Source organism: Rhodococcus sp. Ni2, assembly GCF_021352185.1.
Classification (GTDB): Bacteria; Actinomycetota; Actinomycetes; order Mycobacteriales; family Mycobacteriaceae; genus Rhodococcus_F; species Rhodococcus_F qingshengii.
The window spans coordinates 1,910,005-1,967,675 of record NZ_WOXZ01000002.1 but is presented as its reverse complement, the minus strand read 5'-3'; the positions used below and the strand labels follow the sequence as shown (position 1 = coordinate 1,967,675).

Here is a 57,671-nt window from a genome sequence, read left to right as displayed (position 1 = left end):
CGCGGCACGCGAATTGACCGCCGTCGGGATCTTCACGGTCGCCGTCCTCATGTGGACTGCCGGGCCGAGCACGATCGGCCCACTGCGGTGGCCCGCGCGCGTACTTCCGATGGTGGCCATCGGACTCCTGCTTCTGGTGTGCATCCTGCTCGGGCGTTACGCCACGACCGACAAGTTGCGCGGGCGCTGCGTTGCAGCGGGAATCCTCGTGGGCCTGCTTCTGATTCGGTCAGCCTCGGCAGCTCCCGGGCTCGCGAAATGGCATGTGATCTCGGCCCTGCTCGTTGCCGCACTCGGCGCCGCGATGGTCTGGCTCGGCCGTACCAAGGGCACTGCTTTCGCATGCCTCGTAGCGATCGTCGCGGTCTCCCCCATCGCCTACGCCCAGGTTCGGGCCGCGCAACCCACCCCGATGAGCTGGAACCTGCCCGAATCCCGCTCGGAGATGAAAGAGGCCTTCCCCGACTTCGAAGGCACGACACTGCAACTGGGCGACCGTGCACTCATCGCACCCGGGGACAAAACCCTCGACGGAGCGTACGGTTCCCTGGCTTTCGGCAACTACCCCAAAGACCTCGAACTGACCTACACCAGCGGCTACACCCCCAACGGGCACTTCTACTTCGGTGATCTGCTCTGCATGCGCTGGGACATGAGCGTCTGCCCCGACGCCTTTCGGCGCGCATTCACCGTCGAACCCACCACCGGCAGCACCATCGTCGACCTGATGAACGTGGACCGCGTCGTACTTCAGAACGCTCTCTACCCCGATGCACGCAAGAACCCGGCTCCCGACGGATGGAAATGGGTCGACTACCCCGGACACGAGAACTACATCTCGGTACTCGAACGCGTCGACGGCCCCGTCTCGACACGCAACGGACGCATCGCCGACGCCCACGGCGTCGAGGCTACGTCGATCGCGGAATCGAACATGTCGAGCACCCTTCGTGTCAGTTCGGAGACCGGCGGCAAGGTTGTGTTCGCACGGCTCGGCTGGCCCGGATATCGGGCGAGCATCGACGGTCAGCCTGTCCCGATCGACGTCGTCGCGAAGTCCTTTGTCACCGTAGACGTTCCAGCCGGTACGAAAGACGCGGAACTTGTCCTGACGTGGCGTCCCCCGGGATGGAAGGTCGGCGGCGCTTCGATGGTCGCCGGAGTCCTCGGACTCGGCGTGCTCGAGTGGATGTATCTGCGGAACCGACGCAAGGACGGGATCAACACCGTGAAAACCGAGTCTTCATGACCGAAGACATCGCATCACCCGAGAACCCCGGCCCACTGCTTCGGGTGGTCAAGCATCAGCCCATCGCATTTGCCATTGTCGGAGTGGCTAATACGGCGATCGGATACGTGCTCTTCGTGATGTGGTCGTTGATCCTCGACAACAAGGATCTGTATCAAGTGGCTGTGATCGGCGCGTACTCCATCAGCGTGCTCATCGCTTTCGTTCTGCATCGGACTCTGGTTTTCCGTGTCCGCGGACATGTGGCACGCGACCTGGGAGCGTTCATCGTCGTCAATTCCGGTGGCCTGGTGCTGAATCTGATACTCGGAACAATCGCGGTGTCGATTCTGCATGCCCCGCCGCTTCCCGCCCAGGCGGTTGTCATGTTGATCGTCGCCGGTGTGAGCTTCTTCGGTCATCGATACTTCTCGTTCCGCCGCAAACCTGCCGAACGGCACTGACCTTCTACGATTCGCGGGGTAGCGCTCGATCCACTGCCGCCTCGACGATCGTCCGAATATCTTCCTCTCCGAACAGGTTCGGCAATGTGAGTCGATCCAGTGCGAGCCAGTTCAGCGACAAATAGAGCAGGCGAACGGTCATCGCATCACCCGGCACGCCCGACGCCAGATGATTGGCTACGTTCAGATCGAAGTCTTCTCGGATGCGGACGGTCAGCACCGCTCGCAGGTCCGGTCGACGCGTCGCCTCCAGTCGCAACTCCATGAGCGCGAGGAAACCCGTTCCGAACGAGGTGACGCGCTCGACCACGTCGAGCATGAGCGTCACCAGGCGCTCACGATCGGTGCCGTTGACGGGATCGATCATCCCTTCGAGGTCCTCCGGAATCAGTCGCTCGTAGATCCGGCCACCCGCTTGAGTGAGCAGGTCGTCGCGATTGGAGAAGTAGTTCGACGCTGTCCCGTTCGGCACTGCTGCCTGGGCGTCGACGGCTCGAAACGTCAAGCCTCGAGCACCCTCTCGGGCCAACACCTCGATTGCCGCGTCGATCAGGGCAAGCCGGCGTTCCGGGTTCTTTCGCACTTGACATCACTCCTGACACGACCCTAAGTTAAACCACTACAAACATAGTACTACGAACGGAGCGTTATATGCGAAAGCTTGTGTACTACGTGGGAGCTTCCCTCGACGGATACATCGCGGGGCCTGGTGGCGAATTCGATTTCCTCCCGGTCTCCGAACAGATCACGGCCTGGATATGCGATCGATATCCTGAAACCGTGCCAACGCATGTGCGGCCCGCTCTCGGAATCGAGGACGCTCCCAACAAGACCTTCGACACGGTCGTCATGGGCCGCGGCTCCTACGAGCCCGGGCTGGCCGCCGGAGTGAAAAGCCCCTTCGCGCACCTGCGTCAGTTCGTCGTCTCCACAACCATCCCTGACGCCGAGGATCCCCCCGTCACCATCGTTCGCGCCGATCCGCTTGGGGTAGTCAGATCTCTCAAAGAGGAAGAAGGACAATATATCTGGCTGTGCGGCGGCGGAACTCTCGCCGGCGAACTACTACCAGAGATCGACGAGTTGATCATCAAGAGGTATCCGGTAGTCGCCGGCGCAGGCATACCGATGATCAGAGGTAACTTCGAGCCGACACTGTTCACACCGACTGCAACCGAATCGCTCGACGACGGCGCAAGCATCACCTGGTTGAAGCGAAATACCTAAGGAAGTAGATCCGGTCGACGCTCGGCCGTGCGCTGCAGCGACTGCTCATGGCGCCACGCTTTGATCTTCGCGTGATCACCGGAGAGAAGCACCGGCGGAACTTCGAGGTCGCGCCACACAGCCGGGCGAGTGTAGCTAGGCCCTTCGAGAAGGCCGTCGGAGAATGAATCCTCTTGGTGTGACAGCTGATTGCCGAGAACGCCGGGCATCAGTCGCACGACAGCCTCGACCATCACCAGCACGGCTGCTTCGCCGCCGATCAGGACGTAATCGCCGATGCTGACTTCTTCGACTCTGACCCGCTTGGCGGCGTCGTCGAAAACCCGTTGATCGATACCTTCGTATCGGCCGCAGGCAAACACAAGGTGCTTGGCGTTGGACCAGCGGTGCGCGGTCTCCTGGGTGAACGGAACGCCGGCGGGAGTGGGCACCACCAGAATGGTCTCGGCATCATCGGGGCCGGAAGAATCGGAGCGCCCGATCACGTCGTCCAGTGCCGGGCCCCAGACGGTGGGTTTCATGACCATGCCGGGTCCGCCGCCGTACGGGGAATCGTCGACGGCTTTGTGTACGTCATGGGTCCACGACCGCAGATCGTGGACGTCGACCGAGATCAAGCCGCGTTCGATTGCCTTGCCCAGCAAGGCAGCACGAAGCGGTTCAAGATACTCGGGAAAGATGGTGACTACATCGAGACGCATGACAAGCGATCAGTCGCTGTCGGCGTTCGAATTGTCGCTGTTCGACTTGTCACCGAAGTCCGGGTCGAGCAGTCCCTCGGGGGGCTCGATCACCACGACGCCGTCGGCGATCGACACCGAGGTGACGATGGCTGCGACAAACGGGATCAGCAATTCACCGGACGTCTCACCGGCGCGGCGAATCGATAGCAATTCACCTGCGGCGGAATGCAATACCTCGATGACCGAACCGATCTCGGTGCCGTCCGTGAGGACGACCTTCAGTCCTTCGAGTTCGTGATCGTAGAACTCGTCCGGATCATCCGAAGGCTCGAGTTCGGAACTGTCGATGACAAACAGTGTGCCGCGCAACGCATCTGCGTCGCCACGGTCACTGACGCCTTCCAGGCGCAGCAGAAGCCGCCCGGAATGATCCCGGGCGGCTTCCACTGTGTACGACTTCAGTGTGGACTCGCGCGGCTTGCGCCCACGCAGCACGGAACCTACGGCAAAACGATCCTCGGGCTCGTCTGTACGAACCTCGACTACCAATTCACCTTTGATGCCATGCGACTTCGCGACACGACCGACTACGAGTTCCACCTGTTTACTGCCGTCTACTGATCGGTGTCGACGACATCAACACGGATACCGCGGCCACCGATGCCGGAGACCAAGGTCCGCAGAGCGGTCGCCGTGCGACCACCCCGACCGATGACCTTGCCGAGATCGTCGGGGTGCACGTGCACCTCGACGGTCCGTCCCCGACGTCCGGTGATCAGCTCGACGCGCACATCGTCGGGATTGGCGACGATGCCACGCACGAGATGCTCTACCGCATCAGCGACGACGGCACTCACTTGTCAGCAGCCTCGGCGTCTGCAGCGGGAGCCTCGGCGTCAGCCGCGGTGTCTTCTGCCTTGGCCTCGTCAGCCTTTGCAGCCTTCTTCTTCTTGGGGGTGATTGCTTCTGCAACCGGCTCGTTCTCGGCCTGCGCGAGCGCAGCCTGGAAGAGCTCGAGCTTGGTGGGCTTGGCTTCCTTGACGCGCAGGGTGCCTTCGGTGCCCGGGAGGCCCTTGAACTTCTGCCAGTCACCGGTGATCTTGAGGAGTGCCTCGACGGGCTCGGTGGGCTGTGCGCCCACGGACAGCCAGTACTGAGCGCGCTCGGAATCGATGTCGATCAGCGAGGGCTCTTCCTTGGGGTGGTACTTGCCGATGGTCTCGATCGCACGGCCGTCACGACGGGTGCGCGAGTCGGCGATGACAACGCGGTACTGAGCGTTGCGGATCTTGCCGAGGCGGGTGAGCTTGATTTTGACAGCCACAGCTGCAGTTCTCCTTCAGCGCGCACAACAGTGCTGCGCATGTCACGTGCAATTCAGCGACCCACACGATTTGTGAGCCCGGTTTTGCCTCTATCCTGTGACCGTCGCAGCGGTACGTAACCGGTTGCGACGAACAATGGTCCATTGTGCCAGATGGGTGGGCTCGTTCGGAAACCACCCTATGCGCGCTTCGAGAGTGCGGGGACTCCCTAACCACTCACGGGGGTTCCGCGGAGGATCACACGCATCGGCTTCGCGAGCACATCGGGGTTTCCGCGCGGATCTTCGGAATAAACCACCAGGTCGGCGGGCGCTCCTTCTTCGATCCCCTGCGCACCCAACCAACTCCGTGCGTCCCAGCAGGCTGCGCCCAGCGCCTGATGCGCCGTCAAACCGGCAACTTCGAGTTCGGCGATCTCGTCGGCGATCCGCCCGTGCCTGATCGATCCGCCGGCATCCGTTCCGGCATAGATCGGAATCCCGGCCTCGTGAGCGGCACCGATCGTCCGATGTCGACGAGCGTGCAGATCCCGCATGTGCGCCGCGTAGATCGGATACCGCGTGGCAGAGTCCGCGATCTCGGGGAAAGTTGCGATGTTGATCAGCGTCGGAACCAAGGCCGTGCCGTGAGCGACCATCAACTCGATGGTCGCGTCCGTCAATCCGGTGCCGTGCTCGATGCAGTCGATGCCGGCATTGATCAGGCCGGGCAGAGCATCCTCGGCAAAGACGTGAGCGGTGACCCTTGCGCCTTCGGCATGGGCGGCAGCGATGGCCTCGACCAGAATCTCGTCGCTCCACAACGGGGCGAGGTCACCGATGGAACGATCGATCCAGTCCCCGACGAGCTTGACCCAACCGTCACCGGCGCGTGCCTGACGCACCACCTCGGCCGGCAACTGAGATTCGTCGTCCAGGTCGACCGGCAGGCCCGGGATGTACCGCTTCGGTGCTGCGATGTGCTGACCTGCGCGAATGATCCGCGGCAGATCGAGGCGCTCGTCGATGAACCTGGTGTCGACCGGCGATCCGGCGTCACGAAGCAACAGCACGCCCGCGTCACGTTCGGTCTTCGCCTGCCCCAGCAAGCCGTCGACGGTTTCGCCGCCGCCACCGCCGTAGCGGATACCGACGTGACAGTGCGCATCCACGAGACCCGGTGTGATCCAACCCGATTCGACGATCGTCTCCGCACCGGACACCGGCTCGAAGGAGATCAGCCCGTCGACGATCCACAATTCGATCGGCTCGGCATCGGGCAGACCGATACCCCGCAGATGAAGCGCAGCCACCGACTACTTCTTGGGCAGCTTGAGCTGGGAGAGATCGATGCCTTCCAGTCCGGGCGGCAACTGATCGAGACCCTTGGGCATGTTCGACAGGTCGGGCATACCGGCCGGCATTCCGCCGGGCATACCCGGGAATCCGCCCATGCCGGGGAATCCTCCGCGCATCTTGGGCTGCGTCGGGCCCTTGCCGCCCTTCTTGCCCTTCTTGCCCTTCTTGCTGCGAACCTGCTTACGCGCGCCGGGCATACCCATACGGCCGGCCATGGCAGCCATCATCTTGCGGGCTTCGAAGAAACGGTCCACCAACTGGTTGACGTCGGAAACCTTGACGCCCGAACCGTTCGCGATGCGCAGTCTGCGTGAGGCGTTGATGATCTTCGGATCGTCGCGCTCGGCCGGCGTCATACCGCGGATGATGGCCTGAATGCGATCGAGTTGCTTCTCGTCGACGTTGGCAAGCGCGTCCTTCATGCCGCCTGCACCCGGCAACATACCGAGGAGGTTGCCGATCGGGCCCATCTTGCGGACGGCCATCATCTGATCGAGGAAGTCTTCGAGGGTGAGCTGACCGGAACCGATCTTCGCTGCGGTCGCTTCGGCCTGATCGGCGTCGAACACCTGCTCGGCCTGCTCGATGAGGCTCAGGACGTCGCCCATGCCGAGGATCCGGCTGGCCATGCGATCGGGATGGAAGACGTCGAAGTCTTCGAGCTTCTCGCCGGTGGACGCGAAGAGGATCGGCTGGCCGGTGACCTCGCGGACGCTCAGCGCGGCACCACCGCGGGCGTCGCCGTCGAGCTTGGTGAGGACGACACCGGTGATGCCGACTCCCTCACGGAAAGCGTCGGCCGTGCTGACCGCGTCCTGACCGATCATGGCGTCGAGGACGAAGATGGTCTCGTCCGGGTTGACGGCGTCACGGATACCGGCGGCCTGCGCCATCAGCTCCGAGTCGATACCGAGGCGACCGGCGGTGTCGACGATCACGACGTCGTAATGCTTGTTGCGTGCTTCTTCGACGCCGGCGCGGGCGACCTCGACGGGGTCGGCTGCGGAAACGCCCAGTGCGTTCTCGCCGCCGCCGATGGAGGTGCCGGGGTGCGGCGCGAAGACTGCGGCGCCTGCACGCTCACCGACGATCTGAAGCTGAGTGACGGCGCCGGGACGCTGAAGGTCACAGGCGACGAGGAGGGGCGTGTGCCCCTGATCCTTGAGCCACTTGGCCAACTTTCCGGCCAGCGTGGTCTTACCGGAACCCTGCAGACCGGCCAACATGATGACCGTCGGCGGCGTCTTGGCGAACTGCAGTCGACGAGTTTCGCCGCCGAGAACCTCGACCAGTTCTTCGTTGACGATCTTGACGACCTGCTGAGCCGGGTTCAGTGCACCCGAGACCTCGGCGCCCTTGGCGCGTTCCTTGATCTTGGCGATGAAGCTGCGCACTACGGGAAGCGCGACGTCGGCCTCGAGCAGGGCAAGGCGGATCTCGCGGGCCGTAGCGTCGATGTCGGCGCCGGACAGACGACCCTTGCCACGCAGATCCTTGAGAGATCCGGTCAATCTGTCGGAAAGGGATTCGAACACCGAGTGCGCTCCTGAAGGTCGTGCGAGTTAGCCGTGGATATTCTCGGGCACCAGCCTAGCCGCTACGCCCGCACCGATCCCAGCCGATGCGGGCGTAACTGCCGAAACCGGTCCGTCAATCCTCTTTCTTCTTGGGTTGTGGCACCGGAACCACCGCCAGCACCGCCTCCTCGACGCGCTCTCGCGCCGCGCGGGTATCGGCCTCACCGAAGTCGAGGCAGAACGCGTCGACCACCGAGGAACCCAAGGTGGCGACCTTCGCCCACCGGATGTCGGCTCCACTGTGTTCGAGTGCTGCGGCCAGTCGGCAGAGCAGGCCGACGCGGTCCTCGGTACGCAATTCGAGGATCGCCTGACCGTCACCGGGCGCGTCGAACCAGATGACCCGCGGTGGCGCCTGCGCATAGAGCACTGGAACCGCGGAATCCTTGTTGGTCTGGATCGGGTCGTCCCACTGCTCTGCCCGTGCCTCCTCGTCCTTCGCGTCGAGAAGTTCGAGCAAATTCAGTTCACCGGCCGAAGCCCGGATCAATTCCTGCCGGAGCAGCACCGCCTGCGGGGGTGTGCCGAACCTCGGCGTCACGACAAACGAGTTGACCGCCGAACCTGCATGCGACCCCAGCGATGCGGAATGCACCCGCAAGGACTGCAGCGCCAGAACTCCGGCAGCCCGAGACAGCAGCCCGGGAGCGTCGGGCGCGATGACGGTCACGACGTAGGTGTGCGCATTCTCGGCCGGAACGAGCGAGACGTGAACCCCGCCCTCCTCGGCGATGGCCAATTGCTCGGGAGCGAGTGGATCGGGTTGCGGGAGCTCCTCCCCTGCCATCAGCAAACGACAACGACGCACCAGCTCGCCGATCAACGACGACTTCCAGTCGCCCCAGACACCAGGCCCGGTGGCCAGCGAATCCGCTTCCGCCAACGAATGCAGGAGATCGAGAAGGGTCCCGTCTCCCTCGAGTGCGTCGACCACTCGCTGCACCGTTGCCGGATCGTCGAGGTCGCGACGGGTGGCGGTTTCCGGCAACAGCAAGTGGTAGCGCACCATCGCCGTCAACGTCGCGACGTCGGAAGGCCAGAGTCCCAAGCGATTTCCGATCGCGGTGGCCAATTCGGCACCGACGACGCTGTGGTCTCCCCCTCGCCCCTTCCCGATGTCGTGGATCAACGCACCGAGCATGAGCAGATCCGGCCGAGCGACGCGAGTGGTGAATCCGCTTGCATACGCGGCGGTTTCGACCAGGTGCCGATCCACCGTCCACGTGTGGACGGCGTCGCGCGGCGGAAGATCGCGAATGGTCCCCCACTCCGGCAGGAGTCGACCCCAGAGCCCGGTCCGGTCCATCGCCTCGATCACCGGAACCGCACGCGATCCCGAACCCAGCACGACCAAGAGATCGTTGACTGCATTTTTCGGCCACGGCTCACGCAATTCGGGGGCATTGTCGGCCAGGCGATTGAGCGTCGACGCGGAGATCGGCATGCCGTTGGTGGCCGCCGCTGCCGCGACCCGCATCACCAGACCGGGATCCTTCTTCGGTCTCGCATCGCGCGCCAGAACTACTTCGCCGGCATGCTCGACGACGCCCTCGTCCAGTGGCCGTCGCACCGGCGCGCGACGCAGCCGCGACAAACCACGCCGGGGCAAGGAGTTTCCGGCGGTACGGATACCGACGTCGACCGAATAGCTGATGGTGCGCGCCGATTCGCTGAGAAGTCGCGCCAGATCGAAGCGATCACCGATCCGTAGCGCCGCACCGATCTCGTCGGCGTCCTGTGCTCGCAGTTGGTCGCGGGCGCGACCGGCAACGCGGTGAAGTTCGGTGCGCACGTCGAGCAACCGCCTGTGCGCAAGTGCCAGACCGCCGCCGGGCGAGTTGGGTCCCAGCCCCGGCATCCCGTCGGTCAATTGCGCGATGGACAGGGCGTTGAGCAGTTGGACGTCTCGCAGCCCGCCACGACCGCTCTTGAGATCCGGTTCGGCGCGATGGGCGATCTCGCCGCTGCGCTCCCACCTCGTACGGGTCTGGGTGATCAATTCGTCGAATCGGCTGCGGATGTCCATGCGCCACTGTCGTCGGACACCACTGATCAACAGGTTGCTCAGCTCCACGTCGCCGGCAATGTGGCGTGCTTCGAGCATTCCGAGTGCTGCCGTCATGTCGGTGGCCGCAACCTGAAGCGCCTGCGGAAGCGTCCGCACGCTGTGGTCGAGTTTGATGTGCGCGTCCCACAGCGGGTACCACAGGCTGTCCGCGACCTGGGCCACGACCGCCGGGTCCATGTCGTCGTGCAGCAGAATCAGATCGAGATCGGAATACGGCAGCAGTTCGCGTCGGCCGAGACCACCCACGGCGACGATGGCAAACCCACAATCCGGTTTGATGCCCAGTTCGGTCCCCTTGGTGGTCAACCAGAATTCGTGCAAATCGACCAGTGCATGTCGCAGCGCGGGGGCGTCGAGCCTCCTGTTCTTGACGCCTCCGGTGAGTAGGGCCTTGCGTGCGCGGGCCAGGTCCGCAGCTTCGTCGGATCCCCCTGACGAGACCGGCCCTGGCCCCGTCGCTTTCGCGACGGAACCAGGGCCGAAGTTCTCGGACCCTTTCGGGTCAGAGTGCATCGCCACCGCGTTCCCCGGTGCGAACCCGGATGACCGACTCGACTGGCGAGACCCACACCTTGCCGTCACCGATCTTGCCGGTTCGAGCGGCCTCGACGATCACCTCGACCACCTTGTCAACGGCCGCGTCGTCGACGACGACCTCGACCCGGACCTTGGGTACGAAGTCCACGGAGTACTCCGCGCCTCGGTACACCTCGGTGTGGCCCTTCTGTCGGCCGTAGCCCTGAACTTCGCTGACTGTCATACCCAGCACTCCGGCCTGCTCGAGTCCGGTCTTGACGTCCTCGAGCGTGAACGGCTTGACGATTGCTGTGATCAGCTTCATGTGCTCATCCCTTTCCAAACTCTGAAGTGCCTGAATTCACTTTAATCACGTGCTGATCACGCGAGGTCGTATGCGGTCTCTGCGTGTTCGGTCTCATCGATGCCGCGTGCCTCGTCCTCGGCCGAGATTCGCCAGCCCAGGGGCTTGAGTGCGAAGCCGATGATCGTCGTCAGAACGCCGGTGAAGACGAGTGCTGCGAGTGCGATCACGATCTGAACCACCAGTTGCTTGTAGTCGCCGCCGTAGAAGAGGCCGGTTGCGGTGCCGAAGAATCCGATACCGATCGTGCCCCACAGGCCGGAGACAAGGTGAACACCGACGACGTCGAGCGAGTCGTCGAAGCCGAAGCGGAACTTCAGGCCGACTGCGAGAGCGGACAGGATGCCGGCTACTGCGCCGAGGAAGATGGAACCGACCGGGTTGAGCGCACCGGCAGCAGGGGTGATGGCGACCAGACCGGCGACCGCACCGGAAGCTGCGCCGAGGCTGGTGGCGTGGCCGTCACGAATACGCTCGGTAGCGAGCCAGGCCAGGACTGCGGCACACGTCGCGGTGGTCGTGTTGACCCAGGCGAGACCGGCGTTACCGTCGGCGGCGAATGCCGAGCCGGCGTTGAAGCCGAACCAACCGAACCAGAGGAGTGCGGCGCCGAGCATCACGAAGGGCAGGTTGTGCGGACGGAAGGCGGTCTTGCCGAAGCCGAGACGCTTGCCGACGATGAGTGCGAGGACCAGACCGGCCATACCCGCGTTGATGTGAACGACTGTGCCACCGGCGAAGTCGATCGGAGCGACGTTGGCGACGGTGACTCCGTCGTCGTTGACCGTGGTGCCGAAGAGCTTTGCCGCGATGCCGTCCTCGGAGCCCGAGAGGAGTCCGCCGCCCCACACCATGTGTGCGAGCGGGAAGTAGACGACGGTGACCCAGATACCCGAGAACAGGAGCCAGGTGCCGAACTTGACCCGCTCGGCCAGGGCACCACTGATGAGGGCGGTGGTGATGATCGCGAACGTCACCTGGAACGCGATGTCGATGACGTTGGGGTAGCCCCAGGCGCCGGCGATGAAGTTGCCGTCAGCATCGGTGATGCTGTTCTTGAGGCCGAAGAACTCGAACGGGTTGGCAAAAATGCCCCCGATGTTCTCGGTGCCGTAGGACATCGACCATCCCCACAGAACGTAGATGACGCCGATGACGGCCATGGCCCCGAAGGACATCATCATCATGTTCAGGACGGACTTGGACCGAGACATCCCGCCGTAGAAGAAAGCGAGGCCGGGTGTCATCAGCAAGACCAGAGATGCAGCCATCAGCATCCATGCGGCGTTACCGGAGTTCGCCAACAAATCGTCGGTACTCACTTACTACCTCCTAGTCGCACGTGCCGGGCAGCACGTCGTTAAGGAGAAGAGTGCTGGGCTGGTGTTTCGTCCATGGCGCTGTCGCGTTTCGCAGACGTGAACCAATTGCCCAACTTTGTTGCAAACAGGTTTCGCCAGGGAGTTCTACCGACCCTGTGCGCCTTTTTGGTAGTTCGCGCTACCAAAAAGGCGCACGGGGGCGTCAGCCCAGGAGGGCGTCGACGAACGCACCCGGCTCGAACGGCGCCAGGTCGTCGGCACCTTCACCGAGGCCGACCAACTTCACCGGCACACCCAGTTCATGCTGAACCTGGAAGACGATTCCGCCCTTGGCGGTTCCGTCCAGCTTGGTCAGTACGACGCCGGTGATGTCCACGACCTCCGCGAACACGCGAGCCTGCGCCAGTCCGTTCTGGCCGACCGTCGCATCGAGAACCAGCAGAACGTCGTCGACCGAGGCCTTCTTCTCGATAACCCGCTTGACCTTGCCGAGCTCGTCCATCAGACCGGTCTTGGTGTGCAGACGGCCGGCGGTGTCGATCAGGACCACGTCGACGCCGTCCGCGATGCCCCGTGAGACCGCGTCGAAGGCAATCGCAGCGGGATCGCCACCCTCCTTGCCACGAACAACTTCAGCGCCGACACGCTCGGCCCACGTCTGGAGCTGATCGGCGGCGGCGGCGCGGAACGTGTCCGCGGCACCGAGCACGACGCGACGACCGTCGGCGACGAGCACGCGAGCCAGCTTGCCGGTGGTCGTTGTCTTGCCGGTCCCGTTGACGCCGACGACGAGCAGAACAGCCGGGTGATCATCGTGCGGCAATGCGCGGATGGAGCGGTCCAGTTCGGGACGCAGTTCGGCGATCAACACCTCGCGCAGAAGGGCGCGGGCGGCAGCCTCGGTCCGGACGCTGCGGGCCGCCATCTGCTCACGAAGCTTCGTGACGACTTTTTCCGTGGTCGCGGAGCCGAGGTCTGCGATGAGGAGGGTGTCCTCGACTTCTTCCCACGAGTCCTCGTCCAGATCGCCGCCACCGAGCAGACCCAGCAAGCTCTTGCCGACTGCTGACTGCGAGCGGGAAAGGCGCCCGCGCAGTCGGTCCAACCGACCCTCGGTCGGGTCGATCTCGTCCAGCACGCGCGGTGCAGGCTCGACGGGTTCGGGAACGACAACAGGTTCGGGAACGACAGGTTCTTCGACAACAGGTTCTGCTACCGCTGGTTCTTCTACGACCGGCTTTTCGATTACCGGCTCTTCGACGGCGGCCGGCTTCTCCGCAACAGGTTCTTCGACAACCGGTTCCGCGACAGTTGGTTCCTCGATAACCGGTTCTTCGACGACAGGTTCTTCGACGACAGGTTCTTCGACGACGGGCGGCTTCTCGGCGACCGGAGGTGTCGGAACCACCGGAGGTGGCGCCGTTGCCGTCGACCCCTGACTGAAGTTGAACCCGCCACCGGCCTTGTAGCCGCCTGACTTGTCCTTCTCGGGGGCGCCGAGCTCCGGCTTCGTCTCGGGTGCCTTCAGCGATACCTGCCCCTTGCGGTAGCGCAGGAATCCGGCAACGAGAACGACGAGTAGTACGGCCGCTACAGCCGCGATGATGATCCAAGCCTGGGTAGTCACCGGCCCATTGTTTCAGGCTCCGACCCGGAAAGTGAGCAGGGCTTACGTCGAGGCCATGTCTTGACCGCGAAGTCGCTGCGAAATCACGGTGGTGATGCCGTCGCCGCGCATGCTGACGCCGTACAACGCATCGGCGATTTCCATCGTCGGTTTCTGGTGAGTGATCACGATCAACTGCGACTTCTCCCGCAATTGTTCGAAGAGTCCGATCAGCCGCCGCAGGTTGGTGTCGTCCAACGCCGCCTCGACTTCGTCCATCACGTAGAACGGGGACGGGCGTGCCCGGAAGATCGCGACCAGCATGGCCACCGCGGTCAACGACTTCTCGCCGCCTGACAGCAACGACAACCGCTTGACCTTCTTACCGGGCGGACGCGCCTCGACTTCGATGCCGGTGGTGAGCATGTCCGAGGGATCGGTGAGGACCAGCCGCCCTTCTCCCCCGGGGAACAATTTCTCGAACACTCCCACGAACTCACGCTCGACGTCGGCATAGGCCTCGGTGAACACCTGCAGAATTCGTGCGTCGACGTCTGCGACCACAGCAAGAAGGTCCTTGCGTGCGGTCTTGACGTCCTCGAGCTGAGTGGAGAGGAAGGTGTACCGCTCCTCGAGAGCTGCGAATTCCTCGAGCGCCAGCGGATTGACCTTGCCGAGGGTGGCGAGGTCCTTCTCGGCCCGCTTGGCGCGCCGTTCCTGAGTCGCGCGGTCGTACGGAAGCGGAGCGGGGGCGGTGACCTGCTCCCCACGCTCCTTGGCCTGCTCGTACTCCTCGATTTCGAGAGCGGTCGGCGGCAGTTCGACCTCGGGCCCGTACTCGGCGATCAGATCGTCGAGGCCGATACCGTACTGATCGAGGATCGACTCCTCGAGTTGTTCGATGCGCAGCGCTGCCTGTGCCTTCGCTACCTCGTCGCGGTGGACGGCGTCGGAGAGCGAAGCGAGTTGTCCGGTCAGTGCTCGGACTGTCTCGCGGACCTGATCCAGCTTGGCCGTGCACTCGGTGCGGGCCCGAGCCAACTCGTCGCGGTGAGCAAGAGCCGCGGCGACGACGGTCTCGAGTTCGGCCGCCACGCGCTGTCCCGACTCGGCGACGGCAGCTGCAACTTCCGCAGCGTGCGCTCTGGCGCGCAGAGCCCGCTCGGCGCGAATCCGCGCTTCTCGTTCCGCGGCGGCCGCACGCCGAAGCGAATCGGCCTTTCCGCGTACGGATTCCGCACGCTCTTCGGCGGTGCGCACGGCAAGGCGAGCATCCATTTCGACGATGCGCACTTCGGCGAGCGCTGCTGCGGCCATTTCGCGATCGGCAGCGGTCGATTCCGCACCGTGTCCCGGTGCACTGCCGTCGGTTTCGGCGACGCGCAGACGTTCCTCCAGATCCGCGAGCTTTGTCAGCGACTCACCGCGGCCCTCCTCGGCACGCACTCGCTGGGCGGTCAACCGCTCGGATTCCGCGTGGGCGACTCGTGCTGCCTGCCCCAATCTGCCCAACTGCTCGTAGATGGCGGACATGGCGGCGTCCGACTCGTTGAGCGCTGCCAAAGTTTGCTCCGCGGTCTCGCGTCGAGCGGCTTGTTCGGCCAGAGCGCCGGACAGCGCCGCGTCGAGTTCCTCGGATCGGCTCTCCGTTGCCGCCAGTTCCGCTGCTGACGCGTCGATCGCCGCCTGCACCTCGAGCGTGCTCGGTTGCCGATCCGAGCCACCGATCATCCACCCCGAACCGTGCAGATCGCCAGAACGCGTCACTGCGCGAATTCCCTTGTGGTCAGCAACAACTCGAATCGCGTCATCGAGAGTCTCGACCAGGACGACGCCATCGAGGATGGCGGTCAATCCGGCACGCAACTCGTCAGGGCAGTCGATGACGTCGACGGCCGGACGACTACCCGGCGCGATCTCGGCCTCGCGCTTGATCGCCGGTTCACCGCTCACGATCAGTGATGCACGTCCACCGTCCTGATCGGCCAGTGCTGTCACAGCGGAGCGAGCAGAGTCCAGCGACTGCGCCACGACGGCGTCCGCCGCCGGCCCCATCGCGGCAGCGATCGCGGCCTCGTAGCCGGGTTCGACGTGAATCAATCCGACCAGCGAGGTGATGCCGTCGTCGCCGCGGTGTTCGAGCAGCCAGCCGCCACCGTCCTTGCGCTGCAAACCCATCGACAGTGCCTCGATGCGCGCCCGGAGCGAAGCGATGCGTTGCCCGCTCGTTTTTTCTTCCTCACGAAGCTCTTCGACGCGCGCGTCGATCATCTCGAGAGCCTCGATGGCGCGTTCGTGATTGGTATCGAGGCCGACTTCACCGGCGTCGAGGTCCCCGATGCTTTCTTGCACCGTGTCGAACTCGGCCTGTGCGGCATCGCCACGCAGACGAGCCTCGTCGATCGCGTCGGTCAGCCGAGACACTTCCGCGTCGACGGATTCGACGCGGGTACGCAGAGTGTCGACCTGACCGGAGAGTCGAGCAAGACCTTCACGGCGGTCAGCGACGGCACGAACTTCCGCCATGTGCGCCCGTTCCGCTTCTGCTGCAGCATCTTCGGTGGCTGCGAGCTGGTCCCGAGCAGCTTCCGACGCCGCTCGCGCGATTTCGACGCCTTCGAGGAGTTCGGCCTCCTCGGCAGCAAGACGTTCGGCGCGCGCCTCCATCTCGTCCGGGTCCTGGCCGCGGTTGCCGACAGGTTCGGAGTCGAGATGACGCGCACGCTCGCGGGCGATGCGCACGGTGGCGTTGACGCGTTCGGCAAGCGCGGAAAGCTGGAACCAACTCTGCGCAGCGGCTTCCGATCCCGGAGTCAGACGAGCGAGAGCTTGCTCCTGGCGCCCGAGTTCGAGGTTGGCCTCGTCGAGCGCAGCCGCCACCTGGTTGTGCTGTTCACGGGCCGCTTTCTCGTCCTGCGCCTGGTCGTTCAATTGGTTTCGACGGGTCACCAGATCGTCAGCAGCCAGACGCATCTTTGCATCACGCAGGTCAGCCTGGACCGTCTGTGCTCGCCGAGCAACCTCGGCTTGGCGTCCCAGCGGTTTGAGTTGCCGACGCAGTTCCGCGGTGAGGTCACTGAGGCGAGCAAGATTGGCCTGCATGGAATCGAGTTTGCGCACCGCTTTTTCCTTGCGGCGGCGATGTTTGAGGACTCCCGCGGCTTCTTCGATGAAGGCGCGTCGATCTTCGGGACGGGATTCGAGGATCGCGGCGAGCCGTCCCTGCCCGACGATGACATGCATTTCGCGGCCGATGCCGGAGTCGCTGAGCAGTTCCTGGACGTCCATCAGACGGCAGGACGAGCCGTTGATCTCGTACTCCCCCGCGCCGTCGCGGAACATCCGGCGCGTGATCGACACCTCGGAGTACTCGATCGGGAGCGCCCCGTCGGCGTTGTCGATGGTCAAGGTCACCTCGGCGCGGCCCAGCGGCGCGCGGCCGGAGGTGCCGGCAAAGATGACATCTTCCATCTTGCCGCCGCGCAGGGCCTTGGCGCCCTGCTCGCCCATCACCCAGGTCAACGCATCGACGACGTTGGATTTACCCGAGCCGTTCGGGCCGACCACACAGGTAATTCCCGGCTCGAACCGAAGAGTCGTTGCCGACGCAAAGGATTTGAATCCCTTGAGTGTCAGACTCTTGAGGTGCATGGGGGGAAACTTTACCGCCAAACAGGTCAGCGTTCGACGAACCCTGTCAGGTCGCCCCTGGCGGTGTCCCAGCTGTCGACCACGAGATCCACCGTGCCCGGGGTAGTGCCGGAGCGCAGCAGCTCCACCAATCGCTCGAGCTGCGTGCGTTGGCCTTCCGCCACGACGAGCACTCGACCGTCACGCTGATTGGACGCATATCCGATCAATCCGAGTTCGAGAGCGCGGGCCCTGGTCCACCACCGGAACCCGACGCCTTGAACGTATCCGTGAACCCACGCCGTCAACCGCACAGGCGCTGCTTCAGCCATGACGCTCAGCCCGCCACACGTTCGAGACGGTGAACGTCACCCAGGAATCCGGTGGTGTAGAGCGCGTTGGGATCCCAGCCCGGTCCGGCGCCGAACTTGACCGCAGATGTGAACGGCAGACCCGAGGCGATCTCACACGAAGATCCCGAATCCGGATCGACGCGAACAACTTTGCCGCCGGCATTAAATGCGACGTACAACGCGCCGTCCGGTCCGACGGTCAGATCGTCCGCCATGTTTGCCGGACCGAACCCGGGGAGCGTGATCGTTCGCACCGGCCCGCCCAGATCGTTTGCGTCGAGGATGTGGACGGCGGTGACCATGTCGAAGGTCGTGCTCACGTAGATCGTCGAACCGGAGCGTGCGAGGCCGTCGACGGTGCCGAGGTCTTCACGAACGATCGAACTGCTTCCGTCACTGTTGACGACCGTGAGCCCCGGCCTGGCGAGTGTGCGGGCAGTGAGGAAACGGTTATCGTCCAGCTGCACAAGCCCGTTCGGCATCACCAGACCGTCGGCGATCGTTGTCACCGACCCGTCTGCGACGTCGACCTTGCGGAGGCTGCCGTCGGCGATTCCGAACAGTCCCGAGACAGTCGAGTTGCCCGTGGTGAAGTACACGGATCCCTCACGCGCGACCAGACCGCCAGGTCCGGTGACGTCACCGACCAAAGTTGTCCGTGTTCCGTCCGGCGCCACTTTCAGCAGTGCACCCGGCCCGATCAGAGCCGACTGCGACAACACCATCGATCCGTTGCCGTCGAATTCGAGGTTCTCGAGCATTCCGGCACCAGTCGTCACGACGCTCGACGTCCATGTGCCGCAACTACCGGCCGAGCCGTCGGCCGGGACCGAGGCCTGCGCTGGAGCACTCAGCGCCACAACGGAACCCAGTGCGATCGCAGCGACAACGCTGCCGGCGCGGAACATCAGGCTTCCGTGTCGAACGACAGAGTGACCTTGGTTCCGGCCTTGAGCGTGCGCCCGACCGTGCATACCTTGTCCACGGAACGCTCGACGAGAGTGATGAGGCGCTGCTGTGCCTCGGCATCCAACTCGCTGAGATCGAGCTCGAGGACCTCGTCGAGCTGCGGGTAGACTTCGTTTTCACGATCGGCGGCTCCGGACACTCGGACCGTCGCGTCGTAGTTGTCACCGAGCCGGCGCGAGATCGGGAAGTCGGAGCTCATCCCCGTGCATGCGGCCAGTGCAATTTTGAGGAGTTCGCCGGGCGTGAAGACTCCTGGCACCGATTCGGAGCCGATGAGAACCTCTGCGCCGCGCGAACTCTTGCCGGTGTAGAGGCGGGTTCCGGTTCGTTCGACCCAAAGCTCCGTGTGAGCCGGGGCGGTTGCAGTGGTGTCGGGAGTCTGTTCAGCCATGACGCAATCTTGCCACTCCGCCGAACCGAAGGGGCGGGAGACCTAGGCGATTCGCCGTGCCCTCGGGGTCGGCTGGCACCGCGGGCAACTGAACGACGATCGATTCATGAACTTCTCACGCTTGATCGGCGCGCCGCATCGCGGGCACGGGAGGTTTTCCTGCCCGTACGCCGACAGCGACCGGTCGAAGTAGCCCGATTCCCCGTTGACGTTCACGTAAAGCGCGTCGAAGGACGTACCGCCCTGATCGAGCGCTTCACCCATCACCGAGTGTGCCGCGGTCAACAGTTCTCGAAGTTTGGGCCTGGTAAGCGTTTCGGCGATTCGGTTGCCGTGAATCTTGGCGCGCCACAATGATTCGTCGGCGTAGATGTTTCCGATTCCGGAGACCACCGTCTGGTCGAGAATCGCGCGCTTGATCTCGGTGTGCTTGCCCCGCAGGACTTTCACGACGGATTCGAGATCGAACGCCGCATCCATGGGATCGCGGGCGATGTGCGCCACCGACTCGGGCAGCATCGTTCCGTCGACCTCGACGAGGGGTGAAATCGACCAGCCACCGAAGGTCCGCTGATCGACGAATCGAAGATCGGCCCCGGAATCGAGGGCCAACCGAATGCGTAGGTGCTTTTCCCAGTCGACTGTCGGGGGTTGGACCAGCATCTGTCCGCTCATCCCGAGATGAACCACCAGTCCGACACCGGCAGGCTCGAGAACCAGCCACAGGTACTTGCCGCGACGCTCTGCCGAAGCGATGGTCTGCCCGGTGAGTTGGCCGATCAAGTCCTCGGAACCGAGAATGTGGCGCCTGATCGCGCGGGGATGGAGTACCTCGACGGCCTCGATCGCCGCACCTACAGCATGAGACTGTAGGCCGCGGCGAACGACTTCGACTTCGGGAAGCTCAGGCAAGAGTGAACTCAGCCGGCAAGATCAGGCGTGTCGTCAGCAGCGACTGCGGTAGCAGCGGCATTCTCCGACATCGTCTTCCATGCCGAACTTGCTGCCTTCTGCTCGGCTTCCTTCTTGGAACGACCGACACCGACACCCAAGGGTTTGCCACTGATGAGAACGGTGGCCGTGAATTCCTTGTCGTGATCGGGTCCTGTGGCGGTGATCTCGTAAACGGGAACTCCGGCACCGTGTTCTGCGGTCAGTTCCTGCAGACTCGTCTTCCAATCCAGACCCGCGCCCAGAAGCGGTGCGCGAGTGAGTAGATCGTCGAACAGATCGAGGACGACGCGTCGCGCAGTCTCGATGCCGTGCTGCAGGTGGATGGCGCCGAGAATCGACTCCATACCGTCGGCGAGAATGGACGGCTTGTCACGGCCGCCCGTCATTTCCTCGCCCTTACCCAGCAGCAGGTGTGCTCCGAGTCCACCTTCACCCAGAGTCCTGGCAACCTCGGCGAGTGCATGCATGTTGACCACGCTGGCACGGATCTTCGCCAGATCACCTTCGGATTTGTCCGGGTGGGACAGGTAGAGATTTTCGGTCACCGTGACGCCGAGAACGGAATCCCCGAGGAACTCGAGGCGCTCATTCGTGGGCAGTCCGCCGTTCTCGTACGCGTACGAGCGGTGCGTGAGAGCCAGGGTCAGAAGACCGGGCTCTATATCTACGCCGACAGCGGCGAGGAGCTTGTCGTGATTGCCCTCGCCGCCGGCGGCTGAAACTGTATTTTCGCTCGTCATAGTCTTTCTCCGGGGAGAACTAGACAGCAGCGGTTACCTGGCGGCCCTTGTAAGTACCGCATGACGGGCATGCGATGTGGGGAAGGGTCTGCTCGCCACAGCCACGGTTGGGGCAGGTAACGAGGGTGGGCACAGTGGTCTTCCACTGGCTACGACGCGACCGCGTGTTGGATCGCGACATTTTGCGCTTGGGGACAGCCACTTCTACTTCTCCTCGGCTTCGGTGATCACAAGATTTTCGCTGGTGTTTGATTCCACGCCAAATTTGGCCGCGAGACCAGCCCAGCGAGGATCAAGTATGTCATGCCCATGCCCAGATTCCGCAATCGCCAGGCGAATGCCACATTCTGAGCACAATCCCAGGCAATCGTCACTGCACAGAGGCTGGAGCGGAAGCGCCAGCCCGACTGCATCGACGATGACCGGTTCGAGGTCGATTTCGTCGTCTTCGACCGCGTAGACCTCTCCCTCTTCCGTCGTCTCCTCGGTGGTGCTGTCCGGGTAAGCGAACAACTCCGTGAGATAGATGTCCACGGTGTCGGTGAAAGGTTCAAGGCACCGCGAGCATTCACCCTTGGTGGGTGCGTGCACGTTTCCGGTGACGAGAACGCCTTCGGACACTGCTTCGAGACGAAGATCGAGATCTATGTCCGCGCCCGCTTCGATCGCGATCAGATCGAGACCGATACGGTTCGGGGACTGAATTGTTCTCTCGACGGTACGCATCGACCCTGGACGACGACCGAGCTTGACCGTGTCCAGCAAAAATCCCGCATCACTTGACTGATGCGACGAACTACGACGATGCGTTGACAAAGAGAACTCACCTAACTGTTGAAACTGGTATGGGCAACCACTCCACAATACGGCAGCTACAAGGCAAATCCCAATTCGATCCACGAAAAAGTGGGCCGCCCCATATCGGACGACCCACCCTCGACTGACTTGTCTGCTCTATCGGCGCCGCTCGGAACGACGATCGTCGTCCTGGTAGTCGGGAACTCCCGAACCCGTTCGAAGCTGTTGACGACCACGCCCGACCGACCGAACGGTCCCGGTGAGGAACTCTTCGAACTCGGCCAACTTGGTGTCCACGTACAGGTCACACTCCGAACGCATCCTGTCGGACTCGGCATGAGCGGCGTCGATCACTCGCGCGGATTCCGCGTGAGCGGACTGGACAACCTCGGTCTGCGACACCAGACGAGCCTGCTCCGCCGTTCCCTCCGCCACCGAATGTTCGTACGAGGCCTGGCCGGACTCGATCATCCGATCGGCCTCGGCACGCGCCCGTCCGGTGACGGCCTCGTACTCACGACGGCCGTCGGTGACGGTCCGTTCCGCTTCTGCTTCGGCGTCCTCGACCAACTGATCGGCGTGCGCACGCGCTTCGGCAACCATGCGATCGGCCTGAGCCTTGGCATCGGACAGAATCCGGTCGGCGTCGTCGCGTGCGTTCTCCACAGTCGAGGTTGCCTCGGCATTGGCGCTGCTGACCGTCTTCTCAGCGTTTGCTCGCGCGTCACCGACCAATTTGTCGCGATGATCGAGGACGTCCTGAGCGTCGTCCAGCTCGCTCGGAATTGCGTCCCGGACGTCGTCGAGTAGCTCGAGTACGTCACCGCGAGGCACAACACACCCTGCGGTCATGGGAACACCGCGCGCCTCTTCGACAATTGCGACCAGTTCGTCCAGTGCCTCGAATACGCGGTACACAAGCAACCCCAATCTCTACCGGCCGAAATCGGCCCACATCGTCACCGGTCCACTCGGACCTGTGCCCGTTCCTGTCCAAGTTTGCCGGAAGAACGGCCAACGGGGTGTCGTCGTGGTCGGTGTGTCGGGGATCAGCTGTTTTCGGCTGCTCGCTCGGCGATACGTGCGAGTAGCCGAGAATGCACTTTGGCCGGCAACATGTCGGAGACGTCGCCGCCGAAAGTCGCGACTTCCTTCACCAGAGAACTCGACAGGTAGCTGTACGTCGGATTCGTGGCGACGAACAGTGTGTCGACGCCCGTGAGCTTCTGATTCATCTGAGCCATCTGCAGCTCGTAATCGAAGTCGTTCGCGCCGCGCAGACCCTTGACGATCGCGCTGAGGCCTTCTTGTTTCGCGTAGTCGACCAACAATCCGTGCCACGACGTGACGCGAACGTTGGGCAGGTGACTCGTCGCGTCTTCGAGCATCTCGATCCGCTCGTCGATCGTGAACATGCCACGCTTGCTCTTGTTGATCAGCACGGTGACCACGACCTCGTCGAATTGCGCAGCAACTCTTCCGATTACGTCGAGGTGACCGTTGGTCACAGGGTCGAAGGATCCGGGGCAGACGGCGCCAGTCATGAGTCCAGACCGTAGCAGGTGGCCAGCTCGATGCGGGCTTCACCGTAGTTCTTGGCCTTGATCGGCTCGTAGCCCTGAGGCCACACGGTCTCCGGCGAGCGCGACGATCGTTCGAGTACCACGATCGTGCCCTCCCCCACCCATTTGTTGGCCTGCAGATCGGTGAGCATGGACACGACGGCCTCGTCGGTTACCGCATACGGTGGGTCCGCGATCACGATGTCGTATTCACGCGCGCTCGGACCCGAGACCACGGCCGCAACCGGAGCGGCGCGAACCGTCGCCCCAGGCAACGCGACAGTGCCGATGTTCGCCTTGATGACGGCAGCAGCCTTGGCATCCGATTCCACGAGAACAACGTGCTCGGCTCCCCGCGAGAGCGCCTCGAGGCCGAGAGCACCCGAACCCGCAAAGAGGTCGAGAACCGCGCACCCTTCGAGATCGATGCGCGCTTCGAGAGCACTGAACAGCGCCTCACGAACCCGATCCGACGTCGGACGGGTGCCGCTCGGCGGGACTCGCAGGCGTCGACCGCCCGCAAGTCCCGAGATGATGCGTGTCACTCTGCGGCGCTCTCCCCCGTCGAGACGACCACCAGCAGGTCTCCGCCCTCGACCTGTTGGACGGCGCTGATCGCGATCCGAGAGACGACGCCGGCGCGCGGCGAGGTGATCGCCGCTTCCATCTTCATTGCTTCGATCGTGGCCACGGTGTCGCCGGCCTCGATCTTCTGGCCTTCCTTCACCGCGAGCGTCACGACGCCCGCGAACGGTGCAGCCACGTGGCCCGGGTTGTTCTTGTCGGCCTTCTCCGCCACCGGTACGTCACTGGCAATGGAGCGATCGCGGATCGAGACCGGGCGCAGCTGGCCGTTCAGGATGCACATGACAGTGCGGTAGCCGCGCTCGTCGGGCTCGGAGATCGCCTCGAGACCGATGATCAGTTCCACGCCGGGAGCCAACTCGACCCGGTGCTCGTCGCCGCGCCGCAAACCGTAGAAGAACTGGTTCGCCGAAAGCCGCGACGTGTCACCGTACTTCTCGCGGTGTTCGAGGAATTCCTTTGTCGGGCCGGGGAACAGCAGACGATTCAGCGTCGCCTGACGGTCCTTCGACGAGCCCTCTAGCAGCACCTCGTCCTCAGCGGACAACGTCGCTTCGGGCTTGGCCTGGCCACGTCCTTCGAGTGCCTTGCTGCGGAACGGTTCCGGCCAACCACCGGGAGGCGTACCGAGTTCACCGCGCAGGAAGCCCACCACGGAGTCGGGAATGTCGAACTTCGCCGGATCTGCGGCAAACTCCTCCGAAGGCACGCCGGCGCCGACAAGGTGGAGGGCGAGGTCGCCGACGACCTTCGACGACGGCGTCACCTTCACGAGATGCCCGAGCATGCGGTCTGCGTCGGCGTACTTGGCTTCGACCTCTTCGAACCGGTCGCCGAGACCGAGAGCAACGGCCTGCGTCCGGAGGTTGGAGAGCTGGCCTCCCGGAATCTCGTGCGTGTACACGCGACCCGTCGGCGCCGGCAATCCGGATTCGAACGGCGCGTACACCTTTCGCAGCGCCTCCCAGTACGGCTCGAGGTCGCACACGTTCTGCAGGTTCAGTCCGGTGTCGAACTCGGAGTGCGCGGCAGCGGCGACGATGGCCGAGAGCGCAGGCTGGCTGGTGGTTCCGGCCAGTGCCGCGGAAGCACCGTCGACTGCGTCGGCGCCCGCCTGCCAAGCGGCGAAGTACGTCGCCAGCTGTCCACCGGGAGTGTCGTGCGTGTGAACGTGAACCGGCAGATCGAAGTTGCTGCGTAGCGCGGTCACCAGCTTGGTAGCTGCCGGAGCGCGCAGCAGGCCTGCCATGTCCTTGATCGCGAGCACGTGAGCGCCCGCATCGACGATCTCTTCTGCCAACTTCAGGTAGTAGTCGAGCGTGTACAGCGTTTCGTTCGGATCCGACAGATCGCCGGTGTAGCTCAACGCCACCTCGGCGAGAGCCGTTCCGGTCTCACGCACCGCGTCGATGGCAGGGCGCATCTGGTCGACGTTGTTGAGCGCGTCGAAGATTCGGAAGATGTCGATGCCGGTGTCGGTGGCTTCCTGAACGAATGCGCGCGTGACCTTTTCGGGATACGGCGTGTAGCCCACCGTGTTTCGACCGCGAAGAAGCATCTGGAGGCAGATGTTGGGAATCGCCTCGCGCAGTGCGGCAAGCCGGTACCACGGATCCTCGTGCAGGAAGCGAAGTCCCACATCGTAGGTCGCGCCGCCCCAGGCTTCGATCGAGAGCAGTTCCGGCGTCAACCGCGCAACGTGCCCGGCAACTCCGAGCAGTCCACTGGTTCGAACTCGCGTGGCCAACAACGACTGGTGCGCGTCACGGAAGGTGGTGTCGGTGACGCCGACGGCCTTCTGCTCACGCAGTGCCTTCGCGAAACCTTCGGGTCCGAGTTCGAGCAGGCGCTGACGGCTACCGGCAGGAGGGGGTGTCGAAAGATCGATCTTGGGCAGCTTGTCCTGCGGGTACACCGCCGAGGGCCGCTCACCGTGAGGCTTGTTGACCGTCACATCCGCGAGGTAGGTCAGGATCTTCGTGCCGCGGTCTGCCGAAGAACGCAGAGTCAGCAACTGAGGACGTTCCTCGATGAAGGAGGTCGTCACACGTCCGGCCCGGAAGTCCGGGTCGTCGAGAACCGCCTGCAGGAACGGAATGTTGGTCGAGACACCACGAATGCGGAACTCGGTGACCGCGCGGCGAGCTCGCGCCACAGCGGCTTCGAGGTCGCGACCGCGACAAGTGAGTTTGACCAGCATGGAATCGAAGTACGCTCCGACCTCGGCGCCGAGTGTGGCGCCACCGTCCAAGCGGATACCGGCTCCGCCCGGGGTGCGGTACGCGGTGATACGGCCGGTGTCCGGGCGGAATCCGTTTGCCGGATCCTCGGTCGTGATGCGGCACTGCAGCGCCGCGCCGCGAAGCTTGATCGTCTCCTGTGACAGACCAAGTTCTGCAAGCGTCGAACCGGACGCGATCTTGAGCTGCGACTGGACCAGGTCCACGTCCGTCACTTCTTCGGTGACGGTGTGCTCGACCTGAATTCGCGGGTTCATCTCGATGAAGACGTGGTTGCCGCGCTTGTCGAGAAGGAACTCGACGGTGCCCGCGCACGTGTATCCGATCTCCTTCGCGAAGGCGACGGCGTCGGCACAGATCTTGGCGCGCAACTCTTCGGAGAGATTGGGCGCCGGAGCGAGCTCGATCACCTTCTGGTGGCGACGTTGCAGCGAGCAGTCACGCTCGAAGAGGTGGATGACGTTGCCCTGCTCGTCGGCGAGGATCTGCACTTCGATGTGCCGGGGGTCGATGACGGCCTGCTCGAGGAAGACCGTCGAATCGCCGAAGGCCGATTCCGCTTCGCGCGCTGCGGCTTCGATCGATTCCTTGAGTTGTGAGCGCTCCGCAACGCGGCGCATTCCGCGCCCACCGCCGCCTGCGACAGCCTTGACGAAGAGCGGGAAGGTCATGTCCTCGGCGGCTGCGAGCAACTCGTCGATGTCCGCTGACGGCTCCGAAGACGCGAGCACCGGGAGACCGGCGGCCTTTGCCGCTGCGATGGCCCGAGCCTTGTTTCCGGTCAACTCGAGGATCTCGGCGGACGGGCCAACGAACTTGATGCCTGCCTCGGCACACGCCGCCGACAAGTCCGGGTTCTCGGAGAGGAAACCGTAACCGGGGTAGATGGCGTCGGCTCCGGCGCTCTTGGCGGCGGCGACGATTTCCTCGACCGAGAGATACGCGCGAACGGGGTGACCCTTCTCCCCGATCTGGTAGCTCTCGTCTGCCTTGAGACGGTGGATCGAATTCCGATCCTCGTACGGGAACACCGCGACGGTTCCGGCACCTAGTTCGTAGGCGGCGCGGAAGGCACGGATCGCAATTTCGCCGCGGTTCGCGACGAGCACTTTGGAGAACATTCGAGAAAACTACCCCGATTTCATCTTGCGTCTACATGCGGAGTCTCATATTTCGGACTGAATCGAGAAACCAACCCGGCGGTCCTCGTGCTATTCGATTTCAGCTTGTCGTCATACCCTTCACGACTTCTCGAGGTACTCGATCCGGTCGGAGTCCAGGGCAGCGGTCACCATGGACGCGAGGGCGGGATGACCGTCGAGCGACGGATCGGAGTCGACGATTCCCTGAGCGAACTCCCTGGCGGACTCGAGGATGTCTCCATGGGCCATGAGGGAAAGCAGCCGCAGATTCGAGGTTGTGCCCGACTGCGCCGCACCGAGGATGTCTCCTTCACGTCTGGTCGCGAGGTCGAGTTGAGCCAGTTCGAACCCGTCGTTGGTCGCTGCCACCGCCGAGAGCCGCTCGTACGCCGGTCCCCCGGGATTGCTTCCGGTGACGAGGATGCACAGTCCCTGGTGTTTCCCTCGACCGACGCGGCCACGCAACTGATGGAGCTGACTGACGCCGAACCGCTCGGCGTCGACGATCACCATCACCGTCGCGTTCGGAACGTCGACACCGACTTCGACAACGGTCGTACAGACGAGGACGTCGATGTCACCGACGTTGAACGCGCTCATCACCACGTCCTTTTCGTCGGAAGGCAGTCGACCGTGCAGCAACCCGACTCGCAGATCGGCCAGCGGACCACTCGACAACTCTTCGAAGACGTCGACCGCCGACTTGGTCTCGGGCTGCTTCTCCTCGGTGAACTGGTCTTCGCCTGCACCCTGCTCGCCGTCACCGATCCGCGAGCACACGACGTACGCCTGACGGCCGTCGGCTACGTCCTCACGGATTCGTTCCCATGCGCGATCGACCCACTGCGGCTTCTGCTTCGCGGGCACGACACTGCTCTTGATCGGGGTTCGCCCACGTGGAAGCTCTCGCAGGGTCGAGACCTCGAGGTCGCCGAGCACCGTCATGGCGATGGTTCGCGGAATCGGCGTTGCCGTCATCACCAGCAGATGCGGACTGAGTCCTTCACGGCCACGTGATCGCAACTGATCACGTTGCTCGACGCCGAAGCGGTGTTGCTCGTCGACGACAACCATGCCGAGGTTGAAGAACTCGACGTTGTCCTGAATGAGCGCATGGGTACCGATGACGATCCCGGCGTCGCCGGTCACGGCTTCGAGCAGAGCTGCGCGCTTCGCAGCGACTGGCAGCGAGCCGGTAAGAAGGGCGATACGGGTGGAATGTTCGGCAGAACCGAGTTCACCACCTGCAGCCAGCGAGCCCATCATCTTGCGCAGTGATCGCGCGTGCTGATTTGCCAGGACCTCGGTGGGTGCGAGCAACGCGCACTGATAACCCGCATCGACGACCTGCAGCATCGCGCGCAGAGCCACGATCGTCTTGCCTGACCCGACCTCGCCCTGAAGAAGGCGGCTCATCGGGTGTGGGCGGGCAAGGTCGGTGGAGATCTCCTCCGCAACTGCTTGCTGTCCCTCCGTCAGAGTGAACGGGAGCATCTCCTCGAACTGGTCCGCGATCCCGCCGGCGACCGGAGCGCAGGCCGGAGCCACACGCTCGGAATTGTCGTGACGACGCATCGCGAGGACCAACTGCAGAGACAGCGCCTCGTCGAAACGCAGACGATCCTGTGCTCGTTCGATGTCTTCCTTGGTATCTGGCAGGTGAACGGTGCGCAGCGCCTCGTCCAAACCGATGAATCCGTGCTCGGCCCGAGTCTCGGCGGGCAACGGCTCCTCGATCGGATCGAGTTGGTCGAGCACTTGCCGCACGCACCGCATGATGGTCCAGCTCTCGACCTCGCGGGTCGCCGGGTACAGCGGGATCAATGCGCGGTCGAAGACGGACAGATCGAGTTCGGCGCCGGGATCCTGATTTGCGCGAGCCAGGCCCGCAAGGTCACCGGCTCCCTTGATGGATGCAAGCGGAACTACCGAATCCTCTTCGCCGACACGAGGTTCCGGGAGAATCAGGTAGCTCGGATGAGTGAGAGACCACTTGCCGCGGAAGTACTTCACCGTCCCGGAGAACATCGCCCGAACGCCGGGCTTGATGACGTGCCGCACCTTCTGCGGGTTGAAGAACGTGACGTCCACGGTCTGCGAATCAGTCGCCAGCGATACTCGCAACATCTGCCCCGGACGGTTCTTCATCTTCACGACGGCCGCCGACGCCACCCGCGCGATGATGGTGATGTGCTCACCCTCGGGCGGCTCCTTCTCGGCAAGCTCCTTGCCTGCCGACGCGTACCGGTGTGGGTAGTGACGCAGCAGGTCCTCGACGGTGCGGATCTCGAATGCCTCGTCGAGCGCGTCCGCGGTCTTCTTTCCCAGCAGCCGATCGAGTGGGTCGGCGAGCGTCGCCATCAGTTCCTCCAGCACAGTGTCGCGGTAAGCACATGTGTTCGTATATCAGCAGTCACCGACAGACCCGGTTCGATCACTCCACGCCCAACTGGAACAGGTCACCCGGCTGATCACCCTGATAGACGAGCACGTCGACGCCCGGGTGGTGCGCGACGACGTGCGCCTCGAGCTGCCCGGCCAGGTCGTCCGGCGCGTCTGCGCCCATGAGTAGGGTCACGAGTTCGCCACCGGATCCGAGCGCGAGGTCGACCAGTCGCGCACTCGACTCCGCGACGTCGGGACCGATGAGCACCACCTCGTGCCCCATCAGACCGATCGCGTCACCCGGATCACATGTCCCGACGTAGGTCAGCGAACGCTCGACCGCGATCCGCAACGATCCCCATCGCGTGGCGGCCGCCGCCTCGGACATCGTGAAGCCGTCGTCGGCGACGTTGCGCTGAGGGTCGTGAACGGCAAGTGCTGCCAGGCCCTGGACCATCGACGACGTCGACAGCAGCAGAACCTGGTGAAGCGGATCGCGTGCAGCGGCACTGACTGCGACGAGTTCCTGAGCGGTCAAAGCTCCGTTCGGAAGCACCAGAACTTCGCTGCGTTCCATTTGACGAATGCGGCCGAGCAGTTGTGCGCGTGTCACCGGCGCATCGTCGCACCGAAGAACCGTCGCACCCTCACTCTCGAACAACGCCGCCGCGCTGTCACCGGCAACGACGGCCAGTACGCCGCGCGCGCCGGCCCCGGGGAATCGCCTCTCCGCCCGTGCCACCAACTGGTCGCGTTCGTCGACGAGAAAACTGCTGATGCGAATACCGTGAACCTTCCCGGCCTCGAGGCCGGCTTCCACGGCTGCACCGGCATCGCAGCAATGCACGTGCACCGACCAGCCGCCGAAACCGTCGCTGACGATGACCGTCGAATCTCCGAGGACGGACAGCCGCGTGCGCAGCGCCGTCATGCGATCGTCGTCGGAGTCGTCGACGAGGTACATGACCTCGAAATCCTGTTCCGAGTGATCACCACATTCGATCGGGCTCTTGTGAGCCCAATCGTGATCGAATGCGCTGACGTCGACAACTGCGCTCGACCTCGGGTCCGGCGTCCCCAGATCTTCGCGAACCTGCGGCTTCCCGGTCAGCACCTCGACAAAGGCGTCGAGGATCAGAACCAGACCGAATCCCCCGGCATCGACCACCCCGGCGGACGCGAGAACGTCCAGTTGCTCCGGCGTCTTGTTCAGTGCGACCGCAGCGGCGTCGGCAGCGGCGGCAACCACGGATGCAAGATCCTCGCCGCTCGGTGTCCTGGTGTCGACGCACTCCTGCGCTGCTTCTCCCGATGCACGCAATACCGTGACGATGGTGCCTTCCACCAGATCGGAGACAGCCCGAGAGGCCAGCGTCGTCGCCGTGGTCAGCGAGTTCGCGAAGCTACGGCCGTCGATGTGCTCACCTTGAACGCTCTCGGCGATGCCCCGGATCACCTGGGAGAGGATCACTCCGGAATTACCGCGAGCACCGGACACGGCGCCCCGAGCCAGAGCGTTGGCGACGCGGCCCGCACTGCGGACGTCGTCCTCGATCGTCTCGGCGGAATCGAGTGCAGCCCGCATCGTGAACAGCAGATTGGTGCCGGTATCCGAATCAGGGATGGGAAAGACGTTGAGGTTGTTGATCTCACCGCGACGTTTCTGGAGGCTGTCGACCGCCCGGCGGGCCCAGCGCCGCAGCAGATGTCCGTCCGCGACGGATTCCGCTTCTTCGGCGACGCGTTGCACTTCCCCCACTGACGGTTCCCCTCGACGATGGAAAGACTGACGATGAAAAAGAGATCGGTGATCGGTGCAGTCGAGGGTAGTCCGACGCTTCTGCGCAACCGTCATTACCGGGCGGTTTGGCCATTCGGGCCGGAAGCGGTTACTCTTACACGGTTGCCTCGAACGGGCTACACGAAATAATGCTGCACTTTGTTTGTTGCTGATTGACTGTTTTCACGTTCGGCTGCACAGTGAGCGGTCAAGGATCGGTTCGAAGTCGAGTATATTCGGATTGTAATTCTGGCTGCCCTACCGTGTAGGGTAACCACTTCAATATTCATTTCTAACAAGGAGTTCGCGACTATGGCTGCCGTCTGCGACGTATGCGCCAAGGGGCCCGGCTTCGGTAAGTCGGTCTCGCACTCGCACCGGCGTACCAATCGTCGCTGGAACCCGAACATTCAGTCTGTTCGTACCGAGGTTGCCCCGGGTAACACCCGTAAGGTCAACGTGTGCACCTCCTGCCTGAAGGCAGGCAAGGTCGCTCGGGGCTGATTGCCCGAGCACAAACTATTGCAGGCTCTGCCCCCGTCACTTCGGTAACGGGGGCAGAGCTGTATCTATGTGGCTGTATCTATGTGTCCCCGTGTTTCGCATGGCTGTCGGACACCCGTAATGTGCGTTGAGTGACTTCCATCGATGACCTGAGCAAAGTGACCCTCGACGAGGGCGTACTCCGCATCACCATTTCCACCGCCGCCAACGGCACCTCCCTCGACGACGAAGGACTGGTTCAGGGCGCGCAGGCGCTCGAGACAGTCGGAAACGACATCGGGAGCATCCTTCTGGTCGGCGAAGGCGCAAACTTCTGTGCCGGCGGCAACGTCCGTGCGTTCGCCGCAGCCCCTGACCGCGGCGAGTACGTGGCCGAGGTTGCCCGCGTCTTCCACGTGTTCGTTCGCGCGCTCGACGCTGCGACCGCTCCAGTGGTGGCCGGGGTCCACGGATGGGCTGCCGGCGCCGGAATGAGCCTGGTCTGCCTCGCCGACGTCGCAATCGGCGGCACCGGCACCAAGCTTCGCCCCGCGTACCCCTCCATCGGTTTCACCCCGGACGGCGGAATGTCGTGGACGCTTCCACGCATCGTCGGCGTGGCACGCGCTCGCGAGATTCTTCTCAACGATTCGGTGATCGGTGGCGACGAAGCCGTCCGCCTGGGGATCCTCACCCGACTCGTCGGTGACGACGAGGTCCAAGAAGAGGCAGCTCGCCTCGCCCGCGCTCTGGCCAACGGACCGAGTACGTCGTACTCGGGAATCAAAGCACTGCTGCGTTCGTCGCGGACGAACTCGCTCGCCGAGCAACTCGACGCCGAAGCCGCGTCCATCGCCCTCGCGGCGAACAGCCCGATCGGGCGCGAGGGTGTCGACGCATTCGTCGACAAGCGTCGCCCCGATTTCACTTCCGCAAAGCAGGCCTAGTCGAACTGCCGTGCCGAACGTCGCGACTCGACGTTCGGCAGGCCGGTTCGTGCAGACACCGTTCGATCAGCCCAGATTCCAGTCGACCGGATCGGCTCCGAGTCCGGTCAAGAGTTCGTTCGCACGACTGAAGGGGCGCGAACCGAAGAAGCCACGCGAGGCCGAAAGCGGTGACGGGTGCGCGGATTCGATGATCGGTGTGTCGCCGAGCATCGGCGCGAGAGTGGCCGCGTCACGACCCCACAAGATCGCCACCATCGGCGACGACCGCGCGACCAGAGCGCGGATAGCCTGCTCGGTCACCGGCTCCCAGCCCTTCTTACGATGAGAAGCGGCTTGACCCGGCTGCACGGTGAGAACGCGATTGAGAAGCAGCACACCTTGTTTCGACCACGGCGTCAGATCGCCGTTCGGCGGTATCGGCAACCCGAGATCCTGGTGATACTCCTTGTAGATGTTGCCGAGACTTCGCGGAACCGGCCGCACGTCCGGTGCAACCGAAAAGCTCAACCCGACAGCGTGACCGGGCGTCGGATAAGGGTCCTGACCGACGATGAGCACTCGAACGTCCTCGAAAGGGTTCGTGAACGCACGCAAAACGTTCTCCCCCGCCGGTAGGTACTCCCGTCCCGCAGCGATCTCTTCGCGCAAGAACTTACCCATCGCGGTGATCTGCTCCGACACCGGTTCGAGTGCTCGCGCCCACCCTGGGTCGACGATCTCTGCAAGCGGCGCCATCAGTCGAGCCTGCGCAACGCGTCGCGGTAGTACGCCGCATTGGCTGCGTACATCTTGACGTTGCCGTCGAGGTGACCGAGCGGAACCTCGTATCCCGCACGGACCTTGGCGGGGACACCGAGTGCCATGCTGCGCGGCGGAACCTGCATCTTGTTGGCCACCACCGCACCAGCGGCGACGATCGACCCCGTCCCGATCACCGTTCCGTTGAGAACAACTGACCCCGACGCGATCAGGCAATGGTCCTCGATGGTCGATCCCTCGATGTGCGCGTTGTGGCCCACGACGCAACCGGAACCGATGACAGTCGCATCGATGGCGGTGCAATGGATGACGGTTCCGTCCTGGATGTTCGATCCGATTCCCACCGAAATGGTTCCGTAGTCACCACGCAATACCGCTTGCGGCCAGATCGAGGTACCCGCTGCGAGAGTCACGGCGCCGATCACCACCGCGTCCGGGTGGACGTATGCGTCCGGATGAATGTCCGGAACTCTGTCTCCAAGTGCATATACAGCCATGAAAGCAACCTATACCGCGGTGGTGCCGGTGGTCGAAAAGCTGTGCCAGCCCCCGCCGCTCTCGCGAAGCGAACCGTCGACGCTCACGCCCGAACCGGCGGCAACCTCACCGATCACGATCCAACCCGACGGAATCTCGACCTCAGGCCCGAAAGTTGCTGCGAATCCGTGATCTTCACCACCGGAGAGGATCCAGTCCAGCGGATCGACGTCGAGCGCCTCGGCCGCCGATGCGACATCGGGTGAGGTCGGAACCGCAGCCGAGAAGATGTCGAACCGCGCGTGCGAGGCCTCTGCGAGATGTCGAAGATCCGCGATCAATCCGTCGGACACGTCCGTCATGGAATGTGCTGATTCTGCGGCGTCCCATGCCGATTGATACGGAGGATTCGGAACGCGATGGGAGGCAAGCAAATCTGGAAAGTTTGCGGGCTTGTCGAGCAGTACGGCTTCGTCGAGCAGTAGTGCCAACCCTGCTGCCGAGCAACCGAACAACCCGGCGACCGCGATCTTGTCACCGATCTTTGCTCCCGAACGCAGAACTGCCGCACGGCCACCGAGATCGCCGAGCACGGTCACCGACACCACGATCACCGGTGACTGGACCAGGTCACCGCCGACCACACCGGCACCCAGATCGGTTGCCGCGTCCCAGATTCCCGCGGAGATTGCGTCGACCACGTCGACGGGTGTCGAAGGCGGGCACCCCAGAGACACCGTGAAGGCCGTCGGCCGCGCTCCCATCGAGACCACATCAGCAGCGTTCTGTGCCACTGCCTTCCGGCCGATGTCGCGTGGTGAAGACCAATCCATTCGGAAATGTCGACCTTCGACCAACATGTCGGACGAGACGACCACACGGCCGTCTCCGGAAGTCACGATGGCGGCATCGTCACCCGGTCCCAATTCAGTGGTGACCGGTTGGATTCGGCCGAGAAGTGATCGCGCGATCACGTCGAACTCCCCCACCTGCTCGACAGTGGGCTCCGACCCGAACTCCGATGACGCAGTGAACTCTGATGATGCAGTGAACTCCGATGATGCGATGAGTCTCTCCAATGCCGACGCAATTCGCTCGTAAGCGGCCTGCGGTACCTTCTAGCTGTGGTCGTGAATGCTTCTGCAAGCTCACGCGTGTGTCGGCAATCCTACCGATTCACCGACATGCTCTCAGAAGTGACAAGACCGCTGATCGACTGGACCAGGACCCGAGCGAAGAACTGAGCATGGCAGAAAACACCTCCACCGCAGACAACGCCGACATCGACCCCGACGGCGACGACGATCCGTCAGAGCGCCGCAGTCCGGCGCTGATCGCCACCGCCATCGCACTCCCGGTAGCCCTGATCGTCGGAGTAGTGATCGCGGCCGTCGTCGCGGGAAACAACCCTGAACTCTCGCCGGTTGCATTGGGACCCGTGCCGGCACCGGCAGCGGAGTCGCCGGCCTGCGTTTCCCTTCTCGGCGCGCTCCCCGACAAGATCGACGACTTCACGAAAGCCGAATTGGTAGAACCTGCTCCGGCCGGTGCGGCAGCGTGGCAGCGCAGCGAAGGAGAGCCGATCGTCTTGCGCTGCGGACTCGACCGTCCGTCCGAGTTCGACCAGGCTGCAGCACTACAGGTCGTGAACGGTGTCCAGTGGTTCCAGGTCTCGGGAACCGACATCGGTTTGGCAGCGAGCACTTGGTTTGCCGTAGACCGCGGTGAATACATCGGTATCACGATCCCCGACGGGACCGGTCCGACGCCGATTCAGGAAATCTCCGACACCATCACGGCGACTCTCGAACAGAAGCCTCTCGACCCGGCGCCGGTCGCGGTTCCCTGATCAGCGAAGGCCGGTGCCGCGAGCGACGGCGGTGTCGACCAGAGTCGAAATCAAAGTGCGGTAATCGATTCCGGTGGCGTTCCACATCTTCGGGTACATCGAGATGGAAGTGAACCCGGGCATCGTGTTGATCTCGTTGATCACCGGGCCGTCAGCCGTGACGAAGAAATCGACCCGCGAGAGTCCCTGGCAATCGAGTGCCTTGAACGCGCGGACAGCAAGCTCCCTGATCTGGTCGCTCACCGACTCGTCGAGTTTCGCGGGGATGTCGAATTCACAGACGTCGTCGAGGTACTTGGTGTCGAAGTCGTAGAACGCGTCCGAATCGGCGTCGGAATCCGGCATCCGGATCTCGGCGACCACACTCGCCTTGACGTCGCCGTTCGGGAATTCGAGGACACCGCATTCCACCTCGCGGCCGATGATCGCGCCTTCGACGATCACCTTGGGATCATGCAGGCGTGCATGAGCGATCGCCCCGTCCAGACCGTCCCAATTGCTCACCCGAGTGATGCCGATGGACGAGCCTCCACGAGCGGGCTTGACGAAAACCGGAAGGCCCAATTCCGCCTTCTGCTCTTCGGTCAGCGTTGCGGTTCCCGGTCGAAGCACGACCTGCACTCCGACGGGAAGTCCTTCAGCAGCAAGAAGCTTCTTCGTGAACTCTTTGTCCATGCCGGCGGCGCTGGCCAGAACTCCGGGTCCGACGTACGGAACCCCGGCAAGTTCGAGCAGACCCTGGATCGTGCCGTCTTCGCCGTAAGCCCCATGAAGAACGGGGAACACGACGTCGACCGACGCGAGCACAGCACCGGCGTCGGAGCCGTCGAAGGAGATGACCTCGCCCTCGCGGGTGGGGTCCGCGCTGAGGACCACCGACGTTCCGTCTTTGTCGACCGACGGCAGCGCGCGCCCGCTGATCGCGAGGGAACTGGGGTCGCTCGAACCGAGCACCCAGGAACCGTCGACGGTGATGCCGATCGGTACGACGTCGTACCGATCGGGGTCGAGGTTGCTCAGGACGCTTCCGGCGGAAACACAGGACACTGAATGCTCATTGCTCCGGCCACCGAAGATCACGGCCACGCGGGTACGACTGCTGTTCACGCGTCAAACCGTACCGCCGAATCGACTGCGGCACGCGATCGGGCCGGACCGATTTCGTCGACCCGGCCCGTTTACGCGTCGAGTGCGCGCTCGATGTCGGCCAGGAGATCGGCGGTGTCCTCGATGCCACAAGCGATTCGGACAAACCCCGCACTGACCGGATCGCCCCAGCGCGCACGGCGATCCGCCGTCGTGTGGATCCCGCCGAAGCTGGTAGCAGCCGTGACGAGAGCGCTCGCTTCGACGAACGAGTGGAATGCCTGAGCCGAATCCAACTCGACGCTCACCAATCCACCGAATCGATTCATCTGACCGGATGCCGTTGCATAGGACGGGTCACCGCGAAGGCCGGGGTAACGAACGGACCGGACTGCTTTGTGATCCACCAACATCTCGGCAAGCGCCAGCGCGTTGTCGCACTGACGCCCGAATCGCAGGCCTGCCGTGCCGAGACTCCGGTGCGCAAGCCACGTCTCGAAGGGGCCGAGCACCGTTCCCGAGAGAAGTCGCTCACGCTCGATTTGCCGACTCACCGCCGTATCGGAGGTGGCGACGTAACCCATCAGGAGGTCACTGTGCCCGCTGAGAGCCTTGGTACCGCTGGCCACCACGACGTCGGCACCCAATTCGAGCGGGCGCTGACCCAGCGGTGTCGCGGTCGTGTTGTCGACGATCAGCAGCGCACCCGAACGGTGGCACACGTCGGCGAGCACGCGAAGGTCGACCACGTCCAGCACCGGGTTGGACGGCGTCTCGGCGACGACGACCACGCGGCCCGGTGACGCGTCGAGCAGATCTACGAAGCTCGCGTCGCCCATCTGCAGAGTCGAAACCTCGCGAACGGTGATTCCCAACGGCGCGAGGCGCTCGTTCGCGTACAACCGCACTTGGTAATACCCGTCCGAGGGCACGACGACGGTATCCCCCGCGACGACGACGCTGCGCAAGGTAGCGGTGATCGCGGACATCCCCGATCCCATGACGAGGGCGTGGTCCGCTCTCTCGAGCGCCGCGAGCGCGGATTCGAGTCCGCGCCAACCCGGGTTCGATGCACGTGCATAGGTATCGGACTCGGAACCTTCGTCCGCCGAAAGTTGGTACGGCGCAGCGAATATCGGGCCCAGTTGCATGGGCTGACCCGCGGCGTGTTCGCGCGCGACGGCGCTCACGCTGCGCGTCGAATCCCCGTAATCCTCGAAGCGACCCACACCGATTTCACTCATTCCGGCTTCGTCCGGCGTCCGAGCAACTGACCGATCGCATCGCTGACGGCCATGCCTTCGTGGCACACCCGGTGGACCGCGTCGGTCAACGGCATCTCCACGTCGTATCCGGCAGCGAGTGCGCGTACCGACGTGCACGACTTCACGCCCTCGGCGACCTGACCGTTGGTTGCCTTCTGTGCCGACTCCATTGACCCGCCTCGTCCGAGCCGCTCTCCGAACGTCCGGTTTCGCGACAACTCGGACGTGCATGTCGCTACCAGGTCACCGACACCCGCCAAGCCTGCAAGAGTCGACGCCTTGGCGCCGAGCGCAACGCCGAGACGAATCGTCTCGGCGAGCCCACGGGTGATGATGCTGGCGACCGTGTTGTCGCCGAATCCACTGCCGGCGGCCATGCCGCAGGCCAGCGCGATCACGTTCTTACACGCACCACCGATCTCGCATCCGATGACGTCGGAGTTGGTGTACGGCCTGAAATAGCCGGTAGCACAAGCATCCTGGAGAGCGAGGGCACGCGAGGAATCCGAACAGGCGATCACCGTCGCCGCGGGCTGCCCGCCGGCGATCTCGTGTGCAAGATTCGGGCCCGAGAGCACCGCGACGCGCCCCGGTTCCACGCCGGTCACCGACACGATGACCTGGCTCATGCGCATGAGCGTCCCGGTCTCGATTCCCTTGGCCAGACTCAGCAGAGTCGCATCGGGCCCGATCGAGCCTTTCCACTGCTCCAGGTTTGCTCGTAGCGACTGCGAGGGAACCGCAAGCACGATGAAGTCAGCACCTGCCATCGCCTCCTCGTGGTGGTGGGTCGCGCGAATCGACGAAGGCAAAGCAATGCCTGGCAGATAGTCGCTGTTCTCGTGCGTGGTGTCGATGCGCTTCGCGACCTCTTCACGCCTGGCCCACATCGTCACGTCGGTTCCGGCCTCGGCCATCACCTTCGCCAACGCCGTTCCCCACGAACCTGCGCCCAATACAGCTGCCTTACTCACACGCTCACCCCGTCTACCCGGCGAAGCGGGTCGCCGCCAGAAAAATCGTCTGCACAGAGTATCGCCTGTGGTGCACTGCGGTGGGCAGCCGCGGACACCGAGCGTGATGACTGGCAAGATCGAGGGATGGACAGCGCGGAACCCCCGTACCCACACGCCGTGGAGACACCGCATGCGCGCACGGAGATCGAACGCCCCATGCATGCGATAGTGGCCGTCAAGTCCTTGAGATCGGCCAAGTCCCGCCTCGCGGGCGAACTCGACTCGGACGCGCGTGCAGACCTCGTGTTGGCCATGCTTCACGACACCCTCGCCACAGTTGCAGCCGTCTCGGCCATCGACAGCGTCACAGTGGTCACCCCAGACCCCACCGTTGCCGCCCTTGCATATTCCGTCGGCGTGACGGTCTACGCCGATCCAGCTCCCGACGGCGCCCGAACCAACGGCGCAACACCGCGCACGGAGGAAACCCTCAACGCGGCGTTGAGTGCAGCGGCCGCCGATATCCGAGCCAAGCGCGGAGTGGTCGACCTCGTTGTGCTGCAAGCCGACTTGCCCGCCATGCAACCGAGCGAACTGACGGAGGCCGTGGCCGCGGCCCGAAGCGGCGGACGTTCAGTCGTCGTCGATCACCACGGCACCGGCACTTCCGCATTGTTTGCGTGCGGCGAAAGCGCGCTCGACCCTCGGTTCGGGCCGGAATCCGCACTTGGACATGCCAATTCAGGTGCTCGTCCACTCAACGGCCAATGGCCGGGACTGCGCACCGACGTCGACACCCATGCCGATCTCGGCACTGTGCGAGCACTGGGAGTAGGCCCCGCGACATCGGCTTCGTTGACCAGACTCAAGGCCACGCCGTCGAACAGTCGATGAATTTTCTTTCATCGATTGTCGGACCGCGCGATTGTGGGGGATGATCGACGAGTGAGCAATGGCGAAGCACTCGAAAACCGTATTTCCGAAGACCAGTCGGACGGAGACCACAGCTCCGGCCGGCACGAGAACGGCGCGGCCACCTCGCCGCGATCTCAGGCCGTCGCGGTCGCCACCAACATCCCGGGCGCTCCCCCTGCAGCTACCAAGGCAGAGCTACCCGAATTGCTCGTCGGACTTCCCGAGGATCGTTACCTCAACCGCGAACTCAGCTGGCTCGATTTCAATGCCCGTGTTCTCGCATTGGCTGCCGACGAGTCACTGCCGTTGCTCGAACGCGCAAAGTTCCTCGCCATCTTCGCTTCCAATCTCGACGAATTTTTCATGGTCCGGGTCGCCGGACTCAAGCGCCGCGACGAGACGGGACTGTCGGTCAGGTCCGCCGACGGCCTCTCCCCACGCGAACAATTGGCGCTCATCGCGCGTCGCACCCAGGAACTCGCTGACAAGCACGCACACGTGTTTCTCGACTCGGTCCGCCCTGCCCTGGCGGCAGAAGGCATTTCAATTGTTCGATGGGCCGACCTCAGTGCCGACGATCACGGCCGGCTCTCGGCGCATTTCCACGAGCAGGTCTTCCCGGTACTGACGCCGTTGGCAGTCGATCACGCCCACCCGTTCCCCTACATCAGCGGACTGAGCCTCAACCTCGCCGTGACAGTGAAGGACTCCGTCACCCGCGGCGAACACTTCGCTCGCGTCAAGGTTCCCGACAACGTCGGCCGGTTCGTGCGAGTCAAGAGCACGACATCTTCGTCCACCATCGATTCTTTCCTCCCGATGGAAGAACTGATTTCGGCTCATCTGGACGTGCTGTTCCCCGGAATGGAAATCGTCGAACATCACGCTTTCCGAATCACACGCAACGCCGATTTCGAGGTCGAAGAAGATCGGGACGAGGATCTGCTGCAGGCACTCGAACGTGAATTGGCGCGTCGTCGTTTCGGTTCACCCGTTCGCCTCGAAGTTGCCGACGACATGACCGAGCACATGCTCGAACTGCTTCTGCGTGAACTCGACGTCGATCCGGCCGACGTGATCGAGGTTTCCGGTCTCCTCGACTTGTCCTGCCTCTGGCAGGTTTACGCCGTCGACCGCCCCGCTCTCAAAGACGCTCCGTTCGTCCCGGCGACGCATCCGGCGTTCGGTGAACGCGAGACTCCGAAGAGCGTGTTCTCGACCCTGCGCGAAGGCGACGTGCTCGTCCACCACCCATACGACTCGTTTTCCACAAGCGTTCAACGCTTCATCGAACAGGCCGCCGCCGACCCGCAGGTGCTCGCGATCAAGCAGACCCTGTACCGCACTTCCGGCGACTCCCCCATCGTCAATGCACTGATCGACGCCGCCGAAGCGGGCAAGCAGGTTGTCGCGCTGGTGGAGATCAAGGCCCGCTTCGACGAGCAGGCCAACATCAAGTGGGCACGCAAACTCGAGCAGGCCGGCGTTCACGTCGTCTACGGTCTCGTCGGTCTCAAGACTCACTGCAAGACGTGCCTCGTCGTCAGACGAGAGGGCTCGACCATTCGTCGTTACTGCCACATCGGCACGGGCAACTACAACCCGAAGACCGCGCGCATGTACGAGGACGTCGGATTGCTCACCGCAGCACCGGAGATCGGTGCAGACCTCACCGACCTCTTCAACTCGCTGACCGGATACTCCCGAAAGACGAGCTACCGCAACCTTCTCGTAGCGCCGTACGGGGTTCGCCGCGGGATCATCGAGCGGATCGACAACGAGATCGCGCACAAGCTCGCAGGCCGCGATGCCGGTATCCGCTTGAAGGCCAACGCATTGGTCGACGAGCAGGTCATCGACGCGTTGTACCGCGCGTCCAAGGCCGGTATCCCCGTCGAGATCGTGGTTCGCGGAATCTGCGCGCTCAAGCCGGGCGTTCCCGGCCTCAGCGAAAACATCGAAGTACGTTCCATTCTCGGACGCTTCCTCGAACACTCGCGAATGTTCCATTTCCGCTCGGCCGACGAATTCTGGATCGGCAGCGCAGACATGATGCACCGCAACCTCGATCGCCGCGTCGAGGTCATGGTGCAGGTCAAGGACCCGAAACTGTCGAAGCAACTCGGTGACATCTTCGACTCCGCACTCGATCCCCGAACTCGCTGCTGGGTACTGCATCCGGACGGGAGTTGGGTCGCTGCCCCCGAACGCGGTGAGGACGTACGTGAGCATCAACAGTCGTTGATGCGCAGCCGCACCGCCAGCGGGTCTTGACGGGCTCGGATCACACAATGAGCGACAAGCCGGTCAAAGCCAACATCTTTGCCGCAGGCGCGGTTCTGTGGCGGAAGGCTCCTCAGGATCCTTCCGCCATCGAGATCGCCGTCGTACATCGACCGAAGTACGACGACTGGTCATTCCCCAAAGGAAAGCTCGATCCCGGCGAGACCTTCTTGACCGCAGCAGTTCGCGAGGTCCGCGAAGAGACCTCGATCACCGGACGTTTCGGAAGGCACCTCGGTGGCGTGACGTACCCGATCCCGGGACATCGCAAACTCAAACGGGTCGAATACTGGTCGGCCGAAGCAGTGGACGGAGATTTCGGGCCGAATAGCGAAGTGGATGTTCTCTATTGGCTTCCGGTCACCGAGGTAGCCGATCATCTTTCCTACCCGATGGATCGAATGATTCTTCGCCGCTTCGTTTCCCTTCGGCCTGACACGAAAACGGTATTACTCGTCCGCCACGCAAAAGCTGGAAGCCGTAAGCGATACAAGGGCGACGACAATCTGCGTCCACTCGACGCCAAGGGCAAAGAGCAATCCGCCGCCTTGGTCGAACAGCTGAAAATCTTCGGAGCCGATGCGGTTTTCGCGGCTGACCGTACGCGCTGCATCGACACTGTGATGCCATTGGCGGAGGCATTGGGTGTAGAGATTTCGACGGAACCTCTTCTGACCGAAGAAGGTTACGAGGCCGATCCCGACGCCGCCAGGGCGCGTGCGCTGCAGATCGCCGCACTGGAGGGCACTCCCGTAATCTGCAGCCAAGGAGGCGTCATCCCCGATTTGATGCGCTGGTGGGCTGATACGGCCGGTGTAACACTGCCCTCGGCGCGCAACCGTAAGGCGAGCACTTGGGTGCTCTCGTTCCTCGACGGCCGTCTGGTAGCCGCGGATCACCTCGACAGCCCGCTCCCCAAAGTCGCCAACTCCTGAGGGATTTGGACCAACCGACACCCAGCTCGATTCGGTAGTTTTGCAAAGCACTGAAACACAGGAGAATTCACACTTCTCCCAGACAGCAAAAAAGAGGTGCAGCCGCGGATCTGATCCGCGGCTGCACCTCTTTGTCTTACGGCATCGGGTTTTTCACCCGAACGCGACTACTTTGCGCGCTTGGCCGGAGCCTTCTTGGCCGGAGCCTTCTTGGCTGCGGTCTTGGCGGGGGCCTTCTTGGCCGGAGCCTTCTTGGCCGGAGCCTTGGCTGCGGTCTTGGCCGGAGCCTTCTTGGCGGGAGCCTTGGTGGCAACCGTCTTCTTGGCTGCGGTCTTGGCCGGAGCCTTCTTGGCGGGAGCCTTGGTGGCAACCGTCTTCTTGGCTGCGGTCTTGGCCGGAGCCTTCTTGGCGGGAGCCTTCGCGGCAACCGTCTTCTTGGCTGCGGTCTTGGCCGGAGCCTTCTTGGCCGGAGCCTTCTTGGCTGCGGTCTTCTTGGCAGCAGCCTTCTTGGCTGCAGCCTTGGTGGCCGGTGCTGCTACGCCACGCTTGACTGCCGGGCCGGTGGCCGGAAGCTTCTGTCCACCAGCGATAACAGCCTTGAACTGCGCACCCGGACGGAAAGCCGGAACCGACGTCGGCTTGACCTTGACGGTCTCGCCCGTACGCGGGTTGCGTGCAACACGTGCTGCACGACGACGCTGCTCGAAGACTCCGAAGCCGGTGATGGTCACGCTCTCGCCACGGTGGACGGCGCGGACGATGGTGTCCACGACGTGCTCCACTGCGTCGGTCGCTGTGCGCCTGTCCGAACCCAGCTTTTCAGTCAGAACATCGATGAGCTCTGCCTTGTTCATTGAAATTCCTCCGCTAATTGTGGTCCACCGTCGGACCGACTGAGAACCACGGTAAACCTGATAACGGCAAGAGTCTATGTGCCACGCCAATTCTCATTCAACGTGACTGCGAAATGGTGACCTATTTCTCTTCCCGCGCGGAGTTGCGGATTTCGGTTCAGCCCTGCGAAATTCGGGCTGGAAGGGTAGTCGGTTTCCATGAAGGCCTTGACTTTTCGAACTCGGAAATCGCGTCTACCTGCCGCAATGTCAGTCCGATGTCGTCGAGACCCTCCAGCAGACGCCACCGTGTGTAGTCGTCAATATTGAACGGCACCACCGTAGTTCCGGCGCTGACGGTCCGATTCTCGAGATCTACTGTCAATTCCAATCCGGGCTGCTCTTCGAGCAACTTCCAGAGCAATTCGACGTCGCTCTGCTCGACCTGTGCCGCTACGAGACCGGCTTTTCCGGCGTTTCCGCGGAAGATGTCGGCGAACCGGGATGCGATGACGACCCGAAATCCGAAGTCGGAGAGAGCCCACACGGCATGCTCACGCGAAGAGCCCGTGCCGAAATCGGGACCGGCCACGAGGACACTTCCCTTGTCGTACGGAGCCAGATTGAGAATGAAGTTGGGGTCGGTACGCCAGCCTGCAAACAGCCCGTCCTCGAATCCGGTGCGCGTCACCCGTTTCAGGTACACGGCAGGGATGATCTGGTCGGTATCGACATTCGAGCGTCGCAGCGGGACGCCGATACCCTTGTGCGTGGTAAAGGATTCCATCGAAATTCTCCTCGAGATGGTAAGTGGGTCAGACCAGATCGGCCGGTGCCGAGAGCGTTCCGCGGACCGCCGTGGCAGCCGCGACGAGCGGGGAAACCAGATGGGTCCGGCCGCCTTTACCCTGTCGGCCTTCGAAATTCCGGTTGGACGTCGATGCCGAACGCTCGCCGGGAGCAAGCTGGTCAGGGTTCATTCCCAAGCACATCGAGCAACCGGCCTGGCGCCATTCAGCCCCTGCCGCTGTGAAGATTTCACCGAGACCTTCGCTCTCGGCTTGAGCCCGCACCCGCATCGAGCCGGGAACGATGAGCATCCGAACGCCCTCTGCCACATGGCGACCCTCGAGCACCTCCGCCACTGCGCGCAGGTCTTCGATTCGTCCGTTGGTGCACGAACCGACGAACACGGTGTCGACAGAAACATCCCGAAGCGGCATACCGGCGTCGAGACCCATGTAGGTGAGCGCCTTCTCGGCTGCCTGACGCTCGCTCTCGTCGACGATCAGTTCGGGATCAGGCACACGGTCGCCGAGCGGCGCACCCTGTCCCGGATTGGTTCCCCACGTGACGAAAGGCGTCAATGCGCTTGCGTCGATGTGAACCTCGTTGTCGAATTCCGCGCCCTCGTCGGTCTTGAGCAACTCCCACGCGGCGACGGCTTCGTCCCACACTGCGCCGGACGGTGCATGCGGACGGCCCTTGATGAACTCGTAAGTGGTCTCGTCCGGTGCGATCATGCCCGCGCGGGCTCCGGCCTCGATCGACATGTTGCAGATGGTCATACGAGCTTCCATCGACAGTTTGCGAATGGCCTCGCCGCGGTACTCCAGTACGTAGCCCTGGCCGCCGCCGGTGCCGATCTTGGCGATGACTGCGAGGATCAAGTCCTTGCTCGTGACGCCGGGAGGCAGCTCGCCGTCGACCGTGATCGCCATGGTCTTGAAGGGGCGCAACGACAATGTCTGCGTTGCCATCACATGCTCGACCTCGCTGGTGCCGATTCCCATTGCGAGCGCACCGAATGCGCCGTGCGTCGACGTATGACTGTCGCCGCACACCACGGTGGTTCCGGGCTGCGTCAGGCCGAGCTGCGGTCCGACCACATGCACGATGCCTTGGTCGAGATCGCCCATGCGGTGCAAGCGAACTCCGAACTCCTCGCAATTTCGGCGCAAGGTGTCGACCTGAGTCTTCGACACGGGATCTGCGATCGGCTTGTCGATGTCGATCGTCGGAACGTTGTGGTCCTCGGTGGCGATCGTCAGGTCGGGACGGCGCAACTGGCGTCCCGCCAGGCGAAGTCCGTCGAATGCCTGGGGGCTCGTCACTTCGTGAACGAGGTGGAGATCGATGTAGATGAGGTCGGGATCCTGCCCCTCCCCTTTCACGACAACGTGGTCGTCCCACACCTTCTCGGCGAGAGTGCGTGCTTTCTGTGCCATGTCTTCCACCTCTGTACGTAGCCTCGCGTCGGCGGACTACGGGCTGGCCCGCCGCGCGTGAAGTAGGTCCCCAGCCTTCACAGCAGATGCAGACTGTCCCGAGGAAATGCGCTATCCCTACAGGAAATGCGGTAGCATCCCACTATGCGAGAAACTGGTATCGACCTATGAGACAGCATAGCGGCATCGGCGTCCTGGACAAAGCAATGGGCGTGCTTCATGCAGTAGCTGAGGAACCGTGCAGCCTCACCGAACTCTGTGCACGAACCGGTTTGCCACGCGCGACCGCCCATAGACTCGCCGTCGGTCTCGAAGTCCATCGACTCCTCACTCGCGACTCGGACGGTCAGTGGTGCCCAGGGCCCGGACTCGCCGAACTCGCTGCCACCGCTAATGATCCACTCATTGCTGCGGCCGGACTCATCCTCCCCCGCCTTCGCGAAATCACCGGCGAAAGCGTCCAGCTGTACCGTCGCGAAGGCACACAACGCATCTGCGTCGCGTCGATGGAACCACCGACCGGCCTGCGTGACACGGTGCTCGTCGGAGCCCGACTGCCGATGAACGCCGGATCCGGCGCCAAGGTCCTTCTCGCATGGGCAGATCCACAAACCCAACGGACCGTCCTCGCCGATGCGTCCTTCGGCGAACGAGTGCTCCTCGAGGTTCGCCGGCGCGGCTGGGCACAGAGCGCAGCCGAACGTGAGCCGGGTGTCGCCAGCGTCGCGGCTCCCGTCCGAGACTCGGCAGGCGCTGTCATTGCCGCGATTTCGGTCTCCGGCCCCATCGATCGGATGGGTAGACGACCGGGAGCTCGCTGGGCGGCGGACCTTCTCGCAGCTGCCGAAGCGCTCCACAAGCGTCTGTAATTCGTGACACAGTAAGGCCTTCAGATCCTCGAGCACGTAGGAGTACGACGCGACCATGGCAGGAAAGCAGCGTAGTCAGATCACGATGACCGAGGCCGAAATCTCGAGCTTCGTCGAAAAGAACCGTACGGCAACGATGGCGACGTTGAGCGCCGACGGAATGCCTCACCTGATCGCGATGTGGTTCGCGATAGTCGACGGCGAAATCTGGTTCGAGACCAAAGCCAAGTCGCAGAAGGCCGTCAACCTTCGCCGGGACTCCCGAATGTCCGTCCTGATCGAAGACGGTCAGACGTACGACACGCTCCGAGGAGTCTCGATGGAGGGTACCGGGGTCATCGTCGAAGATCCGGAAGCCCTCTTCGCTGTGGGAATCAGCGTCTGGGAGCGATACACGGGCCCGTACACCGACGATCTCCGCCCGGCCGTCGACGCGATGCTCCACAAGCGCGTCGCGGTACGGTTCGTTCCCGATCGAACTCGTTCGTGGGATCACCGCAAGCTCGGGATGCCTGCGATGCCTCTTTCCGGCTCTACCGCACCGCCGCCGCAGCCCTGAGATTCGTGAGCGGAAAAATCACGAGCAATCGAATTCGGGCCGGCGTAGTTTCACCAACAGGCCCAACAACAAGGAGTGAGCATATGAGCGATCTCGACAGCAACACCCCGTCCGAACCCGAATCCCAATCGGAGGAAACCAAACGAAAGTTCCGTGAGGCCCTCGAACGGAAGAATCATCAGAACGCCAAATCGACCGACCATCGCGACGGACAGTCCAAGGTCCACAACACGCATGGCCCGGCCGATCACAAGCGAGAGTTCCGCCGTAAGAGCGGATAACCGATCGCGGACAACAGAGTGAGATGACGATCACCCCCAGTCGAATTCGACTGGGGGTGATCGTTTTTCGCATCGCCGGAAACATTTCCCGCACATACGAAAAGACCCCCCGATCAATGATCGGAGGGTCTTTCCTTTGTAGCCCCGACGGGATTCGAACCCGCGCTACCGCCTTGAGAGGGCGGCGTCCTAGGCCGCTAGACGACGGGGCCAGGACACGCTTTTAAACGTGGTATTTCAGTCTTGCTCTTGGATGCTCAGCAAGCTTAGCTTGTCTGAGTCCGGCCACAAAATCGACCGGATTTCCGCTGGGGTACCAGGACTCGAACCTAGAATGGCGGTACCAGAAACCGCTGTGTTGCCAATTACACCATACCCCAAGGTCTTGCTCACCAGCCTTGCTCGATCCGCTTCGCTGTTGTGCTCGGCGGCTCGTCTCCGGCCGAAAAGAAGATTACCAGTACCCCTGCCCCAAATACCAAATCGTATGGTCACAGGAGGTTTTTGCTTCATTTTCGGCCGGAAGACCGTCCGATCTAGGCGGTTACCGCTGCCCTACCGGCGCGCAACCGAGCGAGCGAGACCTCACGACCGAGCAATTCCATCGACTCGTACAGCGGAGGGCTGATGTGAGAGCCCGTGATCGCGACCCGAACCGGAGCGAAGGCCTTACGCGGTTTGAGCTCCAGATCCTCGATGAGGGCCTTCTTGAGTGCTTCCTCGATACTGGCCGCCGACCACTCTGAGATGGCATCGAGCGCCGCAAGAGACGCGTCCAGAACCGGACCGGCATCTTCCTTCAAGTTCTTTGCCGTCGCGGCCGGATCGAGAGCAAACGACGCCTCGTCGACGAACAGGAATTTCAGCAGATCCCACGCGTCGGACAGGACGACGATGCGCGTCTGCACGAGGTCCGCCGCAACAGTGAACGTCGCTTCGTCGACGTCGGCGCCGATGTGTCCGTGCTCCACCAGGAACGACTTCAGACGACCGGCGAAGTCGGCCGGCTCGAGCAGACGAATGTGCTCGGCATTGATCGCGTCGGCCTTCTTCTGGTCGAAGCGGGCAGGATTGGAGTTGACCTTGGAGACGTCGAAGGCCGCAACCATCTCGTCGAGCGAGAAGACATCGTGATCGTCGGCGATGCTCCACCCGAGCAGAGCCAGGTAGTTCAGCAATCCCTCGGGAATGAAGCCCCGATCGCGGTGGATGAAGAGGTTGGACTCGGGATCGCGCTTGGAAAGCTTCTTGTTGCCCTGACCCATCACAAAAGGCAAGTGCCCGAACGACGGTGTGAAATCGGCGACACCGATACGAATCAATGCCTCGTACAACGCGAGCTGACGCGGAGTCGAGGACAGCAGATCTTCGCCGCGCAGTACATGGGTGATCTTCATCAACGCGTCGTCGACCGGGTTGACCAAGGTGTACAGCGGAATGCCGTTGCCGCGAGTCAGCGCGAAGTCCGGAACGGTGCCTGCCTTGAACGTGGTCTCGCCCCGCACCAGGTCGTTCCAGGTCAGATCATGATCGGGCATCCGGAGGCGGACGACGGGCTTGCGCCCCTCGGCGATGTAGGCAGCGCGCTGCTCGTCGCTGAGCTCGCGATCGAAGTTGTCGTATCCGAGCTTCGGATCGCGTCCGGCCGCCTTGTGTCGCGCTTCGACCTCCTCGTTCGTCGAGTAGGACTCGTAGGCCTCGCCCGCGGCCAGCAACTTGGCAACAACGTCGAGATGCAGGTCGCGACGCTCGGACTGGCGATACGGTGCGTGCGGCCCACCGACCTCCGGGCCTTCGTCCCAATTGAGCCCCAACCAGCGGAGGGCGTCGAGGATGGCCTGGTAGGACTCTTCACTGTCGCGCTGCGCATCGGTGTCTTCGATACGGAACACGAATGTGCCGCCGTGGTGTCGTGCGAATGCCCAGTTGAACAAGGCGGTGCGCACCAAACCCACGTGCGGGGTTCCGGTGGGTGACGGACAGAAACGGACGCGTACTTCGCTGTTGGTCATGGCTCACTTGGCTCGGCGATGATGGATGGTCGTACTACAGGTTAGTCCGGCAGCCCTTCCTCCATCCGGCCGATCACTTACCCGGCAGGACGTTGATGCGTGTCATGTCGCCGTCGTAGTAGGCCAGCAGTCGCTTGTCCATGACCTTTCGCCACAGCGGCGGCACCCACGCGCAGACGATCATGACTGCGTAACCCGCTGGAAGTTGCGGCGCTTCGGCCGCACTTCGCAGGCTCTGGTACCGCAGACGCGGATTCGCGTGATGGTCGCTGTGACGCTGAAGTTGATAGAGGAACAGATTGCTGACGACGTGGTCGCTGTTCCAGCTGTCCTCGGGCGAGCACCGGACGTACGAGCCGTCAGGCCGCTTCGCACGTAGCAAGCCGTAGTGCTCGAGATAGTTAGCGGTCTCGAGGAACGTGAAGCCTGCAATTGCCTGAACGGCGAGCCACGGCGCAATTTCCCAGCCGAACGCGGCGATCAGACTGCCGAACAGAACCACACTCATCGCCCACGCGTTCAGGATGTTGTTGCGGTAACTCCACGTCCGTCTCCCCTGACGCCTCAGACGAGCGCTTTCGATCCGCCATCCCGAGCGCAGGCCGCCGATGACGCTGCGAGGCAAGAAGAACCAGAAGTTTTCCTTGTACCGTGAGCTGGCCGGATCCTCCGGCGTCGCGACGCGGACGTGGTGACCATGGTTGTGTTCGACGTAGAAATGGCCGTAGAAGGACTGCGCGAGCGCTACTTTCGCGAGCCACTTCTCGAGCTTCTCACTCTTGTGCCCCAATTCATGCGCCGCGTTGATCCCCACACCGGCAACCACGCCGGCAGTCATCGCGAGCGCGAACTTCTCCCCCGCCGCCATCGGCGCGTTCACCCAGCACCACGCGACGAACACCAGCCCGACGTATTGGAGGGGCAGGAACAAGTACGTGCACCAGCGGTAGAAACGATCCTCTTGCAATTCAGGGATCGCTTCGTCCGGTGGGCTGTTGCCGTCCTCGCCCGCCAGGAGATCGATCAGGGGAATGACGATGACGATCAGCCACGCCCCGATGGCCCAGAAGAGCCCGAGACTGAATTTGTCGACCAGGAACCACGCAGCGAACGGGCTGAGAGGAACCAGCAAACCCAGTGGCCACAGGTAGCGCTTCTTGTCTCGCCACACCGGCCGCTGCCCGTTCCGCGCTTGCCCTGCCGCTGTCCGGGAGGCTTCCGCGAAGGTCGTCATGTATCACCACGTTTCTGCGCAATCCACTCGATTGCCCCATCGGCTTCTATCCAGTTATCGGTCACCCTACTGCTCAGCGTTACATTTCAGGGAATTTGGTCTGTTACGGGCCGCGACAGCAAACCGTATGGCGAACTCTCCCAACCTGGCCAAATCCGACATAACGCCAGGAGGATCAGAGGCGAAGCTTCGCCTGGGTCATGAAACCCGCAGGTCAGTCCCGGAGCCTGATTTCTTCGAGTCGGTTGGCAATCCCGATCAATCCACTGGCGATAGTTACCATCTTGCAACTTTTCTGCGACAGACACCTCTCGACCTCACACCACGACGGAGGCCCCATCCGGTTGGATGGGGCCTCCGTAGTCGCGTGACTGAACGAACCGGGTCAGATCAGCTCTTGGCGGTCACCGGGTTCGTGAGCGTGCCGATCCCCGAGACCGTGACCGACACGGAATCGCCGTCGACGATCGGGCCTACTCCGGCGGGGGTGCCGGTGAGGATGACGTCGCCAGGCAAGAGAGTCATCACCGCCGAGATCCACTCGATGATCTTCGGAATGTCGTGGAGGAGAAAAGCCGTGCTGCTGTCCTGCTTGACCTGGCCGTTCACCTCGGTCTTGATATCGACGTCGGACGCATCCAGACTGGTTTCGATCCAGGGGCCGAGTGGGCAGAAAGTGTCGTGGCCCTTCGCGCGCGTCCACTGCCCGTCGTGACGCTGATGATCTCGCGCCGACACGTCGTTGGCGATCGTGTAACCGAGGACCACGCTCAACGCCTTCGCCGCCGGAACGTCCTTGCACGGTTGACCGATGACGACCGCGAGTTCACCCTCGAAGTGCACCTCGTTCGAGGTGGGAGGCAAGACGATCGGGGCACCCGGGCCAACTATGGACGTGTTGGGCTTGAGGAAGATCACGGGGTCCGCGGGAGCCTCTCCGCCCATCTCCGCGATGTGATCTGCATAATTCTTGCCGATGCAGATCACCTTGCTGGCGAGAATCGGAGCCAGCAGACGGACATCGGCGAGCGGCCAACTTCGGCCGGTAAATGTGGGGTTCCCGAACGGGTGCTCCGCAATTTCCTTGGCGACGAGGGCATCCTCTTCACCTTCGATACTGACGAACGCAACACCATCGGGACTGGCAATTCGACCAAGACGCATGCCGGCCAGTCTATCGGGGTGCCGGAAACGACTGACGCGCGCAAGCCGAAAGGCTCACGCGCGTCAATCTCGTGAAAGAATTCCTTACAGCGCTGCAGTGATCCGGTCGCCGATCTCCGTTGTGGAGATGGGACCTTCGCCGCGGGTAGCCAGGTCGGCAGCGACCACAGCCTCGACCCGAGCGGCGTCGTCCTCGCGTCCGAGATGGCGAAGAAGCAGTGCGGCCGAGAGGATCGCGGCGGTGGGATCAGCGATTCCCTTGCCGGCGATGTCCGGAGCACTGCCGTGAACGGGCTCGAACATCGACGGGTTGGTACCCGAGGCATCGATGTTTCCGCTTGCGGCCAAACCGATGCCACCGGTTACGGCGCCGGCGAGGTCGGTGATGATGTCACCGAAGAGGTTGTCCGTGACGATCACGTCGAAGCGCGACGGGTCGGTGACCATGTAGATCGTGGCCGCGTCGATGTGGCAGTACGCGGTTTCGACGTCCGGGAACTCGGCACCGACGGTCTCGATTGCACGCGTCCAGATTGCGCCCGCGTTGGAGAGCACGTTGGTCTTGTGAATCAAGGTGAGGTGCTTGGACCGGGTCTGCGCCAAGGCAAATGCGTAACGCACCACGCGCTCGGCCCCGAACCAGGTGTTGATCGACACCTCGGTTGCGATCTCGTGATCGGTGCCGACGCGGATCGCTCCACCGTTTCCGGTGTACGGACCCTCGGTGCCTTCACGAACCACGACGAAGTCGATCTCCGGCTGCGCCGCCAACGGCGACAGCGCACCCGGATACAGCTGTGCGGGGCGAAGATTCACGTGATGATCGAGCTGGAAGCGCATGTTCAGCAGCAGACCACGCTCGAGGATGCCGGGTGCGACGATCCGCGGATCACCGATGGCGCCCAACAGAATTGCGTCGTGCTGACGAATCTGGTCCAGCTCCTCGGCCGGGAGCAACTCACCGGTGGTGTTGTAGCGACGGGCACCGAGATCGTATTCGGTGGTTTCCAGATCCGGAACCAACTTGCCGAGCACCTTGAGCGCCTCGGCAGTGACCTCGACGCCGATTCCGTCACCCGGAATGACCGCAAGCTTCATGGAGTCCTCATCTCAGTAGAACTGTGCGCCTTTATCAACCGCGGGCGGTTGATAAAGGCGCACAGCAAAAACAATCAGGAAAGGTCGACCTGGGCGACGCGAGCGTCGAGCTGCGAGACGATTGCCTCGACCTCGGCGTCACCGACGACGCGATCGACGCGCAAGATGACAGTTGCGCCTTCGCCTTCGGCATCCTGGCTCAGTGCTGCTGCGAGGATGTCGACGCCCGCGTTTCCGAGGACGGTGCCGAGGACACCGAGAACGCCCGGGCGATCGCTGTAGTGAACGACGATGTTGTGGCCCTCGGCGCGCAGGTCGAAGCTGCGTCCGTTGATGTTGACGATCTTCTCGACCTGCTGCAGACCGGTGAGTGCGCCCGTGACCGACGTGACCGTGCCGTCGGCGGCAACTGCACGCACCTCGACCGCGCTGCGGTGAGCAAGAGCCTCGGAGTGCTTCTCGACCGACACGGTCACGCCGCGCTGCTCGGCCAGTGCCGGAGCGTTGACGAACGTGACAGCCTCATCGCTGCTGGCGGAGAACACACCGCGCAGTGCAGCCAGTCCGAGGATGTCGACGGTTTCGGCAGACAGCTCGCCGGTGGCGACAACCTGCACGGTCTGCACAGCTTCGGGCGACAACGTCGCAGCGAGGAGACCGAGCTTGCGGACCAGCTCGAGCCACGGAGCAACTTCTTCGCCCACGGGGCCGCCGGAGACGTTGACAGCCTCGGGAACGAATTCGCCTGCCAGAGCGAGGAGAACACTCTTCGCCACGTCGATGCCTGCGCGGTCCTGAGCCTCGGACGTCGATGCTCCGAGGTGCGGGGTGACAACGACGTTGTCGAGCTCGAAAAGCTTGGAATCGGTGCACGGCTCGGTGCTGAACACGTCGAGACCGGCGCCGCGGACCTTGCCGGAGACGAGTGCGTCGTAGAGCGCATCTTCGTCGATCAGACCACCGCGAGCGGCGTTGACGATGATGACGCCGTCCTTGGCCTTGGCGAGGCGCTCGGCGTTGATCAGGCCGGCCGTTTCCTTGGTCTTGGGCAGGTGCACGGAGATGAAGTCGGCGCGCTCGACGAGCTCGTCGATGGTGACCAGTTCGATGCCGAGCTGCGCTGCGCGCGCTGCGGGCAGGTAGGGGTCGTACGCGATGATCGTGGTCTCGAACGCAGCGAGACGCTGCGCGAAGAGCTGGCCGATGCGGCCGAGTCCGACGACACCGACGGTCTTGCCGAGGATCTCGACACCGTTGAACTTGCTTCGCTTCCAGGTGTTCTCACGCAGAGTCTTGTCTGCTGCGGGAATCTGGCGAGCGGTCGACATGAGGAGCGCGACAGCGTGCTCGGCAGCGGAGTGAATGTTGGAGGTCGGTGCGTTGACGACCATCACGCCGCGCTCGGTGGCTGCGGGGATCTCGACGTTGTCCAGGCCGACACCGGCGCGGCCGATGATCTTCAGCTTGGTGCCGGCAGCCAGAACCTCGGCGTCGACGGTAGTGGCGGAACGGACGAGAATCGCGTCGGCCTCGGGTACCGCGGCGAGCAGCGCCGGGCGGTCGGGTCCGTCGACCCAACGCACCTCCACACCGTCACCGAGCGCCTCGACTGTGGACGGCGCGAGCTTGTCGGCGATCAGAACAACGGGACGGCCAGGCTGGCTCACGTGCAAACTCCCTGATTAGGTGGGTGTGAAGGTGGTTTAACCACCGATAGTTTAGTGCGCGCTCACTTGGAATCCACAACGCGGTAGGCAATACCACATAGTGGACACTTTCGCGGGCAAATTCTCGATGGAATATGAATCCGGACTCAGACGACCCGGAAAACGACTCCGGCCCAATGCCGCGCTGGTTCAACGTAATTGAACCGGCGCGGCATCAGGCCAGTGGAGACGTGGAGCGTGAAACTGCGAATTACGCGGTTTCGGTGATCGGACGATCGACCCAGCTCATCAGGTCGCGCAGCTTCTTGCCGGTGACCTCGATGGGGTGCTCGGCGTTGGCCTTGCGCAGGCCCTCGAGCTCGGTGTTGCCGTTCTCGACGTTGGCAACCAGACGACGGGTGAACTCGCCGGACTGGATGTCGGCCAGGATCGCCTTCATGCGCTCCTTGGTGTCGGCGTCGATGACGCGCGGGCCGGAGAGGTATCCACCGAACTCAGCGGTGTCGGACACCGAGTAGTTCATGCGGGCGATGCCACCCTCGTACATGAGGTCGACGATGAGCTTGAGCTCGTGCAGAACCTCGAAGTACGCCATCTCGGGTGCGTAGCCGGCCTCGACCATGACCTCGAAACCGGTCTTGACCAGTTCCTCGGTGCCGCCGCAGAGCACGGCCTGCTCGCCGAAGAGGTCCGTCTCGGTCTCTTCCTTGAACGTGGTCTTGATGACGCCTGCGCGGGTTCCGCCGATGCCCTTGGCGTAGGACAGAGCAAGAGCCTGGCCTTCACCCTTGGGATCCTGGTCGATGGCGATGAGCGCGGGAACGCCCTTGCCGTCGACGAACTGACGACGCACCAGGTGGCCGGGGCCCTTGGGGGCGACCATGCCGACGGTGACGAACTCCGGAGCCTTGATCAGGTCGAAGTGAATGTTCAGGCCGTGACCGAAGAACAGCGCGTCGCCGTCCTTGAGGTTCGGCTCGATGTCATTGGTGAAAATGCTCGCCTGCGCGGTGTCAGGTGCGAGCACCATGATGACGTCGGCCCACTCGGAAACCTCTGCCGGCGTACCGACCGTCAGCCCTTGCTCTTCAGCCTTCTCACGCGACTTCGAGCCTTCCTTGAGGCCGATGCGCACATCGACGCCCGAGTCACGCAGGCTCAGCGAATGGGCGTGGCCCTGGCTTCCGTAGCCGATCACAGCAACCTTGCGGCCCTGAATGATCGACAGATCGGCATCGTCGTCGTAGAACATCTCGACTGCCACAGTTCTCAACCTCTCCTTGGATTTTTACGTGTCTAAAAGTACTAGCGGGTGGCCGTGATCGACTTCGGCCCTCGACCGACTGCCACGACCCCGGACTGAACGATCTCCCGGATACCGTACGGATCAAGCATCCGCAGCAGTGCATCCAGCTTGGACCGAGTACCGGTCGCCTCGATGGTGACGGACTCCGGAGAGACGTCGATCACCTTGGCGCGGAACAGGTTCACCGTTTCGATGACCTGCGTGCGCACGCTTGCATCAGCGCGCACCTTGATGAGCACGAGCTCGCGAGCGACGGATGCTTCACCGTCCTGCTCGACGATCTTGATGACGTTGATCAGCTTGTTGAGCTGCTTCGTCACCTGCTCGAGAGGGAACTCGTCGACCGTGACGACGATGGTCATACGTGAGATCTCGGGGATCTCGGTTCCGCCCACCGCAAGGGATTCGATGTTGAATCCGCGGCGGGAGAAAAGTGCGGAGACGCGAGCCAGCACGCCTGGCTTGTCCTCGACGAGAACACTGAGGGTGTGACTGGTGCTCACTTCTGATCCTCCCCTGTGCCCGCGGCGGGTCCGGCTTGCTCGCGTGACATGGCTTCGTGGATGACGGCGGGCTCGGCAACTGCCTCGTCGTCGTCGAACAGCGGCCGGATGCCCCGGGCCGCCATGATTTCGTCGTTGCTCGTTCCGGCAGCGACCATCGGCCACACCTGTGCGTCGGCAGTGACGATGAAGTCGATCACGACAGGCTTGTCGTTGATGGACTGCGCCTCACGGATCGCAGCCTCGACATCTTCTTCACGCTCGACACGAATTCCGTGGCAGCCCAATGCTTCTGCGAGCTTCACGAAGTCCGGGATGCGGATGGCGCCGTGCGTTCCGAGGTTGGTGTTGGAGTAGCGCTCTTCGTAGAAGAGTGTCTGCCACTGACGCACCATGCCGAGGTTGCCGTTGTTGATGAGGGCAACCTTGATCGGGATACCTTCGAGGGCACAGGTTGCGAGTTCCTGATTGGTCATCTGGAAGCAGCCGTCGCCGTCGATCGCCCACACCTCGGTGTCGGGCATACCCATCTTGGCGCCCATGGCTGCGGGAACCGCGTACCCCATGGTGCCGAGCCCGCCCGAGTTGAGCCACGTGCGCGGCTTCTCGTAGCCGACGAACTGCGCGGCCCACATCTGGTGCTGACCGACGCCGGCGCAGTAGATGGCATCCGGTCCGGCGAGCTTGCCGACGGTCTGGATGACGTACTCCGG

Annotated in this window: 54 protein-coding genes and 2 tRNA genes (2 of these 56 only partly in view); 12 read left to right on the top strand and 44 right to left on the bottom strand. The window is 63.2% G+C overall.

Translation table 11 applies throughout. The features are described 5' to 3' along the window. Both GN300_RS22745 and GN300_RS22740 read left to right on the top strand, forming a co-directional pair. A protein-coding gene (locus GN300_RS22745) for a hypothetical protein (RefSeq protein ID WP_063316740.1) crosses the window boundary here: on the top strand, positions 1-1,249 show its 3' portion. It extends 950 nt beyond the left edge of the window; 1,249 of the gene's 2,199 nt are visible here — the last part of the coding sequence; the start codon falls outside the window, past its left edge; the stop codon is at positions 1,247-1,249. Beyond that, positions 1,246-1,692 (top strand): GtrA family protein, encoded by a 447-nt coding sequence (locus GN300_RS22740; protein WP_063316582.1) that lies wholly within the window; start codon positions 1,246-1,248, stop codon positions 1,690-1,692. The genes GN300_RS22745 and GN300_RS22740 overlap by 4 nt, the downstream gene beginning before the upstream one ends. Positions 1,693-1,696: 4 nt before the next feature. On the opposite strand, the gene GN300_RS22735 is transcribed toward GN300_RS22740, so the two are convergent. Further along, a complete protein-coding gene (locus GN300_RS22735) occupies positions 1,697-2,275 on the bottom strand; it encodes a TetR/AcrR family transcriptional regulator (protein WP_003942695.1) in 579 nt (192 codons plus the stop codon). A gap of 68 nt (positions 2,276-2,343) precedes the next feature. Here GN300_RS22735 and GN300_RS22730 point away from each other — a divergent pair, with 68 nt between their 5' ends. Then, complete coding sequence (locus GN300_RS22730) at positions 2,344-2,919, top strand: dihydrofolate reductase family protein (protein ID WP_063316583.1); 576 nt, start codon at positions 2,344-2,346, stop codon at positions 2,917-2,919. Here GN300_RS22730 and trmD read toward each other — a convergent pair. From trmD to GN300_RS22610, 24 genes are all read right to left on the bottom strand, one after another. Then, positions 2,916-3,620 (bottom strand): tRNA (guanosine(37)-N1)-methyltransferase TrmD, encoded by a 705-nt coding sequence (gene trmD / locus GN300_RS22725; protein WP_003942745.1) that lies wholly within the window; start codon positions 3,618-3,620, stop codon positions 2,916-2,918. The two genes, GN300_RS22730 and trmD, sit on opposite strands and share 4 nt — an antisense overlap. A 9-nt stretch (positions 3,621-3,629) precedes the next feature. After that, the gene (gene rimM / locus GN300_RS22720) at positions 3,630-4,202 is read right to left on the bottom strand and encodes a ribosome maturation factor RimM (RefSeq protein WP_050656639.1); all 573 of its coding nucleotides are present in this window, start codon (positions 4,200-4,202) and stop codon (positions 3,630-3,632) included. A 14-nt stretch (positions 4,203-4,216) separates the two neighbouring features. After that, positions 4,217-4,459: an RNA-binding protein gene (locus tag GN300_RS22715; protein ID WP_003939023.1), complete on the bottom strand. Its 243-nt coding sequence runs from the start codon at positions 4,457-4,459 to the stop codon at positions 4,217-4,219. After that, entirely contained in the window at positions 4,456-4,926 is a 471-nt protein-coding gene (gene rpsP, locus GN300_RS22710; protein ID WP_003942818.1) for a 30S ribosomal protein S16, read from the bottom strand. The genes GN300_RS22715 and rpsP overlap by 4 nt, the downstream gene beginning before the upstream one ends. A gap of 209 nt (positions 4,927-5,135) precedes the next feature. After that, positions 5,136-6,218: an amidohydrolase family protein gene (locus GN300_RS22705; RefSeq protein ID WP_050656640.1), complete on the bottom strand. Its 1,083-nt coding sequence runs from the start codon at positions 6,216-6,218 to the stop codon at positions 5,136-5,138. A 3-nt stretch (positions 6,219-6,221) separates the two neighbouring features. Further along, positions 6,222-7,799, bottom strand: a complete 1,578-nt coding sequence (gene ffh / locus GN300_RS22700) for a signal recognition particle protein (RefSeq protein ID WP_003942713.1) — start codon at positions 7,797-7,799, stop codon at positions 6,222-6,224. A 115-nt stretch (positions 7,800-7,914) separates the two neighbouring features. Next, positions 7,915-10,422, bottom strand: a complete 2,508-nt coding sequence (locus tag GN300_RS22695; RefSeq protein ID WP_003942689.1) for a [protein-PII] uridylyltransferase — start codon at positions 10,420-10,422, stop codon at positions 7,915-7,917. Further along, positions 10,412-10,750, bottom strand: coding sequence for a P-II family nitrogen regulator (locus GN300_RS22690; protein ID WP_003942772.1), 339 nt, complete (start codon positions 10,748-10,750; stop codon positions 10,412-10,414). The genes GN300_RS22695 and GN300_RS22690 overlap by 11 nt, the downstream gene beginning before the upstream one ends. 56 nt (positions 10,751-10,806) lie before the next feature. After that, a complete protein-coding gene (locus tag GN300_RS22685) occupies positions 10,807-12,066 on the bottom strand; it encodes an ammonium transporter (protein ID WP_042450902.1) in 1,260 nt (419 codons plus the stop codon). Between the two features lie 247 nt (positions 12,067-12,313). Next, positions 12,314-13,738 carry a signal recognition particle-docking protein FtsY gene (ftsY, locus tag GN300_RS22680; protein WP_063316584.1) on the bottom strand — a complete coding sequence of 475 codons (1,425 nt, stop codon included), beginning with the start codon at positions 13,736-13,738 and terminating at the stop codon, positions 12,314-12,316. Between the two features lie 42 nt (positions 13,739-13,780). After that, a complete protein-coding gene (gene smc, locus GN300_RS22675; protein ID WP_063316585.1) occupies positions 13,781-17,368 on the bottom strand; it encodes a chromosome segregation protein SMC in 3,588 nt (1,195 codons plus the stop codon). A 26-nt stretch (positions 17,369-17,394) separates the two neighbouring features. Then, positions 17,395-17,679, bottom strand: a complete 285-nt coding sequence (locus GN300_RS22670; protein WP_007729313.1) for an acylphosphatase — start codon at positions 17,677-17,679, stop codon at positions 17,395-17,397. Positions 17,680-17,684: 5 nt separating this feature from the next. Continuing rightward, positions 17,685-18,608: an SMP-30/gluconolactonase/LRE family protein gene (locus GN300_RS22665; RefSeq protein ID WP_042450824.1), complete on the bottom strand. Its 924-nt coding sequence runs from the start codon at positions 18,606-18,608 to the stop codon at positions 17,685-17,687. Further along, a complete protein-coding gene (locus tag GN300_RS22660; RefSeq protein WP_003942740.1) occupies positions 18,608-19,060 on the bottom strand; it encodes an OsmC family protein in 453 nt (150 codons plus the stop codon). Before GN300_RS22660 ends, GN300_RS22665 begins: the two co-directional genes overlap by 1 nt. A gap of 42 nt (positions 19,061-19,102) precedes the next feature. Then, positions 19,103-19,972, bottom strand: a complete 870-nt coding sequence (gene mutM, locus GN300_RS22655) for a bifunctional DNA-formamidopyrimidine glycosylase/DNA-(apurinic or apyrimidinic site) lyase (RefSeq protein WP_003942752.1) — start codon at positions 19,970-19,972, stop codon at positions 19,103-19,105. Between the two features lie 8 nt (positions 19,973-19,980). Then, positions 19,981-20,754 (bottom strand): ribonuclease III, encoded by a 774-nt coding sequence (gene rnc / locus GN300_RS22650; RefSeq protein WP_003942759.1) that lies wholly within the window; start codon positions 20,752-20,754, stop codon positions 19,981-19,983. Positions 20,755-20,773: 19 nt separating this feature from the next. Then, positions 20,774-20,956, bottom strand: coding sequence for a 50S ribosomal protein L32 (rpmF, locus tag GN300_RS22645; RefSeq protein ID WP_007729318.1), 183 nt, complete (start codon positions 20,954-20,956; stop codon positions 20,774-20,776). A gap of 2 nt (positions 20,957-20,958) precedes the next feature. Then, positions 20,959-21,519, bottom strand: a complete 561-nt coding sequence (locus tag GN300_RS22640) for a DUF177 domain-containing protein (RefSeq protein WP_007729319.1) — start codon at positions 21,517-21,519, stop codon at positions 20,959-20,961. Between the two features lie 189 nt (positions 21,520-21,708). Next, entirely contained in the window at positions 21,709-22,470 is a 762-nt protein-coding gene (locus GN300_RS22635) for a DivIVA domain-containing protein (protein WP_003942696.1), read from the bottom strand. 131 nt (positions 22,471-22,601) lie between these two features. Then, complete coding sequence (gene coaD, locus GN300_RS22630; RefSeq protein WP_003942776.1) at positions 22,602-23,096, bottom strand: pantetheine-phosphate adenylyltransferase; 495 nt, start codon at positions 23,094-23,096, stop codon at positions 22,602-22,604. Beyond that, positions 23,093-23,659: a 16S rRNA (guanine(966)-N(2))-methyltransferase RsmD gene (rsmD, locus tag GN300_RS22625; RefSeq protein WP_030535425.1), complete on the bottom strand. Its 567-nt coding sequence runs from the start codon at positions 23,657-23,659 to the stop codon at positions 23,093-23,095. The genes coaD and rsmD overlap by 4 nt, the downstream gene beginning before the upstream one ends. After that, positions 23,656-27,060, bottom strand: coding sequence for a pyruvate carboxylase (locus GN300_RS22620; protein WP_003942675.1), 3,405 nt, complete (start codon positions 27,058-27,060; stop codon positions 23,656-23,658). Before GN300_RS22620 ends, rsmD begins: the two co-directional genes overlap by 4 nt. Positions 27,061-27,180: 120 nt before the next feature. Beyond that, complete coding sequence (gene recG, locus GN300_RS22615; protein WP_063316741.1) at positions 27,181-29,442, bottom strand: ATP-dependent DNA helicase RecG; 2,262 nt, start codon at positions 29,440-29,442, stop codon at positions 27,181-27,183. 73 nt (positions 29,443-29,515) lie between these two features. After that, positions 29,516-31,225: a DAK2 domain-containing protein gene (locus GN300_RS22610; RefSeq protein ID WP_050656645.1), complete on the bottom strand. Its 1,710-nt coding sequence runs from the start codon at positions 31,223-31,225 to the stop codon at positions 29,516-29,518. A 333-nt stretch (positions 31,226-31,558) separates the two neighbouring features. On the opposite strand from GN300_RS22610, the gene rpmB reads away from it, so the two are divergent. Both rpmB and GN300_RS22600 read left to right on the top strand, forming a co-directional pair. Continuing rightward, positions 31,559-31,750 (top strand): 50S ribosomal protein L28, encoded by a 192-nt coding sequence (gene rpmB / locus GN300_RS22605; protein WP_003942669.1) that lies wholly within the window; start codon positions 31,559-31,561, stop codon positions 31,748-31,750. A gap of 131 nt (positions 31,751-31,881) precedes the next feature. Continuing rightward, entirely contained in the window at positions 31,882-32,676 is a 795-nt protein-coding gene (locus GN300_RS22600; RefSeq protein WP_019747947.1) for an enoyl-CoA hydratase-related protein, read from the top strand. A 66-nt stretch (positions 32,677-32,742) separates the two neighbouring features. Here GN300_RS22600 and GN300_RS22595 read toward each other — a convergent pair whose 3' ends face one another. The 3 genes from GN300_RS22595 to GN300_RS22585 are packed head-to-tail and all read right to left on the bottom strand — an operon-like array spanning position 32,743 to position 34,994. Then, a complete protein-coding gene (locus tag GN300_RS22595) occupies positions 32,743-33,414 on the bottom strand; it encodes a uracil-DNA glycosylase (protein WP_042450832.1) in 672 nt (223 codons plus the stop codon). Then, positions 33,414-33,935 (bottom strand): gamma carbonic anhydrase family protein, encoded by a 522-nt coding sequence (locus GN300_RS22590; protein WP_007729328.1) that lies wholly within the window; start codon positions 33,933-33,935, stop codon positions 33,414-33,416. Before GN300_RS22590 ends, GN300_RS22595 begins: the two co-directional genes overlap by 1 nt. 9 nt (positions 33,936-33,944) lie before the next feature. Beyond that, positions 33,945-34,994, bottom strand: a complete 1,050-nt coding sequence (locus GN300_RS22585) for a thiamine-phosphate kinase (protein WP_175280102.1) — start codon at positions 34,992-34,994, stop codon at positions 33,945-33,947. 77 nt (positions 34,995-35,071) lie between these two features. Between GN300_RS22585 and GN300_RS22580 the strand changes: the two genes are divergently transcribed. Continuing rightward, positions 35,072-35,764 (top strand): DUF3515 domain-containing protein, encoded by a 693-nt coding sequence (locus GN300_RS22580; RefSeq protein WP_003942765.1) that lies wholly within the window; start codon positions 35,072-35,074, stop codon positions 35,762-35,764. Here the strand turns inward: GN300_RS22580 and GN300_RS22575 are convergent, their stop codons facing one another. The 3 genes from GN300_RS22575 to GN300_RS22565 all read right to left on the bottom strand — a co-directional run bounded on the left by GN300_RS22575 (position 35,765) and on the right by GN300_RS22565 (position 39,089). Continuing rightward, positions 35,765-36,871, bottom strand: coding sequence for a D-alanine--D-alanine ligase family protein (locus tag GN300_RS22575; protein WP_042450837.1), 1,107 nt, complete (start codon positions 36,869-36,871; stop codon positions 35,765-35,767). Positions 36,872-36,942: 71 nt separating this feature from the next. Beyond that, the gene (locus GN300_RS22570) at positions 36,943-38,094 is read right to left on the bottom strand and encodes a cystathionine gamma-lyase (protein WP_063316586.1); all 1,152 of its coding nucleotides are present in this window, start codon (positions 38,092-38,094) and stop codon (positions 36,943-36,945) included. Beyond that, complete coding sequence (locus GN300_RS22565; protein WP_030535420.1) at positions 38,091-39,089, bottom strand: NAD(P)H-dependent glycerol-3-phosphate dehydrogenase; 999 nt, start codon at positions 39,087-39,089, stop codon at positions 38,091-38,093. Before GN300_RS22565 ends, GN300_RS22570 begins: the two co-directional genes overlap by 4 nt. A gap of 126 nt (positions 39,090-39,215) precedes the next feature. Between GN300_RS22565 and cofC the strand changes: the two genes are divergently transcribed. Genes cofC through GN300_RS22550 form a run of 3 tightly spaced genes read left to right on the top strand, consistent with a single transcriptional unit; the run spans position 39,216 to position 43,204 of the window. Continuing rightward, positions 39,216-39,965 carry a 2-phospho-L-lactate guanylyltransferase gene (cofC, locus tag GN300_RS22560; RefSeq protein ID WP_080552786.1) on the top strand — a complete coding sequence of 250 codons (750 nt, stop codon included), beginning with the start codon at positions 39,216-39,218 and terminating at the stop codon, positions 39,963-39,965. A gap of 51 nt (positions 39,966-40,016) precedes the next feature. Further along, positions 40,017-42,260, top strand: coding sequence for an RNA degradosome polyphosphate kinase (locus GN300_RS22555; RefSeq protein WP_003942685.1), 2,244 nt, complete (start codon positions 40,017-40,019; stop codon positions 42,258-42,260). 17 nt (positions 42,261-42,277) lie between these two features. Beyond that, positions 42,278-43,204 (top strand): bifunctional NUDIX hydrolase/histidine phosphatase family protein, encoded by a 927-nt coding sequence (locus GN300_RS22550; protein ID WP_063316587.1) that lies wholly within the window; start codon positions 42,278-42,280, stop codon positions 43,202-43,204. Between the two features lie 167 nt (positions 43,205-43,371). Here GN300_RS22550 and GN300_RS22545 read toward each other — a convergent pair whose 3' ends face one another. The 3 genes from GN300_RS22545 to leuC form a co-directional block, all read right to left on the bottom strand. Next, positions 43,372-44,058: an HU family DNA-binding protein gene (locus GN300_RS22545; RefSeq protein ID WP_047271271.1), complete on the bottom strand. Its 687-nt coding sequence runs from the start codon at positions 44,056-44,058 to the stop codon at positions 43,372-43,374. A 157-nt stretch (positions 44,059-44,215) separates the two neighbouring features. Continuing rightward, a complete protein-coding gene (gene leuD, locus GN300_RS22540; RefSeq protein ID WP_003944724.1) occupies positions 44,216-44,824 on the bottom strand; it encodes a 3-isopropylmalate dehydratase small subunit in 609 nt (202 codons plus the stop codon). Between the two features lie 28 nt (positions 44,825-44,852). Next, positions 44,853-46,274 (bottom strand): 3-isopropylmalate dehydratase large subunit, encoded by a 1,422-nt coding sequence (leuC, locus tag GN300_RS22535; RefSeq protein WP_063316588.1) that lies wholly within the window; start codon positions 46,272-46,274, stop codon positions 44,853-44,855. A 158-nt stretch (positions 46,275-46,432) separates the two neighbouring features. Here leuC and GN300_RS22530 point away from each other — a divergent pair, with 158 nt between their 5' ends. The 3 genes from GN300_RS22530 (at position 46,433) to GN300_RS22520 (ending at position 47,974) form a co-directional block, all read left to right on the top strand. Continuing rightward, positions 46,433-47,134 (top strand): IclR family transcriptional regulator, encoded by a 702-nt coding sequence (locus tag GN300_RS22530; protein ID WP_007729342.1) that lies wholly within the window; start codon positions 46,433-46,435, stop codon positions 47,132-47,134. Positions 47,135-47,189: 55 nt separating this feature from the next. Next, positions 47,190-47,693: a pyridoxamine 5'-phosphate oxidase family protein gene (locus tag GN300_RS22525; RefSeq protein ID WP_042450844.1), complete on the top strand. Its 504-nt coding sequence runs from the start codon at positions 47,190-47,192 to the stop codon at positions 47,691-47,693. An 83-nt stretch (positions 47,694-47,776) separates the two neighbouring features. After that, positions 47,777-47,974: a DUF5302 domain-containing protein gene (locus GN300_RS22520; protein ID WP_007729345.1), complete on the top strand. Its 198-nt coding sequence runs from the start codon at positions 47,777-47,779 to the stop codon at positions 47,972-47,974. A 139-nt stretch (positions 47,975-48,113) separates the two neighbouring features. Here the strand turns inward: GN300_RS22520 and GN300_RS22515 are convergent. The 10 genes from GN300_RS22515 to GN300_RS22470 form a co-directional block, all read right to left on the bottom strand. Next, positions 48,114-48,186: transfer RNA gene (locus GN300_RS22515), tRNA-Glu, on the bottom strand. 96 nt (positions 48,187-48,282) lie between these two features. Then, positions 48,283-48,354, bottom strand: a tRNA-Gln gene (locus GN300_RS22510). Between the two features lie 156 nt (positions 48,355-48,510). After that, complete coding sequence (gene gltX, locus GN300_RS22505) at positions 48,511-49,986, bottom strand: glutamate--tRNA ligase (RefSeq protein WP_047271269.1); 1,476 nt, start codon at positions 49,984-49,986, stop codon at positions 48,511-48,513. Between the two features lie 73 nt (positions 49,987-50,059). Beyond that, positions 50,060-51,220 carry an alkane 1-monooxygenase gene (locus tag GN300_RS22500; RefSeq protein WP_030535413.1) on the bottom strand — a complete coding sequence of 387 codons (1,161 nt, stop codon included), beginning with the start codon at positions 51,218-51,220 and terminating at the stop codon, positions 50,060-50,062. A 390-nt stretch (positions 51,221-51,610) separates the two neighbouring features. After that, the gene (locus GN300_RS22495) at positions 51,611-52,384 is read right to left on the bottom strand and encodes a fumarylacetoacetate hydrolase family protein (RefSeq protein WP_003944722.1); all 774 of its coding nucleotides are present in this window, start codon (positions 52,382-52,384) and stop codon (positions 51,611-51,613) included. A gap of 84 nt (positions 52,385-52,468) precedes the next feature. Beyond that, positions 52,469-53,482: a 3-isopropylmalate dehydrogenase gene (locus GN300_RS22490; RefSeq protein WP_047271267.1), complete on the bottom strand. Its 1,014-nt coding sequence runs from the start codon at positions 53,480-53,482 to the stop codon at positions 52,469-52,471. Positions 53,483-53,556: 74 nt separating this feature from the next. Next, complete coding sequence (gene serA, locus GN300_RS22485; RefSeq protein ID WP_003944758.1) at positions 53,557-55,149, bottom strand: phosphoglycerate dehydrogenase; 1,593 nt, start codon at positions 55,147-55,149, stop codon at positions 53,557-53,559. A 250-nt stretch (positions 55,150-55,399) separates the two neighbouring features. Continuing rightward, complete coding sequence (ilvC, locus tag GN300_RS22480) at positions 55,400-56,401, bottom strand: ketol-acid reductoisomerase (RefSeq protein ID WP_030535412.1); 1,002 nt, start codon at positions 56,399-56,401, stop codon at positions 55,400-55,402. 53 nt (positions 56,402-56,454) lie between these two features. Further along, entirely contained in the window at positions 56,455-56,958 is a 504-nt protein-coding gene (gene ilvN, locus GN300_RS22475) for an acetolactate synthase small subunit (RefSeq protein ID WP_003944718.1), read from the bottom strand. Next, positions 56,955-57,671: the final stretch of an acetolactate synthase large subunit gene (locus GN300_RS22470; protein WP_030535411.1), read on the bottom strand. Its footprint extends 1,224 nt past the window's final position; 717 of the gene's 1,941 nt are visible here — the last part of the coding sequence; its start codon lies beyond the right edge, outside the window; the stop codon is at positions 56,955-56,957. The genes ilvN and GN300_RS22470 overlap by 4 nt, the downstream gene beginning before the upstream one ends.

Bases quoted from the DNA above. Each gene is read 5' to 3' on its own strand.
- recG (WP_063316741.1), bottom strand. From the start codon at position 29,442: ATGGCGACGCTCGCCGACCCACTCGATCGGCTGCTGGGAAAGAAGACC.
- GN300_RS22525 (WP_042450844.1), top strand. From the start codon at position 47,190: ATGGCAGGAAAGCAGCGTAGTCAGATCACGATGACCGAGGCCGAAATC.
- gltX (WP_047271269.1), bottom strand. From the start codon at position 49,986: ATGACCAACAGCGAAGTACGCGTCCGTTTCTGTCCGTCACCCACCGGA.
- GN300_RS22495 (WP_003944722.1), bottom strand. From the start codon at position 52,384: ATGCGTCTTGGTCGAATTGCCAGTCCCGATGGTGTTGCGTTCGTCAGT.
- GN300_RS22620 (WP_003942675.1), bottom strand. From the start codon at position 27,060: ATGTTCTCCAAAGTGCTCGTCGCGAACCGCGGCGAAATTGCGATCCGT.
- GN300_RS22695 (WP_003942689.1), bottom strand. From the start codon at position 10,422: ATGCACTCTGACCCGAAAGGGTCCGAGAACTTCGGCCCTGGTTCCGTC.
- rnc (WP_003942759.1), bottom strand. From the start codon at position 20,754: ATGACGAGCGAAAATACAGTTTCAGCCGCCGGCGGCGAGGGCAATCAC.
- rpmB (WP_003942669.1), top strand. From the start codon at position 31,559: ATGGCTGCCGTCTGCGACGTATGCGCCAAGGGGCCCGGCTTCGGTAAG.
- smc (WP_063316585.1), bottom strand. From the start codon at position 17,368: ATGCACCTCAAGAGTCTGACACTCAAGGGATTCAAATCCTTTGCGTCG.
- GN300_RS22660 (WP_003942740.1), bottom strand. From the start codon at position 19,060: ATGGCTGAACAGACTCCCGACACCACTGCAACCGCCCCGGCTCACACG.
- GN300_RS22665 (WP_042450824.1), bottom strand. From the start codon at position 18,608: ATGTTCCGCGCCGGCAGCGTTGTCGCTGCGATCGCACTGGGTTCCGTT.
- trmD (WP_003942745.1), bottom strand. From the start codon at position 3,620: ATGCGTCTCGATGTAGTCACCATCTTTCCCGAGTATCTTGAACCGCTT.
- GN300_RS22520 (WP_007729345.1), top strand. From the start codon at position 47,777: ATGAGCGATCTCGACAGCAACACCCCGTCCGAACCCGAATCCCAATCG.
- GN300_RS22570 (WP_063316586.1), bottom strand. From the start codon at position 38,094: ATGAGTGAAATCGGTGTGGGTCGCTTCGAGGATTACGGGGATTCGACG.
- GN300_RS22545 (WP_047271271.1), bottom strand. From the start codon at position 44,058: ATGAACAAGGCAGAGCTCATCGATGTTCTGACTGAAAAGCTGGGTTCG.
- GN300_RS22740 (WP_063316582.1), top strand. From the start codon at position 1,246: ATGACCGAAGACATCGCATCACCCGAGAACCCCGGCCCACTGCTTCGG.
- ilvC (WP_030535412.1), bottom strand. From the start codon at position 56,401: ATGTTCTACGACGACGATGCCGATCTGTCGATCATTCAGGGCCGCAAG.
- cofC (WP_080552786.1), top strand. From the start codon at position 39,216: ATGGACAGCGCGGAACCCCCGTACCCACACGCCGTGGAGACACCGCAT.
- GN300_RS22590 (WP_007729328.1), bottom strand. From the start codon at position 33,935: ATGGCTGTATATGCACTTGGAGACAGAGTTCCGGACATTCATCCGGAC.
- GN300_RS22730 (WP_063316583.1), top strand. From the start codon at position 2,344: ATGCGAAAGCTTGTGTACTACGTGGGAGCTTCCCTCGACGGATACATC.
- GN300_RS22500 (WP_030535413.1), bottom strand. From the start codon at position 51,220: ATGACGACCTTCGCGGAAGCCTCCCGGACAGCGGCAGGGCAAGCGCGG.
- leuD (WP_003944724.1), bottom strand. From the start codon at position 44,824: ATGGAATCCTTTACCACGCACAAGGGTATCGGCGTCCCGCTGCGACGC.
- coaD (WP_003942776.1), bottom strand. From the start codon at position 23,096: ATGACTGGCGCCGTCTGCCCCGGATCCTTCGACCCTGTGACCAACGGT.
- GN300_RS22670 (WP_007729313.1), bottom strand. From the start codon at position 17,679: ATGGCTGAAGCAGCGCCTGTGCGGTTGACGGCGTGGGTTCACGGATAC.
- GN300_RS22530 (WP_007729342.1), top strand. From the start codon at position 46,433: ATGAGACAGCATAGCGGCATCGGCGTCCTGGACAAAGCAATGGGCGTG.
- GN300_RS22550 (WP_063316587.1), top strand. From the start codon at position 42,278: ATGAGCGACAAGCCGGTCAAAGCCAACATCTTTGCCGCAGGCGCGGTT.
- GN300_RS22685 (WP_042450902.1), bottom strand. From the start codon at position 12,066: ATGCTGATGGCTGCATCTCTGGTCTTGCTGATGACACCCGGCCTCGCT.
- GN300_RS22595 (WP_042450832.1), bottom strand. From the start codon at position 33,414: ATGGCGCCGCTTGCAGAGATCGTCGACCCAGGGTGGGCGCGAGCACTC.
- GN300_RS22490 (WP_047271267.1), bottom strand. From the start codon at position 53,482: ATGAAGCTTGCGGTCATTCCGGGTGACGGAATCGGCGTCGAGGTCACT.
- GN300_RS22690 (WP_003942772.1), bottom strand. From the start codon at position 10,750: ATGAAGCTGATCACAGCAATCGTCAAGCCGTTCACGCTCGAGGACGTC.